Source organism: Thermus igniterrae ATCC 700962 (assembly GCF_000376265.1).
Lineage (GTDB): Bacteria > Deinococcota > Deinococci > Deinococcales > Thermaceae > Thermus > Thermus igniterrae.
In genome coordinates, this window is record NZ_AQWU01000065.1 from 1 (window position 1) to 53,813 (window position 53,813).

The window sequence follows — 53,813 nt, forward strand, 5'->3', positions numbered from 1 at the left end:
AGCAGTTAGGAATCTTCCGCAATGGACGGAAGTCTGACGGAGCGACGCCGCTTGGAGGAGGAAGCCCTTCGGGGTGTAAACTCCTGAACTGGGGACGAAAGCCCTGATGAGGGGGATGACGGTACCCAGGTAATAGCNCCGGCCAACTCCGTGCCAGCAGCCGCGGTAATACGGAGGGNGCGAGCGTTACCCGGATTTACTGGGCGTAAAGGGCGTGTAGGCGGTCTGGGGCGTCCCATGTGAAAGACCACGGCTCAACCGTGGGGGAGCGTGGGATACGCTCAGGCTAGACGGCGGGAGGGGGTGGTGGAATTCCCGGAGTAGCGGTGAAATGCGCAGATACCGGGAGGAACGCCGATGGCGAAGGCAGCCACCTGGCTCGTTCGTGACGCTGAGGCGCGAAAGCGTGGGGAGCAAACCGGATTAGATACCCGGGTAGTCCACGCCCTAAACGATGCGCGCTAGGTCTCTGGGGTTTCTGGGGGCCGAAGCCAACGCGTTAAGCGCGCCGCCTGGGGAGTACGGCCGCAAGGCTGAAACTCAAAGGAATTGACGGGGGCCCGCACAAGCGGTGGAGCATGTGGTTTAATTCGAAGCAACGCGAAGAACCTTACCAGGCCTTGACATGCTAGGGAACCTGGGTGAAAGCCTGGGGTGCCCGCGAGGGAGCCCTAGCACAGGTGCTGCATGGCCGTCGTCAGCTCGTGTCGTGAGATGTTGGGTTAAGTCCCGCAACGAGCGCAACCCCTGCCGTTAGTTGCCAGCGGGTGAGGCCGGGCACTCTAACGGGACTGCCTGCGAAAGCAGGAGGAAGGCGGGGACGACGTCTGGTCATCATGGCCCTTACGGCCTGGGCGACACACGTGCTACAATGCCCACTACAGAGCGCTGCGACCCGGTGACGGGGAGCGAATCGCGGAAAGGTGGGCGTAGTTCGGATTGGGGTCTGCAACCCGACCCCATGAAGCCGGAATCGCTAGTAATCGCGGATCAGCCATGCCGCGGTGAATACGTTCCCGGGCCTTGTACACACCGCCCGTCACGCCATGGGAGCGGGTTCTACCCGAAGTCGCCGGGAGCCTTAGGGCAGGCGCCGAGGGTAGGGCTCGTGACTGGGGCGAAGTCGTAACAAGGTAGCTGTACCGGAAGGTGCGGCTGGATCACCTCCTTTCTAAGGAGTCAAAAACCCCTGCGCTCCCCTTTTTAAGGTCCTTTGGGGGCGCCTTCGGGCGCCCTTTTTTATTGCCAGGGGGTGAGCCGGCCAGGGTGCGGAGGAAGCGGCAGGTCCGGACGGCGAGGAAGCGGGTGGTCTCCGCGGGGGGAGTGGTCCTCCGTGGCCCTCTGCCTGAGGTGCTGGTGGTCTCCCTCAAGGGGGGACGGGTGGTGACCCTGCCCAAGGGCCAGGTGGAGTCCGGGGAGCGCTACGCGGAAACAGCGGTGCGGGAGGTGCGGGAGGAGACCGGGGTGGAGGCGGCGGTGCTTTCCCCCTTGGGCAAGGTGCGCTACTACTTCACCGTTCGGGACGGGGAGGAGCCGGTTACGGTCAGCAAGGAGGTCCACTACTTCCTCATGGCCTACCGGGGCGGGGAGCCCAGGCCCCAGCTTTCCGAGGTGGAGGCCGCCTTCTTCCTCCCGGTCAAGGAGGCTTTGGAGCGGCTTTCGTACCCCAACGAGCGGGAGATGCTCCGCAAGGCCCTGGTCCGCTGGCGTCCCCCGGGGGGGAGCCAGGACCCGGGCGCCTAGCCCCGGTTCAATCCCGGAGGAGGCGCAGGGCGGCCTCCTCCGGGGAAAGCTCCCCCCGGGCCACCTGGGCGATCAGGACCTGCCCCTCCTGGGTGCGCCGGCGCCCCCACTCCTGGATGACGCTTTCCACCTCAAAGCGGGCCCGCTCCAGGCGGTGGGCCTCCAGGAGGCCGTGGGCCAGGAGATGCCGGTGATGGGCCTCGAGGCCCTCAAAGAGGGCCTCCACCCCCTCCCCGGTGGCGGCCACCGTGGGGAAGATGGGGGGGCGCCAGCCCCCGGGTCGGGGAGGGGAGAGCTCCAGGGCGCTTTTTAACTCCTGGATGATCCTTTCCCCACCCGGAAGGTCAAACTTGTTCACGGCGAAGAGGTCGGCGATCTCCATGACCCCGGCCTTGAAGGCCTGGACGGCATCCCCTGCCGCCGGGGTGAGGACGAGGAGGGTGGTGTCCGCCACCCGGGCAATGTCCACCTCGCTCTGGCCCACCCCCACGGTCTCCACGAAGATGCGGTCAAAGCCGAAGGCCTCCAGGAGGCTTAGGGCGGCCACCGTGGCCCCGGCCAGACCCCCCAGGGCCCCCCGGGAGGCCATGGAGCGGATGAAGACCCCGGGGTCCTGGTGGTGGCGCATCATGCGGATGCGGTCCCCCAGGATGGCCCCCCCGGTGAAGGGGCTGCTGGGGTCCACGGCCAGGACCCCCACCCGCTCCCCCCGTTTGCGGGCCTCGAGGATGAGCCGGTCGGTGAGGGTGCTCTTGCCCGCCCCCGGGCTTCCCGTGATCCCCACCACCTTGGCCTGGCCCTGGCCCCTAAGGCGCTTGAGGAGTTCCTGGCCCAGGGGGTGGCCCGACTCCACCAGGGTGAGGGCCCGGGCCAGGGCCCGCACGTCCCCTGCCCGGAAGCGGTGGAGGAGCTCGGCCGCCTGGCTTGCCTGCGCTTCCGTCATGCCGCCATTCTACGCTTTTTTGCCAAAGGGCATTATTCCGCCAGGGCGATGCAGGCTACCTCCACCCGCACCCCTCGGGGCAGGGCCTTCACCGCCACCGTGGCCCGGGCCGGGTAGGGGGGCTGGAAGTAGCGGGCGTAGATCTCGTTGAAGGCGGGAAAGTCCTCCATGTCCGCCAGGAAGCAGGTGGTCTGGACCACCTTGGCCAGACTGGAGCCCGCGGCCTCCAGGATGGCCTTGAGGTTCTCCATCACCCGCTCGGTCTGGGCACGGATGTCCCCCTCCACCAGCGTGCCCTCAGGGGTTAAGGGAATCTGCCCGGAGACGAAGAGGAGCCCTTGGGCCCGCACCGCCTGGGAATAGGGGCCGATGGCCTGGGGGGCTTTGGGGGTGCGCACCGCTTCCATGGCCCTCATCCTACGCCAAAGCGGTAAAGCCGCCCGTGGAGGTTGACCACCAGCACCTCCTGGGGCAGGGGCAGGGGGGGGACCTGCACCGCCCCTAGGCCTGTGGCCTCAAAGGCCACCTGGCCCCGGCGGTCCACCGCCAGGAAGCGGCCTTCCTCCGTGGCCAGGTAGACATGCCCTCCGGCGTAGGAGAGTCCTGCGGTTACCCGGCCCACCTCCAGGCTCCACACTTCCTCCCCCGTGGCCTGGTCCAGGGCCCTGAGGATCCCGTCCCAGGCGGCCACGTAGACCCTTTCCTCGTCCAGGGCCATTCCGCCCCAGGCCTCCCCTTCCAGGGCCACGTTCCACAGGGTCTCCCGGCTCAGGGGGTCAAAGGCGTAGACCTCCCCCTCCCAGGTGGGGATGAAGAGGAGCCCCTTGTGGGCGGCCACCGGGGCGTGGATGGGGCCCGTCTTTACCTTGTAGCGCAGGGCTCCCGTGCCCGGGTCCAGGGCGTAGAGCCAGCCGTCCTCCGACCCCAGGAGGAGGAGGCCCCGGTAGAAGGTGGGGGTGGCCGAGAGGTGCCCCCCGGCCTGGAAGCGGAAGAGGAGGCGGTCCTTCTCGTAGGCGTAGAGGGCCCCGTCCCGGCTGGCCACGTAGACCCTTGGCCCCAGCACCAGGGGGGCGGCGGTGATCTCCGCCCCCGTCTCCGCGCTCCACTCCAGGAGGTGCCCGCGCAGGCGCCGTACCTTCCCGTCCCAGCACCCCACGTACACCCCGCCCCTCACCACCGGGGGGGCGGTGACCTCCTCAGGCAGGGTCTCCCGGCGCACCTCCCCCGTGAGGAGGTCCACCTCCACCAAGCCCCGCCCCACGCCCAGGTAGACCCGGCCCCCGGCGAAGGCCATCTCCCCCGGCCAGGGGGCATCGCCCCCCAGGTCCAGCCGGCCCTTGAGGGTGAGCCGCCGGGGGTCGGGGGCATAGGGGTAGTGGCCGCTGCGGCTGGCCCCCGCCCGCGGGGTGGCCAGGCGCAGGGCCTGGAAGTCCTGGAGGACGCTTTTGAAGAGGCTAGGGTGGGAGGGCCGCTCCTCGGGGTGCTTGGCCAGGAGGGCTAAGACCGCTTCCCCCACCCCCTTGGGCACGGCGGGGTTCAGGGCCTCCGGGGGCTTGGGGGGTTCGTAGACGTGCTGGAAGAGCACGGCCTGGTCGTTCTCCCCTTCAAAGGGGGGCTTGCCGGTCAGGGTGCGGTAGAGGACCGCCCCCAGGCTGTAGAGGTCGGCCTTGGGGGTGAGGGGCAGGCCCTTGGCCTGCTCGGGGGCCATGTAGGCGGGGGTGCCCAGGGTGTAGCCGGTGCGGGTGAGGTGGCGGCTTTCCTGCAGGAGGTAGGCCAGGCCGAAGTCCATTACCTTGGGGTGGCCCTCCCGGGTGAGGAGGATGTTCTTGGGGGTAAGGTCCCGGTGGAGGATGCCCTGGGCGTGGAGGTGGGCCAGGGCCTCCATCACCTGGGCCGCGGCCTCCAGGATGCGGTCCCCCTCGGGGCCTTCCTCAAAGGGGCCCAGGCGGTCAAAGGTGCCCCCCTCCACCAGCTCCATGACGAAGTAGGGCCGGCCCTCCTCCTCCCCCAGGTCCAGCACCTGGACGATACCCGGGTGGAAGAGGCGGGAAAGGGCCCGCACCTCCAGGAAAAACCGCTCCCTTTCCGGGGGCAGGGCCCGGGGGTGGAGGAGCTTCACCGCCACCCTGCGCCCAAGCCGCTCGTCCACCGCTCGGTAGACCTCAGCCATGCCCCCGGAGCCCAGGGGGGCCTCGAGGCGGTACCGCCCGGCCAGGACCACGCCGGTCATTCTATTCTTCCGGCTCCAGTTGCTTCAGGAGTTCGGCCAGGTCCTTCTTCCCCTCCTGCAACTCCTGCACAATCTTGGCGATGGCCAGGCGCACCACCTCCGACTTGGAGACCAGCCGCTCGGGGCTGGAGAGCTCGTAGGCCGCCCGGGTGAGGAGGGCGTCCTGCTCCTCGGAGATGACCACCTGCAGCCGCTTCTTCTCCTTCTTGGGCATACCGCTCCTTGGGGATCAGTGTAGCAAAGGGCGCATGGCCTTGACAATGTGAACCAGCCTGTATATCCTCACCTTGAGTAAGGTGTGTATGATGCTCACGGATACGGGGCGGCGCATTCTGCGGATTGAAGGGGGTACGCCCCTTTCCGGCGAGCTCCGGGTTTACCCGGCCAAGAACGCCGCCCTGCCCATCCTGGCGGCCAGCCTCCTCACCGCCGAGCCCATCACCCTCCTCGAGGTTCCCCGGCTTCGGGACGTGGAGGTGATGCTGGAGCTTCTGGCCCACCTGGGCACCCGCTACCAGTGGGAGGGACGCACCCTCCACCTCCACACCCCGGAGATCCGGAGCACCCATGCCCCCTACGAGCTGGTGGGGCAGATGCGGGCCAGCTTCATCGTCTGGGGGGCCCTGCTGGCCCGGGTGGGGGAGGGGCGGATCTCCCTGCCCGGGGGGTGCGCCTTCGGGGCCCGCCCCGTGGACCAGCACGTGAAGGCCCTTAAGGCCCTGGGGGCCGAGGTGGTGGAGGAGGAGGGGAGCTTTTACGCCCGCCGGGTCCGCCCCCTTTCCGGGCGGGTGGTCTTTGACCTACCCACCGTGGGGGGAACGGAGCAGGCCATGCTGGCCGTGGCCTTGGGGGGCGAGGCCACCTTGGTCCAGGCGGCCATGGAGCCTGAGGTGGAGGACCTCGGCCGCTTCTTGGCCATGCTGGGGGTGGAGGTGCGGGGCCTGGGTAGCGCCATCCTCCACGTGCGGGGGGCGAGGCGCCTGGGGGGCGGCACCTACCGCATCATCCCTGACCGGATTGAAGCGGGCACCTACCTCTTGGCGGCCGCTGCCACCCGGGGCTCCCTCACCCTCACCGGGGTCCGCCCCGACCACCTGGACGCCCTCTTGGACAAGCTTCACCAGGCGGGGCACCGCCTGGAGGTGGGGGCCGACTGGGTGCGCCTGGCGGCCACCCCCCAGCCCCAGCCCTTCCATGTGGAGGCCCGGGAATACCCCGGCTTCCCCACGGACCTCCAGCCCATCGTCACCGCCTACCTGGCCACGGTGCCCGGTCAGAGCGCCATCGTGGACCGGGTCTACCCCGACCGCTTCACCCACGTGGGGGAGCTGGCCCGCATGGGGGCAGAGCTCTACCTGCGGGACCGCACCCTCCTGGTGAACGGCAAGCGCCTGCACGGGGCCCAGGTGAAGGCCCTGGACATCCGCGCGGGCGGAGGGCTGGTGGTGGCCGCCCTGGCCGCGGAAGGGGTCTCGGAGATCGAAGGGGTGTACTTCCTGGAACGGGGCTACGAGGACCTCGAGGCCCGCCTCCAGGCCCTTGGGGCCCGGGTGGGCCTGGAAGAGGCGTCCTTGGCCCTGGCGGCGGATTAGCCGAAGAGGCGCAGGGCCTCGGGGAAGCGGAAGACGAGGCGGTTACGGTCCAGCTCGGGGCTGTAGGCGCTTTCCACGTACCCTGCCAGGCGGAGGGCCTCCAGCACCTCCCGGGCCACAGCCCGGTCCCCCTCCAGGCGAGCCGCAAGGAAGAGGACCGCTTCCTCCTCTTCATCCCCCTCTCCCACGAACTCCCGGTACTCCTGGTCCAGGGCCCGCATTAGGCCCCGCAGGTCCAGGGGTTTGGAGGTGAAGACCCAGCGGTTTTGCGCTCCCGGCAGGAAATGGGCGTAGCCCTGCGCCTCCAGGGCCTCGGCGAGCCGCACGGCCTCGGGATGGCCGTAGCCCCTTTGCATGAGGAGGGTGACCAGTTCCTCGCGTTCCCCCACCAGCCCCTGGGGGTGCTGCACGCGGAGCTCGTGGGCCAGGTCCTTCAGGTCCATACGCCACCTCCTTAACTATCATAAAATCTGCTTCCATCCATGTCAAATGGCCTTGAGACATCGGTGAAGGCCCGCTATACTGGGAAAGGTATGGACCTGGACCTGCTCGTGAAGCGCCTGGACAGCCTCCGGGGGTATCTTTGACATCCCCGGTAAGGAAGCCCGTTTAGCCGAACTGGAAAAGCGCTTGGAAGACCCCGCCCTCTGGCAGAACCCCGAGGAGGCCCGCAGGGTGAGCCAGGAGGCGGCCCGCCTAAGGCGGAGCGTGGACACCTTCCGCTCCCTGGAGGGGGACCTCCAGGGCCTCCTGGAGCTTTGGCAGGAGTTCCCTGCCGAGGAACGCGAGGCCCTTAGGCCCGAGCTGGAGGAGGCCAGCCGGCGGCTGGAGGACCTCTACCACGAGACCCTCCTCTCCTTCCCCCACGCGGAGAAGAACGCCATCCTCACCATCCAGCCCGGGGCCGGGGGCACGGAGGCCTGCGACTGGGCGGAGATGCTCTTGCGCATGTACACCCGCTTCGCCGAGCGCCAGGGCTTCCAGGTGGAGGTGGTGGACCTGACCCCTGGAGCCGAGGCGGGGATTGACTACGCCCAGGTGATCGTCCGGGGGGAGAACGCCTATGGCCTCCTTTCCCCGGAGGCCGGGGTGCACCGCCTGGTGCGCCCCTCCCCCTTTGACGCCTCCGGCCGCCGCCACACCTCCTTCGCCGGGGTGGAGGTGATGCCCGAGGTGGACGACACCGTGGAGGTGGTGATCCGCCCCGAGGAGCTCCGCATTGACGTCTTCCGCTCCCAGGGGCACGGGGGCCAGGGGGTGAACACCACGGACAGCGCGGTGCGCATCGTCCACCTGCCCACGGGCATCACCGTTACCTGCCAGACCACCCGCAGCCAGATCAAGAACAAGGAGCTGGCCATGAAGGTGCTCCGCTCCCGGCTTTACGAGCTGGAGTGGCGGAAGAAGCAGGAGGAGCTCCGCAAGCTCCGGGGCGAGGTGCGGCCCATTGAGTGGGGAAGCCAGATCCGCAGCTACGTGCTGGACAAGCAGTATGTGAAGGACCACCGCACGGGCCTCATGCGCTTTGACCCCCAGAACGTCCTGGACGGGGACCTCCTGGACCTCATCTGGGCCGGCCTGGAGTGGAAAGCGGGCCGCCGGCAGGCGATGGAGGAGGTGGAGGCCGACTAGGCCTTGCCCAGGGCCCGGCGGAGAAGCCCCCTTAGGGCCTCCTCCTCCTCCGGGCCCAGGTTCTTCAAGGCGAAGGCCACCGGCCACATCTCCCCCTGGTCCAGGCGGGCCTGGTCGGTGAAGCCGAAGGTGGCGTAGCGGGTCTTGAACTTGTGGGCGGGCTGGAGGAAGCAGAGGACCTGGCCCTCCCGGGCATAGGCCGGCATGCCGTACCAGAGCCGGGGGGTGAGCTCCGGGGCCTCCTGGCGGATAAGGGCGTGGAGGCCAAGGGCCAGGGCACGCTCCGGCTCGGGCCACCCCGCCACCTGGTCCAGCACCGCCTTTTCCCCCTGGGCCTCCTTCTCCTCCTGGATGCGGGCCTTCAGGGCCTTCCGCTCCTCGGGGGTTAGGCCCTTCCTTCCCATCAGTAGACGTCCTCGGGGGCCTTGTAGACCTCCCCGGTCAGCCAGTAGATGACCCGTTCGGCCACGTTTTCCAGGTGGTCCCCCAGGCGTTCGTAGCTCCGGGCCACCCGCATCAGGGTCAGGGCCTTGGTGAGGGTGCGGGCGTCCTCCATCATGTAGGTGATGAGCTCCCGGGTGATCTCCTCGTAGAGGCCGTCCACCTGGTCGTCCAGCTCCAGCACCCTGCGGGCCAGGCTGGCGTCCCGCTCGGCCACGGCCTTGGCCAGGACGTCCATCATCTCCAGAAGCTTCTTGCCCATCTCGGGCAGGGTGACGTAGCGCTTCAGGGGGGGTTCCTTGCTGAGCAAAAGGGCGTCCTCCGCCACGTGCATGGCGTAGTCCCCCGCCCGCTCCAGGTCGGTGAGGGCCTTGATGACGGTGAAGATGAGGCGGAGGTCGGAGGCCACCGGCTGGTGGCGGGCGATGAGGGTGATGGCCTGGTTTTCAATCTTCAGCTCCAGGGCGTCCACCTCTTTGTCGGTGGCGATGACCCCTTCCGCCTTGGCCCCATTGGCCTCCACCAGGGCTTCTGTGGCCTCCTGGGTCATCTGCCGCACCAGGGAGAGCATCCTCAGGCTTTCCTCCACCAGCTCGTTCAGGGCTTTGTCCAGGGCTTCGCGCATGCTGCCTCCTTGCTCTAGTGTAGGGGAAGGAGGACGCCAAAGACGTTTTCCCCCCCTTCCCGGCGGGCGTAGGCCTCCCCCCCCTGGCCGCGGGCCAGGCGGCGGACCAGGTAGAGGCCAAGCCCCTGCCCCGTGCCCCCCTGGAAGCCGCGGTGGCGGGGGAGGAAGAGGCGCTCGTAGTCGGGGAGCGCCTCCCCGTGGTCGCGCACCTCCAGGTGGAGGAACCCCCCCTCCTGGCGGGAGACCAGGCGGATGGGGTCCTGGCCGTACTTGAGGGCGTTGTCCAGGAGGTTGAGGAGGATCTGGAAAAGGGCCTCGGGGTTGGCCAAGACGGTGTGGGGGAGTTCTACGTGCACCTGGCGCCCCGCCAGGCGTTCCTCCAGAAGCCGGGCCAGGCGGGGCCAGAGCTCGGCCAGGACCACGGGCCGCTTGGGGCCGGGTTCGCTGAAGGAGAGGTCCCGCACCAGGCGGATGAGGCGGGCCACCTCCCCCTTGAGGAGGTCCAGGACCTCCTTTTCCTGGGGTGTCCGGGGGGTGAGGGCCTCCAGCAGGGGGCCCATGCCCGCCAGGGGGGTGCGGAGCTCGTGGGCCAGGACCTGGGTGGCCTCCTCCAGGGCCTGGAGGCGCTTTTGCCCCTCGGTCTCGTCCAGGAGGTAGAGCCGCCCGGGCAGGGCCCTGGCCCGGAGGAGGCGCCCCCTGACCTCCAGGAGCCGCTCCCCCCCGTGGAGGGCCAAGGCCTCGAGGCGGTGGTCCCGCAGGGCCAGGAGGAGGGGGCGGCCCACCACCTTCTCCCGGGCCACCTCCAGGAGTTCCGCCGCCCTTCGGTTCAGGTAGAGCACGTGGCGGTCCTGGTGGAGCAAAAACCCCTCCAGGGCCTCCTCCCAGGCCTCGGCCAGGAGCTCCCTCACCCTTCCCCCCGGAAGCGGTAGCCCAGGCCCCGGACCGTTTCCAGGAAGCGCGGGGCCCTGGGGTCCTCGCCCAGCTTCTCCCGTAGCTGGAGGATGTGCTGGTCCACGGTCCTGGGGGTGCCCAGGTAGTCCTGGCCCCACACCGCCTCCAGAAGGGCCTCCCGGGAGTAGACCCGGCCGGGCCGCTGGGCCAGGAAGGCCAGAAGCTCAAACTCCCGCCGGGTGAGGGGGAGGGGCCGGCCCTCCAGGCTGGCCTCCATGCGCTCCAGGTCCAGGAGGAGGGGGCCTCTTTTGAGGAGCTTGCGCCGGCCCGTGCGGCGCAGGAGGGCCTCGAGGCGGGCCAGGAGTTCCTCGGTGGCGAAGGGCTTCACCAGGTAGTCGTCCGCCCCCTCCCGCAGGCCCTCCACCCGGTCCCGCACCTCGGCCCGGGCGGTGAGCATGAGCACCGGCAGGTCGGGGTAGGGTCCCTGGCGCATGCGCTCCAGGAGCCGGATGCCGGGCTCGTCGGGGAGCATCCAGTCCAGCAGCACCGCCTCCGCCTCCTTTAGGAGGGGCCAGGCGGCCTCGGCCGTGGGGGCCTCGAGGACCCGGTGCCCGGCCCGTTCCAGGGCCAGGCGCACCCCCAGGCGTACCGCGGGTTCGTCCTCCACCAGGAGCACCGTGGCCACGCCCTAAGTCTAGCCCCGCCCGTGTCAGGGGAAGGTCAAGGCCCTTGCTTGACAGGCCTCGCCGCCCCGTGCTACCCTTCGTAAGGCCGGGGGCGGCTAGCTCAGCGGAAGAGCGCTCGCCTCACACGCGAGAGGTCGTAGGTTCAAGTCCTACGCCGCCCACCACAAAGGGCAAAACCCCGGGTAGGCGCCCGGGGTTTTCTTTTTGCCCCCGGGGGGTTTCCTTGGCACCAGAATGCCCCTTTCCCCCTGGACCGAAGACCCCGGGACCGTATACCCTGGGGAACATGTACGAGGGGAAGATCCTCTACGAGGGCCTCACCTTTGACGACGTGCTCCTCCTACCTGGGTACTCCGAGGTGCTGCCCCGGGAAGTTTCCGTGAGGACCAGGCTCACCAAAAGGCTTTGGCTCAACATCCCCATCCTCTCCGCGGCCATGGACACCGTGACCGAGGCGGAGATGGCCATCGCCATGGCCCGGGAGGGGGGGCTTGGGGTCATCCACAAGAACCTGAGCGTGGAGGCCCAGGCGGCCATGGTGCGCCGGGTGAAGCGCTCCGAGGCGGGCATGGTCCAAGACCCCGTCACCCTGCCCCCCACGGCCACCCTGGAGGACGCCGAGCGCCTCCTGCGGGAGTACCGCATCGGGGGGCTTCCGGTGGTGGACCTCTACGGGCGGCTTCTGGGCCTGGTCACCAACCGCGACCTGCGCTTTGAGCGGGACCTGAGGCGGCCCGTCACCGAGGTCATGACCCCCCGGGAGCGCCTCATCACCGCTCCCCCGGGCACCACCTTAGAGGAGGCGGAGGAGATCCTGAGGCGGCACAAGGTGGAGAAGCTCCCCCTGGTGGACGAGGAGGGGCGGCTTCGCGGGCTTCTCACCCTGAAGGACATCGTGAAGCGCAAGCAGTACCCCAACGCGGCCAAGGACGCCATGGGCCGGCTTCTGGTGGGGGCGGCGGTGGGGGCCAGCAAGGACCTCCCCGAGCGGGCCGAGGCCCTGGTGGAAGCGGGGGTGGACGTTTTGGTGCTGGACTCGGCCCACGGCCATTCCAAGGGGATCCTCGAGGCCCTCTCCTACCTCAAGGAGCGCTTCGGGGACAGGGTGGAGGTCATCGCCGGGAACGTGGCCACCCGGGAGGGGGCCAGGGCCCTGGCCGAGCGCGGGGCGGACGCGGTGAAGGTGGGCATTGGCCCCGGCTCCATCTGCACCACCCGGGTGGTGACCGGGGTGGGGGTGCCCCAGATCTCCGCCATCCTCGAGGCCGTGGCCGGGGTGGCCGGCCTGGACGTGCCCATCATCGCCGACGGGGGTATCAAGTACACGGGGGATGTGGCCAAGGCCCTGGCCGCCGGGGCCCACACGGTGATGCTGGGGAGCATGCTGGCGGGCACGGATGAAGCCCCGGGGGAGGAGGTCCTCAAGGACGGGCGCCGCTACAAGCTCTACCGGGGGATGGGCTCCCTGGGGGCCATGAAGCAGGGCTCGGCCGACCGCTACTTCCAGGACCCGGGCCGGGGCGGCGAGACCGAGGCCAAGAAGCTGGTGCCCGAGGGCATAGAGGGCATGGTGCCCTACAAGGGCCCGGTGGCCGACGTCCTCTACCAGATTGTGGGAGGCCTGCGGAGCGCCATGGGCTACGTGGGGGCCCCCGACATTGAGACCTTCCGCCAGAAGGCCCGCTTCGTGCGCATGACCATGGCCGGCCTCATTGAAAGCCACCCCCACGACGTGGTAGTCATCAAGGAGGCCCCCAACTACTCCCGTTAGGAGGCGTCCCCGAAGAGCTTTTCAAAGGCCTCCGCGCCTCCTTTTTTGCGGGCCAGGCGGTAGGTGCCCTCCTTCTCCTCCAGCCTTCCCTCCTGCACCAGGGCCTTTAGGGTGTCCTCCAGCTCCTTTTTGGCGAAGGGCTCCCCCTCCTCGTCCAGGTAGCGCTGGATCTCCTTGAGGCTGGCGAAGCGGAGGGCCTCCACGGCCTTAAGCACCCAGGCCTTGCGGTCCATGGCACCATCCTACCCGCTGGGGCGTGGCAAGCTCTCCTTGTGGACCCCTACCGGGAGTATCAGGACTACGTGGTGGCCTCGAGGCTCCTGGTGGCCCTGGGGCTTTCCCGAGAGATCCTCTCCCTGGGCCAGTACGCCCGCCTGCGCCTCAAGCGGCTGGAGCTCGCCCGCCGGGTGGCCCGGGAAGGGGCATGGCAGGCCCTGGAGAGCCTGGACCAGCGCCTGCGCTACGGTTTCTGGACCAACCCCCTGCGGCTCAGGGACTTCCTCAAGCGGGCCAAGGACGCCCCCTACCTGGCCTCCCCCCTGGCCTTTGAGGCCCTCCTCTTCCCCGAGGAGCGGGCCCGCCTGCGGTATCCCGGGCAGGCGGGGGAGTACTACCTGGGCTGGTTGCGCCTCCCCCAGCTCCTCATGGATCCCCAGGCCTTTGAGGAGGCCCTTAGGGAACAGGAACGGCGCGGGGAGGCCCTGCCGCTTTTTCTGGATGTTTTTCATAAAAACCCTGAGGGATAAGTGCCTTCTTTCCCAAGCGCCTTGACCCTCCCGGGAGGGGCGTGTATAATCCGGGGAACGACGCGCATATCTTTGCCTACACCCGAACCCCTTGCCCAAGAAGGAGCCCCAAGATGACCTGGAAGGAAGCCTACCCGGATATCCCCCTAGGCCAGGACGCCTGTGGCATCATCGCCATGGCGGAGAAGAGCGGCAAGCCCTCCCACCGCATCGTGCGGCGTACCCTGGAGAGCCTCTACCGCATGGCCCACCGAGCGGGGGCCATCCGGGGAGAGGGCGATGGCACGGGCATCCAGACCGACATCCCCCGGGAGCTTTGGGCCCACTTTCTGGAGGCGGCGGGCCTCGAGCCCGAGCTGGCCTTCAACCCCCGCTTCTTCGTGGGCCACTTCTTCCTGCCCAAAAGCGCGGAGGACCGGGTGGAGGAGTTTTACGCCCTCCTCAAGCAGGAGGGCCAGGCCCTGGGGGTAAGGCCGGTCCTCTTCCGCCGGGGCGAGGTGGTGAACGAGGTCTTGGGCCCGGTGGGGCGGCGCACCGAGCCCCTTTTCCTCCAGGTGGCGGGGCTTTCCCCGGATGGGGATGGGCCCCTCTGGGAGCTTGGCCTCAGGCTGGAGGCCCAGTTCCCCGTCCACGTGGTCTCCCTCTCCACCTACAGCGTGGTCTACAAGGTGCGGGGGGCGGCAGAGCTTTTGAAGCGCTACTACCCCGAGCTCTCCCGCCCGGAGTTCAAGAGCACCATCGCCCTGGGGCACAACCGCTACTCCACCAACACCCTCTCCACCTTTGAGCAGGTGCAGCCCTTTGGCCTTCTGGGCCACAACGGGGAGATCAACACCATTGAGCGCCTGCGGCGGGAGCTGGACTACCTGGGCATCCCCCGCACCGGGGGGTCGGACTCCCAGGACCTCAACCGCATGCTGGAGGGGCTCATCTACCGCTACGGCCTCACCCTGCCCGAGGCCATGGACCTGGTCTTCCCCCCCATCCTGGGGGAGATCAAGGGCCTGCCCCCCGAGCTTCAGGACCTCTACATGGCCCTGCGCCAGCGCTTTGGCCCCCTGGCCCAGGGGCCTGCGGCCATCGTGAGCCGCCACCGGGACGAGGCCGTCTTCGCCACCGACGCCATGGGCCTGCGCCCCCTCTGGCAGTTTGAGACCCCCTACGAGATCGTCTTCTCCTCCGAGCGGGGGGTGTTCAGCGCCGAGGAGTTTGTGAGCGAGCCCAAGCCCCTGGCCCCGGGGGAGAAGGTCTACTTGCGCCTGACCCCGGAAGGGGCCAAGGTCCTGCCCTTTGACCGCCACCAGCGCCTGGTGCTGGAGCGCCTGGCCGCCCGCACCCCGGTGGAGGGGTACCGGGTGCACCTGGCGGGGCCCCTTCGCCAGGCCCCGCCCCCCGTGGCCGGGGGGAGCGAGGCCCAGGTGGAGGAGCGCCCCGCCCCGCCCCCCCTGGGTCTGGAGCGGGCCTACGGCTGGGACCGCTGGGACGCCGCCTACCTGGAGGCCCTGGCCAAGACCGGCAACGAGCCCATCGGCTCCCTGGGCTACGACGGCCCCCTGGCGGCCCTGAACCCGGAGAAGCCCAACCTGGCGGAGTTCTTCAAGGAGACGGTGGCGGTGGTGACCAACCCCGCCATTGACCGGGAGCGGGAGATTGAGCACTTCTCCACCCGCACCCTCCTGGGCCGCCGCCCCTTGCCCGACGGCCGGGGCGGGGGCAGGGTGGAGGAGCTCCTCCTGCCCATCGTGCTGGAGACGGACCCGGGGCTGGCGGAGGCCTTTGGCACCCTGACCCTGGAGGAGGTGAGGGCCCGCTTCCGCACCCACACCCTGGTGCCCCAGTTCACGGTGGAAGAGGGGCTTTTGGCAGGGCTCAAGCGCCTGGAGGCCGAGGCGGTGCGGGCGGTGGCCGAGGGGGCGGAGGTCCTCATCCTCTCCGACCGCGAGGCCTTCCAGGGGGGCATCTGGATTGACATCGGCCTGGCGGTGGCCGCGGTGAACCGGGCCCTCCTGCAAAAGGACGCCGAGGGGGTGGCCCTCAGGCGGCGCACCTCCTTACTGGTCCACTCTGGGGGGGTGCGCAACCTCCACGATGTGGCCTTCCTCCTGGGCCTGGGGGCGGAGGCGGTGGCCCCCTGGCTTCTGGAGGAGAAGGCCCGGGCCCTGGAGGGGAGGAAGGGGGTGGCCAACGCCCTCGAGGCCCTGCGCAAGGGCCTGGAGAAGGTCATCTCCACCATGGGCATCCACGAGCTCAGGGGCTACGGGCGCATCTTCAGCGCCATCGGCCTCAAGCCCGAGCTGGCCGAATACTTCGGCACCCGCAACTTCCTGGGCTCCGAGGCGGCGGGCTACGGCTTCTTGGAGCTGGAGCGCACCCTCCTGGAGCGGGAGGGCTTTTTGAGGGCGGAAAAGGTCCTGCCCGCCAAGGACTTCCGCTTCAACCCCAGGATTTACAAGGCGGCCCAGGAGGTGGCCAGCGGCCAGGCCCCCTACAGTCACTTCCAGGAGAAGGTGCGCTCCCTGGAGCGGGAAAGCCCGGTGGCGGCCCGGCAGCTTTTGGAGGTGCGCTTCCCCGAACGGAGCGAGGTGGCCCCCGAGGAGGTGGACCTCTCCGTGGGCGGCCACTCCCTGCCCTTCCTCATCAGCGCCATGAGCTTCGGCTCCCAGGGGGAGGCCTCCTTCCGCGCCTATGTGGAGGCGGCCAGGCGCCTCAACATGCTCTGCGTGAACGGAGAGGGCGGGGAGATCCCCGACCTCCTGGGCAAGTACACCCACTGGCGGGGCCAGCAGGTGGCCTCGGGCCGCTTCGGCGTCCACGCCTACATGCTCAACGCCGCCAGCGTCATTGAGATCAAGATCGGCCAGGGGGCCAAGCCCGGGGAGGGAGGGCACCTGCCGGGGAAGAAGGTGAGCCCCAAGGTGGCCGCCGCCCGCAACGCCGTCCCCGGGGTGGACCTCATCAGCCCCTCCAACAACCACGACCTCTACTCCATTGAGGACCTGGCCCAGCTCATTGAGGAGCTGAAGACGGTGAACCCCAAGGCCCTGGTCTCGGTGAAGGTGCCGGTCATTCCGGGGATCGGCACCATCGCCGTGGGCATCGCCAAGGCCGGGGCCGACGTCATCACCCTTTCGGGCTTTGAGGGGGGCACGGGAGCGGCCAGGCTCCACGCCCTCAAGTACGCGGGCCTGCCCGTGGAGATCGGGGTGCGCCGGGCCCACCGGGCCCTGGTGCGGGCGGGCCTGCGGGATAGGGTGGAGCTCTGGGCCGACGGGGGCCTCAAGACCGCCTACGATGTGCTGCGCATGGTCCTCCTGGGGGCCGACCGGGTGGGCATGGCCACCATGGCCATGGTGGCCATCGGCTGCACCATCTGCCGCGGTTGCCAGCTGGACACCTGCCACGTGGGCATCACCACCCAGATTGAGACGGTGGAGGAGGCCCTGGCCCACGGCCTCAAGCGCTTCGTCCCCCAGGACCTGGAGCGGGCGGTGGAGCACCTCACCCGCTTCTTTGAGGCCAAGGCCGAGGCCCTGCGGGAGCTGGTGGCCGCGTTGGGGGCCCGCTCCTTGCGGGAGCTCAGGGGCCGTGCGGACCTCCTCTACCAGCGGGACCACCTGGAGGAACTGGACCTCAGCTACTTCTTCCAGCCCGTGGAGGAGCCCGAGTGGCTCAAGGATACCTCGGCCCACGTGCTCAGGAAGCCCCTGAACCAGCTCACCCGCACCATCACCGAGGTGGTCATGGGGGCCTACGCCGAGGGCGGGCGGAGGCTGGTCTTCCAGGAGGGGCCGGTGAACTCCACCGACCGGGCCCTGGGGGCCCACCTGGCGGGGGAGATTGCCCGGAGGCGGCTTTACGGCAAGGGCTTTGATGCGGAGGTGGAGCTCCGCTTTGACGCGGGGAGCATCGCCGGCAACGGCCTTGCCGCCTTCAACGTGGACGGGATGCGGGTGGTGGTGGAGGGCGGGGCCCAGGACGGGGTGGCCAAGAGCGCCTTCGGCGGCCTGGTGGCGGTGCTCAAGGGCAAGAACCCCTACGGGGCCTACGTGGACGGCTCCGTGGGCAAGAGCTTCGCCTACGGGGCCATCGGCGGCCTCCTCATCGTGGAGGGCATGGCGGACAGCCGCTTCTGCATCCGGCTTTCCGGGGCCGACGTGATCCTGGGCGGGGAGCCCGACCGGCCCCTGCGGGACGACCTGGGCAACCTGGCGGCCCGGGCCCAGGCCAAGGGCTTCGCCTTTGAGTACATGACCCGGGGCCGGGCCCTGGTCCTGGGGGACCCCGGGCCCTGGATCTGCTCCGGTATGACCGGGGGGCGGGTCTACCTGCGCCACTGGCCGGAGATGGGCCTCACCGAGGAGGCCATGCGGCGCCGCCTGGCCAAGGGGGCCAAGGTGGCCGTGCGCCCCCTGGACCGGAGGGGGGTGGAGGACGTGCGGGAGCTCCTTTCCGCCTACCTGCGGGTCCTTAAGGAGGCCAAGCGGGAGGAGAAGGCCAGGCGCCTCGAGGCCCTCCTGGAGGACCCCGCCCTTCACTTCCGCATGGTGGAACCCGTGAACCAGCAGGTGGAGCAGGGGGTGAGCACGGAGTAGCCATCCCCTGGACGCCCCCGGGGTTTGGCGGTACATTTGTCCCGTGGACCCCGGGGACCTCCTTGCCCTCTTGAAGCGCCGCACCGGCTTCACCGAGGCCCATGCCGCCCTCCTCAAGGAGCTGGGCCAGGTCATGACCCCCATCGCCCCCGAGGTGGCCCTGGCCTTCTACGACTACCTGGGCCGGGACCCGGAGCTGGCGGAGATCCTCCACGCGGTGCCCGGCAGGGTGGAGCGCCTCTACGGCACCTTTGCCCGCTGGTATGCGGGGCTTTTCTCCGGGGTGTACGACCGGGTCTACGCCGAGGGGCGGCGGCGCATCGGGCTGGTGCACGCCCGGCTGGGCATCGGCCCCAGGGCCATGGTTCCCGCCATGGGCATCGTGCAGGAACTCTCCCTGGAGCACATGCGCACCGCCCTGCGGGGCCCCGAGGTCTTCAGCGCGGTGGAGGCCTTTGAAAAGGTGCTTGCCATAGAGCTTGGGCTCATTGAGGAGAGCTACCTCGAGGCCCTCTCCCTGGGGCTTTCTCTGGGGCATAAGGACCTGCGGCGGGCGCTTTCCGAGGGGGCGGCGGCCCTCCTCGCCGGCTCCTAGGGCTCGCGGGCCAGGTCGTTGAAGCGCACGTGGGCGGCGTGGAACTGGAGCTCCACCGTGCCCGTGGGGCCGTTGCGCTGCTTGCCCACGATGATCTCCGCCACCCCCGCCTTTTCCGAGTGGGGGTTGTAGTACTCGTCCCGGTAGATGAACATCACCAGGTCCGCGTCCTGCTCTATGGAGTTGTGCACGATGATGTTGTTGGCCACGAAGTTGTGGGGACCGGGAACCGTGAGGTCAAAGACCTCCTCCTCCCCGGCCGCCTCAATGGAGACCACCTTGTCCCAGTAGATGTCGCTCGTGGCCACGTGTTCTAGGGCCTGGCAGTCCAGGGCCTTGGCCACCTGGAGGGCACGTTCACGACCGAGGTTCTGCCGGAAGAGGGTTGCCCCCGAGTAGGCGGTGCCTATGGCCCGGTACAGTTCCCGGTGGGAAAGGCCTGAGACGGCCAGGCCAGCCCGGGCCAGGGGCAACCATGCCTCGCGGGGAATCACGTCCCGGTTGGTGTTCTCTGGGTGAGCTTCCAGGTAAGCCTCCACTTGGGCCAAAACCTGGCGCCTGCGGCTCCCTACGGCGCCAATCTCGCGAACAAAACGCAGCAGGTCGGAGCGGCCGCTGACGATGACGTGGAACTGGTCGCGCCCCTTGCCCTTTTGCGGAAGGCGTTTGATCCGGGAGTTGATGCCCAGGTACAGCAAAAGGGTCTGCACGTCCAAGGCCAGTTGCTGGCTACTGGTGGCGAAATAGACCCGGGGGTAGGAGGCACCGCCTTGCTGTAGGTGGACGCAACCATCTGTGGACCAAAGATGCCGTAGAAAGCGGGCGATGGCGGGGGCGGGTTGGGTAAACACCCTTTCAGGAACCCGTTTCTCATGGGAGCGCAGACCCCATATACCCAGGGCCTCGAGCCATGCCGCTACCGGATTGCGCCTACCCGGCCCAAGCCTTTCCCTAGCGCTCAGGTAGACCTGGAACCAACCTCGCTCGGGCTTGATCCTGGGGGTGATGGCCTCACCGAACACCGCTTGGGCCAAGCTGACCACGGTTTGCGCCAGGTCAGGCTCCCGGGTGGTGTACTGCAGGGCGTGGCGGGGCAGGAGGCAACCGTCCCCGATCAGGTGGCCCAACAGGGCCAGCTCTTCTTCCCCGAGCGTCTGCTGCTGCGAGGGGATTAGTTTCCGCGGCAGGGCCAGGTAGTCGCCTACGGTGAGCTCGTCCAGCCGCTTCCAACCCCGTGCGGTGAGGAATTTGTGGTTGGCCGTTGCCCGAATGTGGCGTCCTAGCCTGGTGGTGAGGGCGAAGACGGGTTTTACGCCGGTGGAGAAGGCCCGGCTTACCCGAGCCAGCACCAGCTTCTGGGTGGCCTCGTCGAGGGCCAGCACCTCAAAGCCGCTTTTTCCCACCAGGTTGCGGATGGGCTGCCGGGAGCCATCCCCCAGCTGCACCAGGGTGTCCCCGGTAAGGCAGCCCGATTCCCTCAGGTCCGAGAGCATGGGCCGCTTGTTGGGCCTGGCCTCCACCGCCCGCGAAAGCTGGCTTAGGGCAATGACGGGGATGGAGAGCTCTCGGGCCAGGGCCTTAAGACCTCGAGAGATAGCGGCGATCTCCTGCTGGCGGTTCTCCCCCTGCTTGCCTGCCCCGGGGCCGGACATTAGCTGTAGGTAGTCTATAATAATCAGGCCCACCGCGTGCTGGCTCCTCAGGCGGCGGGCCCGGGCCCTGAGCTCCATCAGGGTGAGGTCCGGGGTGTCGTCAATGTAGATGGGGGCCTCGGACAGGCGGCTGGCCACGTCCACCAGCCGGGAGAAGTCCCGGTCGGTGAGCTGGCCCAGGCGGACCCGGTTCATGTCTATGCGGGCCTCGGAGCACATCATCCGCAGGGTGAGCTGGGCCGCGGGCATCTCCAGGGAGTAGATGCCCACCCCCACCCCCTCCTTCAGGGCCGCGTGCTGGGCGATGGTGAGGGCGAAGGCGGTCTTACCCATGGCGGGCCGGGCGGCGATGATGTTCAGGGAGCCGGGGGCCAGGGTGCCGATGAGCCCGTCCAGCTCCTTGAAGCCCGTGCGCACCCCGGCCACCTCCCCCTTGTTCTGGAAGAGGGCCTCGATGTGCTCAAAGGTCTCGTGGACCAGCTCCCGCATGGCCCGGGCCTCGGTCTCCGTCTGGGTGAGGGCCACCTCCAGGATGCGCTTGCCGGCGCTGTCCAGGATCTCGTCCAGGCTTCCCGCCTCCTCATAGGCCAGACGCATGGCCTCGCCCGCGGCCTGGATGAGCCGCCTCAGGGTCCACTTCTCCGCCACGATGCGGGCGTAGTGCTCGGCGTAGGCGGCGGTGGGCGTGGCCTCGGAGAGCTGCACCAGGTAGCTCACCCCTCCCACCCCCTCCAGCTCCCCGCGGCGGGAGAGCTCCTCCGAGAGGGTGACCAGGTCCACAGGCTTGCCCTGGGCCCGGAGGTTCTGCATGGCGCCGTAGATCTTGCGGTGGGCCTCGGCGTAGAAGGCCTCGGGGGAGGGGAGGAGGCCTTCCAGTTCATCCAGGATGTCGGAGTCCAGGAGGATGGCCCCGAGCACGCTCTGCTCGGCCTCGAGGCTGTGGGGGGGAATACGCCCTTCCGGATAGCCCATAAGCTTTACCAGGCTACGCCCCTCCCCGGGGGGTGCGCTAGGGGGCTTCCGGCGCGGTAAGGATTGGCCTCTTGTGCGCCTCTCAGGAAGCCGGGGTAGGGTGGGGGCGTGGGGCTTTTCCGCATGGGGTGCCTGGGGCTTTTTCTCCTCCTCTCCGCCTGCCGGGCAGGGGGGCTTCCCGAGCCCTTCGCCACCCTGGAGGGGGGCAGGGTGGAGGCGGTGCGCCAGGTGGCCCTCTCCGGGGAGGGGTATGCCCGCATGCTGGCGGGCTGGTTCTTGGTGGACCAGGAGGAGGTGCCCCTGGCGGAGCGGGCGGAGTACGCCTGGCGCTACGCCCTCTTCCTGGAAGGGGTGCGGGCCTTTGAGCCGGGTTGGGAGGCCAGGGAGGCCTGGCGCCGGGCGGCCCCCCTCTTGGAGGCTGTCCAAGACCCCCGGGCCTTTTCCGCCTGGCAAAGGCTCCTCCCGGAGCCGGAGGCGGTGGCGGCCCTGAGGCGGCTTCGGGAAGGGGAAAGGCTCTGGGAGGCCCTCTTCCGGGGCCAGGCCTACGGGGCTCTTCTGGAGGCCCTCCCTCCGGGGGCACGCCCCGACCTGCGGGCCCAGGCCCTCTACCGCCTGGGGTGGTACCGGGAGGCCCTTCCCTTCTACCAGGCCTGGGCCGGGGAGGACCCCCGGGGGTATTTGGGCCTGGGGTATGCCCTCTGGCGCCTGGGGCGGCGGGAGGAGGCCCTGGCCGCCTTGGCCCGCTACCCCCACCCGGAAAGCCGCTACGCCCAGGGGAGGCTCCTGGAGGAGATGGGCCGGGTCCTGGAAGCGGTGGCCGCCTACCGCGGGAGCACCCCCGAGGGGCTTTGGCGGGCCACGGCCCTTCTGGAAAGGCAGGGCCTAAAGCGGGAGGCCCTGGACCTTTACCTGGAGCTTGCCCAGGGGGAAAGCCCCTACGCCGACGACGCCGCCCTGCGGGCCTACCTCCTGGCGGGGGACCTGGGCCTGGAGGCGAAGCGGGTGGAGGCCTGGGTCCGGCTCCAGGGGGGGCTTGGCCTCCTGGTGGGTAAGGCTCCCGAGCCGCCCTCGCCCCCGCCCGCGGCCCCCCTTCCCCTCGAGGCCCCCCTGGCGGAGGCCCTGGCCCGGGGGGGGAAGGAGGTCTGGGCCCGGGGGGTGGTGCGCTACGCCCTCTGGCAACACCCCCAGGACTGGCCTGCCCTGGTGCCCCTTCTCTACGCCCTGGGGGCCTACCGGGAAGGCATCCGCGCCGCCTGGCCCAGCGCCCTGGCCTACCCCCGGGCCTACCGGGCCTGGGTGGAGGGGTACGCCCAGCGGGAGGGCCTGGACCCCCACCTCCTCTTCGCCCTCCTCCACGTGGAAAGCCGCTTTGACCCCCGGGCGGTGAGCCCCACGGGGGCCCTGGGCCTGGGCCAGTTCCTCCGGAGCACCTGGGCGGACGTGGCCCGCATGCTGGGGGAACCCCCCGCCGACCCCTTTGACCCCGAGGCCAGCATCCGCTATGCCGCCCGCTACCTGCGCTGGCTCCTGGAGCGCTGCCGGGCCTTGGGCCTGGAGGGGGTGGAGGCGCTGGCCTGCGCCCTCACCGCCTACAACGGCGGTATCGGCTACACCACCCGGGGCATGGCCCGCGAGGGGGGGCTTTACCCCTTCCTGCGCTTCCAGGAAAGGGACGAACCCCGGGAGTACCTGGCCAAGGTGCTCTCCGCCTACGCCGCCTACCGGGCTACTCCCCCTTAGCCGCCCGCAGACCCCGTTCGGTCCAGGCGATGAGGGGCTTCAGGGCGAAGGGGGCGAAGAGGGTGGTGAAGACCACCATGAAGAGGACGATGGCGTACTCCTCCTCGTTCACCGCCCCCGCGGCCAGGCCTAGGGCGGCCACGATCAGCCCCACCTCCCCCCGGGGGGCCATGCCCACCCCCACGGTGAGGGCGGAGCGCACCCCCTGGGTCAGGGACCCCAGGAAGCCCCCCACCACCTTGCCCAGGATGGCGATGACCGTGACCACGCTTCCCGCCACCAGGGTGGCCGGGGAGAGGAGGGCGGCCAGTTCCAGCCGCACCCCCACCATGGCGAAGAAGATGGGGGCCAAAAAGCCCTCTATGGCGAAGATGGGCTCCTCCAGGCGGTACTTCTCCCGCACCTCGGAAAGGAGCATCCCCCCCAAAAAGGCCCCCACGATGGGGGCGAGGCCGATGGAAGCGGCCAGGGCGGCCATGCCCACCCCCAGGGCCAGGGCGAAGCCCACGGGGCTGCCCACGGGGAGCCTCTCCAGGGGGAGCCGGGCGAAGAGGGGGGAGAGGGCCACCGCCAGGCCCACGAAGGCTATGGAGAGGAGGATGAGCTCCAGGATGGCCCCGGTTTCCACCTGGCCCGTCTTGGCCACCCCGTTGACCACCGCCAAGACGATGAGGCCCAGGACGTCGTCAATGACCGCCGCCCCCAGGATGATGCGGGCGTAGGGGCGGGAGAGGACGCCGAGCTCCTGGAGCACCCGGGCGGTGATGCCCACGCTGGTGGCCACCAAGGCGGTGCCCAGGAAGAGGGAGGGCAGGGTGGCGAAGCCTATTTGTACGCCAAAGAGGTAGCCTCCCACGAAGGGGAAGGCCACCCCCAGCACCGCCACCAGGAAGGCCTCCTTGCCCACGGCCAGGATGTCCCGAAGCCTAGTCTCCAGGCCCACCATGAAGAGGAGAAAGATGGCCCCGAGCTCGGCCAGAAACTCCAGAATCTCCCCCTCGTGCACCAGCCCCAGGAGGGCGGGCCCCACCAGGATGCCCGAGAGCACCTCCCCGATCACCACCGGCTGGTTCAGCCTCCGGAAGAGGAAGGCCATCACCTGGGCCGCCAGGAGGAGGTAGAAGACCTCCAGGATGTGCCCGGCTCCGTGCATCAGCCCCTCCGCAGGATGAGCTTGAGGAAGTCGCTACGGGTGAGGATGCCCACCACCCGGTTGTGCTCGTCCACCACCGGCAGGTGCCGGACCTCGCTGGAGAGGAGGACCTCCAGGGCCTTCCCCACGGGGTCCTCGGGGTGGACCCGGGGGATGTCCGTGCGCATCACCGCCTTCACTGGGGTCTTCTGGTAGCGGCGGTAGATGCTTTCCAGGAAGTTCCCGTCCACCCACTCCCCAAAAAGCTGGAGGGCCTCCACGTCGGAGAAGGGCACGTTCTCGGGGCGGGGCAGGAGCTCCTCCACCTGCAAAAGCCCCAGGAGGTGCCCTTCCCGGTCCACCACGGGAAGGCTGCCGTAGCGCTTGTCCAGGATGCGCTGGGCGGCCTCCTCGAGGGTGGCCTCGGGCCCGATGGTGTCGGGGTCCTTGGTCATCAGCTCGGCTACCCTCATGGGCAAGAGTCTACCAGCGCCGCCAGCGGGGGGCAAAGCGGCGGGCCAGCAGGACCCCGAAGAGGAACCCGCCCAGGTGGGCCCACCAGGCCACCCCGGGCAGGCCCAGAAGCCCCTGGAGGAGCTGGAGGAAGGCCCAGTAGCCCAGGTAGAAGCCCGCGGGGAAGGTGACGAAGAAGGGGAAGACGAAGAAGACCAGGGAGACCACGTAGGCCCGGGGGAAGAGGGCGTAGTAGGCCCCCAAGACCGCGGAGACCGCCCCGCTGGCCCCAATCATGGGGACCTGGCTCCCCGGGGCGGAAAGCCCCTGGGCCACGGCGGCGGCCACCCCGCCCAGGAGGTAGAAGAGGAGGAAGCGCCCGTGCCCCATGCGGTCCTCCACGTTGTCCCCGAAGACCCAGAGGAACCACATGTTGGAGAGAATGTGGAAAAGCCCTCCGTGGAGGAACATGCTGGAGAGGAGGCGGTACCCCTCCCCCAGGGGGTCCTGGAAGAAGAGGGCGGGGACAAAGCCATAGGCCGCCACCACCGCCTCGGGGCCCGCGGCCAGCTCCCAGAGGAAGGCCAGGGCGTTCAGGAGCACCAGCCCCTTCACCACCAGGGCCGGGCGGCGGGCGTGGTTCAGGTCGTAGAGGGGGAACACCTAGCCCCTCCGGGGTTCCTGGCGGTAGGGGAGGGGTACGTACTGCACGCTGGGCTTGCCTCCCTGGGCCTGGGGGTAGAGGTCCATGAGCTCGTAGACCTCCAGGGGCATCTCCGTGCTCACCGGTAGCCCCAGGGCCCGGGCCTGGGCCACGTCAATGGGGTAGTCGTGGGTCCAGGTGCCCTGGGAGAGCAGGGTGGCCACCTCCTCCGCCTTCTCCTCGGGCATGCGCTTCAGGAGGAGGTTTTTCACCGTGGCCTTCACCTGCTTCAGGGCCTTCTCGGCCATATCCGCCAGGATCAGGGTCTGGTCGTCCACCTCGGAGAGGGGCTTTTTCTCCAATACCTTCAGGATGCTGGCCGCCGGGTACTGGCCCAGCTGGGGGTCCACGGGGCCCAGCACCGCGTTCTCGTCCATGACGATCTCGTCCGCGGCCAGGGCGATCAGGGTGCCCCCGGACATGGCGTAGTGGGGCACGAAGACCGTGACCTTGGCCGGGTGGCGCAGCAGGGCCTCGGCGATCTGCTCCGCCGCCAGGACCAGCCCTCCTGGGGTGTGGAGGACCAGGTCAATGGGCATGTTTTTGTCCGTGAGGCGGATGGCCCTGAGCACCTGCTCGGAGTCGTCAATGTTGATGAAGCGGCTGATGGGGATGCCCAGGAAGCTCACCGCCTCCTGGCGGTGGATGAGGGTGATGACCCGGCTTTTCCGCTTGCGCTCCAGCTCGGCGATCTTGCGGGCCCGGGCCCCCAGGAGCATCTGCTGTTGCAGGTAAGGGGTGAGGGCGGAGAGGATGAAGAAGAGCCAGAAAAGTTGGAAGAAGATCTCCATATCGGACCTCCTTCCCCAAAATACAATGTCAGCCCCTCGGGCTCGCTCCTGCGGCTTTGCCTCGAGGTTTGGGGAAAAGGCCCCAAAGGTTTGGTGCCTGGTGGATGAGGAGGGCCCCCAGGGGGATGGAAAGCAGGACCAGGAGGACGGCCACCTGGCTCACCAGGGGGTAGCCCTGCGCCAGGGCCAGGGTCCCCAGCACCAGGTTGAACTCTCCCCGGGGCACCAGGTAGAAGGCGCTGTAGAGCCGGCGCTTGGGGGAAAGCCCCGCCCGGGCACTGCCCAGATGGTTCAGGGGGAGCTTGAGGAGGAGGCCGAGAAGGGTTAGGCCCACCCCCAGGGGGGTGAGGTCCTGCAGGAGGGGAAGGGCCTCGGCCCCCACCACCAGGAAGAAGAGGGCCACCCCCAGGTCCCGGACAGGACCGAAGAGGCTTTCCAGGCGTTCGCGCAGGCCCAAGGCGGCGGCCACCACCCCGGCCAGGAAGGCCCCCACCCCCTCGGAGGCGCCCACGGCGTGGAAGAGGAGGGCGGTGCCTGCGGTGAAGGCCGCGCCCAGGAGGAGGACCAGTTCGTCGGAAAGCGTCTCCACGAAGCGTACCAGGACAGGACCCAGGAAGCGGGCGAAGAGCAGGTAGAGGAGGGCCAGGCCCAACCCGCCCAAAAGCCCCCAGGCCCCCTCCCCCCCGAGGAGGGCCAGGAGGAGGGCCACCACCAGGTCCTCCAGGACCAGGATGCCCAGGACCACCTCGCTTTCGGGGTTGGCCGCCCGGCGCAGGTCAACGATGAGCTTGACGATGACCGCGCTGGAGCTGGCGTAGATCACGCCCGCCAGCAGGGCGGCGCCCCGCCAGTCCAACCCCGCCAGGAGGCCGAGGCCAAAGCCCAGGGGGAGGGCCAGGGCGTCGTAGCCTCCTGCCCGCAGGGCCTTGCCCGAGACCTCCCTTAGGCGGTCGGGTCCGAACTCCAGGCCCACGGAGAAGAGAAGGAGGAGAAGGCCCAAGGAGGGAAGGGGTTCCAGCTCCTCCACGGGGAGCCTTTGCCCCACCAGGAGCCCAATGAGCAGGTAGATGGGAAGGGGAGGGAAACCCAGGCGGTGCACCAGGGCCGACCCCAGGGCCAGAAGCCCCGCGGCCAGGGTGAAGGCCTCCACCGAGGGGTGCATCATAGGCTCCGTTTCAGGGCCTCCACCGCTTCGCGGGTACCGGCCACCACCAGGGTGTCTCCCACCTCCAGGACCGTATCCGGGGCGGGATGAGGGATCAGGGGGGCCCCGGGCCGGTCCACCGCCAGGAGGTGGGCCCCTTCCGGCAGGGAGAGGCTTTCCACCCGCTTTCCCACCAGGGGCGAGCCCGGGAGGACCCGGAGCCACTCAATCACCTTCTGCCCCAGCTTGCTCTGGGTGTCCCCCACCGCCTCGGGGTGGAAAAGGACGCCGGCCAGGATGGCCCCAAGCTCCCGGGCCTCCTCGTCCGTGAGGTCCAGGGCGGCGGTGGGTTCTTCTGCCGGTCCTTCAAAGTACTGGAGTTCCCGCTTGCCGGAGTGGTGGACCACGATGACCAGCCGGTCCCCGCTGCTCACCGTGATGGTGAACTTGCGCCCCACCCCGGGTAGGACGGCTTCCTCTACCCTCATCCTTGCCTCCTTGGGGAAAACTGCACCGCCAGGGTGCGCCCAGCCACCAGGGCCAGGATGCCCAGGGTCCAGAGGAAGAGGTCCAGGCCGTTTATCTTTTCGGCGAAGAGCAGGAGGAGGAGTTCCCGCAGGGCGAGGGCCACCCCGATTTCCAGGAGGACCTCGAGGCGCACCCGCTCCAGTTCAAAGTACTCCACGAAGACCCGCACCAGCTCCAGGACGATCACCAGGCTGAGGACGTTGGTGATGAGTTCCTTCAGCCCCAGGCGTACCGTGGGCTCGGTGAGGGTGAGGCCAAGCTCCGAGAAGGTGCGCCCCACCCCCACGAAGAGGCCCAAAAGGAGGGCCACCACCACCAGGTTGAAGACCAGGCGGGTGGCCCGGCGGTAGAGGGAGAGGAGGACGTCTTGGCCCATGCTAGAGGAGTAGGCGGAAGATCCGCTCTGCCCGCTCGTGGTGGGCGGGTTCGGGGTTCTTTAGGGCGGGGTCCAGTTCCTTAAGCACCTTGGCGTAGGCCACCACCAGGGCGCCCGCCAGCTCGGGCAGGAGGGCCCGCACCTCCTCGGCCATCTCCAGGTCCAGGGGAGGGAGGGCGGCCATGCTTTCCAGCACCGGGGTAAGCGCCAGCCGGGTGTCCAGCCGGCGGAAGGCCTGGAGGCTTTCCTGGAGGCCCCTGGTGAGGGGCAGATCCGGCTCAGAGATGATGTCCCGCCCGTTGTACTTAGCGTTCCGCTCCGCCACCACCAGAAGGTCGTAGAGCCTGTCCCGGAGGAAATCGGAGAGGCGTTTCAGGTCGTTCTTGTCCACGTCCAGGCTGGCCGCCTGGCGGAAGAGCCTTTCAAACTCCGCCACCTGCATCAGCATGCGCGCTCACCTCCTACAAGGAGCTTTGGACCGGGGTTAGCCTTCCTGCACCGGAATGCGCACCGGGGGCTCAGGGGGGCGCTTCTCCCGGGGAATCCTCACCTCCAGCACCCCCTTGGCCAGGCGGGCGGAGATGCCCTCCTTCTTGGCGTCCTTGGGCAGGAGGTAGGCGCGGTAGACCCGGCCGTAGACGATCTCCGAGAGGTGCTTGGTGCGCTTTTCCTCCCGCTTCTCCCCTTCAATCACCAGCTGGTCCCCCTCCAGGCGCACCTCCAAGGCTTCGGGGGAGAGCCCCGGGACCTCCACCCGCAAGAGGTAGTGGTCCTCGTGCTCGGAGAGCTCCGAGAGGGGTTCCAGCACCTCCACGTCCTTGAAGGCCTTTTCCAGGGCTTCCTCAAAGGCCTTGCGCACCCGGTTGCGCCCAAAGGGCCAAAGCTTCTCCAACATGCTTCACCTCCTCAACCCAGGTAGGGCCTGAGCCGCTCCTCCAGCACCCGCTTGGGGCTTGCCCCCACCCAGGTGGCCACGGGGTTTCCCCGCTGGAAGAGGACCAGGGTGGGGATGCTCCTCACCCCGTATTGGGCCGCCAGGGAGGGGTTTTGGTCGGTGTTCACCTTCACCACCTTGAGCCTGCCCGCGTACTCCTGGGCCAGGGCCTCGAGGACCGGGGCTACCATGCGGCAGGGACCGCACCAGGGGGCCCAGAAGTCCACCAGCACCAGAGGCGCCCCCGCCACCTCCCGGGCAAACCCCTTTTCGTCCGCCTCCACCACCCAGGGCAGGGGGGCCTTGCAGGCCCCGCAGACAGGGACCTGCCCGGGCGGGGGTTCGCCGAGCCGGTTTTTGGCCCCACACCGGGGGCAGACCACGGTCTCCGCCATGCTCCTAAGGGAGCCCCTGCGCCGGGCCAACCCGGCGCAGGGGGTTTAGCGCACGTTCCCCGTCTCCAGCTTCCTGGCCCGGAGGTCTAGGAGGCTATACTCCCCTTCCGAGAGGTCCCCCGGCACCACCACCCAGCTTGCCCCCAGGGTCTCGTGCTTCTGCCCCTTCCCCGCCACCAGGACCAGGAGGGGGTTGTGGGTCTTGATGAGGTGGGCCACCTCGTGGGAGCCCGCCTCCCCCAGGCCCTTGTGGTGGGGCATGGTGTGGAAGAGGAAGATCTTGGGGTAGTCCTTAAGGTCCCAGAGGGCCTTCAGGTGGTACTCCGCCACCCAGGCGGGGTAGCGCAGGGCCTCCTCCTCCTCGGGCTCGCCCTCGTCGGTGATCTCGCCTCCCACCCCCGCCACCAGATAGGGCCCTTTCCAGAAGGTGAAGGTCTCGTGGACGTTGCGCATCTCGGGCCGCACCAGCTCAATGTTGGCCGCCTCCCGCAGGTACTCCCAGATGGGAGCGTCCTGGGGCCCGGGGATGTAGGCGGTGGGCAGGTGGGCCTCGGAGAGGATGCGGAAGAAGGCGGCGTAGTCCCGGCTCTTGGCCGTCTTGGGCATGAGGTTGCCGATGAGGGCGATGGCGTCTGCTCCCGTGTCGGGGGCCACCTTCACCAGCCGCTCCAGGGCCTCGAGGTCCCCCATGGGGTTGGAGGTGGCCAGGATGTACCGCACCGTGCGCCGCATACCTCACCTCCTATTCCACCTTCACCTGGATGCGCTTGGGCTTGGTCTCCTCCGCCCTGGGTACCAGAAGGTGCAAGACCCCGTGGCGGAAGCGGGCTTCCACCCGGGAGAGGTCAAAGGTGCTGGGCACGTTGAAGCTCCGGGCGAAGGTGCCGTAGGGGCCTTCCAGGCGGTGGTAGGCCGCTCCCTCCTGCTTTTCAAAGGGACGCTCGGCCTTCAGGGAGAGCACCCCTTCCTCCGCCACCACCTCCACCTTCTCCGGGTCCACCCCGGGGAGGTAGACCAGGAGGTGGAGCCCCTTCTCGTCCTCCAGGACGTCCACCGGGGGCGCGTAGACCCTGGGCCCCTGCTGGGGGGTGCCAAAGGCACGCGCCAGCCTTTCCTGCAACTCCTCCAGCTCCTTAAAGGGGTCAAACCGGATCATGCCACACCTCCTTACCACCTCAAGAGCGCGGCCATGCCTCCGCGCTCAAGAAGCCGTGCTTCCGCTTCGCCCCGGACAAACTCCACCTTGGCCGCGTAGCCCGCGCTCAACTCTGGCAGGACCAGGGCCAGGGGCTTGGCCTCGGGGGTTTCACAGGTGGCCAGGGCCCTCGCCTCCTCGGCGAAGTAGAGCTCGCCGCAGGCGTAGACCCGTTGCTCCAGGTGCCAGGGGAGCACCCAAAGCTCCACCCGTCCCTCCTGGACCCTTTCCAGCACCTCGGGGCCGAAGACCGCCTTAGGGTAGGCCTCCTCCAGCCGCTTGAGGAGCTCCACCTCTCCCCGGCGCTCGGCCTCCTCCAGGACGGGCTCCAGCCGCTTCAGCACCTCCCCCGGCGTGGCCCCCGGGTGGGGCAGGGAAGGGAGGAGGGCCGCTACCCTCTCCTTCAGGCGCCGGGGCAGGTAGCCCAGGAAGAGCTTGGTGTGCTCCTCCGGGCCCATGAGCACCAGCCGGGTGAAGCCGCGGGCCTCCCAGAGTTTTTCCAGCTCATGGGCCAGGGTCTTGTAGAAGCGCTCCTCCCAGGCGGCCAGGCGCTTGGCGAAGAGGTCCTGCCCCGCCCCGCCCCGGGAGATGCCTGCCAGGTTGAAGCGGCGTCCGGGGGCGTCCAGGCTGAGGCGGCGCCAGGCGTCGGTGTCCAGGGCCAGGAAGGCGTCGGAAACCTCCTCTATTTCGCCCAGGAAGACCTCAAAGACCCGCCAGCGCTCCTGGTCCAGGTAGACCACCCCGTAGCGCTCGTACTCGTCCAGGGCGTAGGCCAGGGGGAGGAGGAAGGGTTCGCCGTAGTGGGCCAGGACGCCGTCCGTGAGGAGCCGGTTGGCCTTTTCCTCCAGGAAGGTGGTCTTCAGGGTGCTCACCAGGGGAAGCTCCACCTGGAGGAGGAGGGTCTCAAAGAGGCCCTTTCCCGCAAAGAAGACCGCGGTCTTGGCCTGGAGGACTTGGTTCTTGAGCACCTCCAGCACCCTTTCCTGCAGGTCCTCGGGCACCCCCAGGGCCTTCATGGCGTCCTTGGCCCGCAGGGCGTAGGCCCGGCCGGCGTTTTCCGGCTTGGCCGGGTTCACGTCCAGGTAGAGGGAGAGAAGGGGTTCTTGCGTGGTCCCTAGCGCTTCCCGAATCCGCCGAAATTCTTCCCTGGAGATCATAGGTTACCTCCTATAAGCGTCACCACCTTGCGCACCGCCTCCTGGTTCAGCCGTTCCTCCTGCCCAAGCCGGGTGAAAAGGGCCTCGAGGTCGGGGTCGGGCAGGCTGCTCTCCAGGTAGTAGGCCCGGTCAAACCCCTCCTCGGAGAGGAGGCGGAGCATGGCCTCCCACCCCGCCTCCTCCGCCTTGGGGGTGGGGGGAAGGGGAGCCTTGAGGCGGCGCAGGGCCTCGGCCAGGGCCTCGGCGTGGGCCCGCTCCCTGGCGGCCACCTCCTGGAGCAGGGCCTTGAGGTGGGGATAGGGAACCCCCTCCGCCGCCCTTTCCGCCCGCAGGGCGTCCAGGAGCTCGTCCTGGTAGGCCTTTTGCAGAACTTCCCTCACATCCATCTCCGCCTCCTTTAGGCCTCTATGCGCTCCAGGGTCCGGAAGATAAGGCCCATGGGCCCGGCTTCCACCACCACCCGGTCCCCCTCCTTCACCTCCCCGGCCAGGATCTTCTTGGCCAGGGGGGTCTCCAGCTCCCGCCCGATTACCCGCTTCAGGGGACGGGCCCCGAAGACGGGGTCGTAGCCCCTTTCCGCCAGGTAGTCCTTGGCCGCCTCGGTGAGCTCCAGGGTGATGCGCTTCTCCGCCAGGCGGGCCCGCAGGTTGCCCAGCTGAATCTCCACAATCTGGCGGATCTGCTCCCGGGAGAGGGGCCGGAAGACCACGATCTCGTCCAGGCGGTTCAGGAACTCGGGGCGGAAGTGCCGCTGAAGCACCCCGAACACCTCCTCCCGGATCTGCTCGTAGGGCTTACCCTTTTGGATGCTTTCCAGGATGAGCGGGCTTCCCAGGTTGGAGGTGAGGATGATGACGGTGTTGCGGAAGTCCACGGTGCGCCCGTGGGAGTCGGTGAGGCGGCCGTCGTCCAGGATTTGCAGGAGGATGTTGAAGACGTCGGGGTGGGCCTTCTCAATCTCGTCAAAGAGGATGACGGTGTAGGGGCGCCGCCGCACCGCCTCGGTGAGCTGGCCTCCCTCCTCGTAGCCCACGTACCCGGGCGGGGCCCCAATGAGCCGGGAGACCGCGTGCTTCTCCATGTACTCCGTCATGTCAATGCGCACCATGGCCTCCTCGGTGTCAAAGAGGGTGGCGGCCAGGGTTTTGGCCAGCTCCGTCTTGCCCACCCCCGTGGGCCCCAGGAAGAGGAAGCTCCCGATGGGACGGTTCGGGTCCTTGAGGCCGGCCCGGGCCCGCCTTATGGCGTCGGCCACCGCGGTGATGGCCTCGTCTTGGCCCACCACCCGCCGGTGGAGCTCCTCCTCCAGGCGCAAGAGCTTCTCCCTTTCGCCTTCCAGGAGCTTGGCCACGGGGATGCCGGTCCAACGGGAGACGATCTCGGCGATGTCCTCCTCGGTGACCTCGAGGCGCACGAAGCGGGCCTCCCGCAACCTTTCGGAAAGGGACGCCACCTCCGCCTCCAGCTTGGGAAGCTCCCCGTAGCGGAGCTCGGCCGCCCGGTTCAGGTCGTACTGGCGCTCGGCCAGCTCAATCTGCCGCCGCACCTCGTCCAGGCGTTGCTGGGCCTCCCGAAGCTTGCCCAGCACCTCCTTTTCCCGCTCCCACTCGGCCCTGAGCCTCCCGATTTCCTCGGTGAGGCTGGCGATTTCCGCCTCAATGGCCTTCAAGCGCTCCAGGGAGTCGGGGTCTTTTTCCTTCTTCAGGGCTTCCCGCTCAATCTCCAACTGGAGCTTTTTGCGCTCCAGGGCATCAATCTCCTCCGGGGCGCTTTCCAGGGCCATGCGCAGGCGGGCCGCCGCCTCGTCCACCAGGTCAATGGCCTTGTCGGGGAGGCGCCTTTCCGTGATGTAGCGGTGGGAGAGCACCGCCGCCGCCACCAGGGCGGGGTCGGCGATGCGCACCCCGTGGTGGACCTCGTACTTCTCCTTGATGCCCCGCAGGATGGAGATGGTGTCCTCCACGCTGGGCTCGTCCACGTACACGGGCTGGAAGCGCCGTTCCAGGGCGGGGTCCTTCTCAATCTCCCGGTACTCGTCCAGGGTGGTGGCGCCAATCAGCCGCAGCTCCCCGCGGGCCAAGGCGGGCTTCAGCATGTTGCCGGCGTCCACGGCGCCTTCCGCCTTGCCCGCCCCCACCACGGTGTGGAGCTCGTCAATGAAGAGGATGATTTCCCCCTGGCTCTGCACCACCTCCTGGATTACCGCCTTCAGGCGCTCCTCAAACTCGCCCCGGTACTTGGCCCCCGCCAGGAGGGAGCCCATCTGCAGGGAGATGATGCGCTTGCCCTTGAGGCCCTCGGGCACGTCCCCCTTGACGATGCGCTGGGCCAGCCCCTCCACGATGGCGGTCTTGCCCACCCCCGGCTCCCCGATGAGCACCGGGTTGTTCTTGGTGCGCCGGAGGAGAATCTGGACCACCCGCCTTATCTCCTCGTCGCGGCCGATTACTGGGTCCAGCTTCCCCGCCGCGGCCAGGGCGGTGAGGTCAATGCCGTACTGCTCCAGGGCGTTGTAGGTGCTTTCCGCGTGTTCCGTCTGCACGTTTTTCCCTCCTCTCAGCTCCCAAAGGGCTTTTTTCAGGAGTTCCAGGCCGGGAAGCCCCGGGGTGGTCTCCGCCAGGGCCAGGACCAGGGTGTCCAGGGCCACGAAGCGGTCCTTGAGCTCCGCCATCAGGGCCTCGGCCCGGGCGAAGACCCCGGAAAGCCGCTGGGTAAGGTACTGGCCGCCCTCGGCCCCCTCCACCTTCGGCAGGCGGGCCAGCTCCTGGGCCTGGAGTTCTTTCAGGCGCTTGGGGTCTGCCCCCGCCTTTTCCAGAAGGCGCCAGGCCACGCCCGTGGGGTCCTTGAGGAGCACCGTCCAGAGGTGGGCCACGTCTATGGCCTGGTGCTTCATCTGCCGGGCCAGGACCTGGGCCTGGGCCAAGGCTTCCCGGGCGGCTTGTGTCCAGCGTTCCAGGTTCATGCCCCTTTACCTCCAGCTATTTAAAGCATATCACTTGATATAAGTCTTGTCAACTTGAGTGAGAAGAGGACGCGAAATAGGGGGTCCAGGAAGCCGGTTGCGAAGGGGGGAAGGAGAAGGGCTTCCTTAAGCATACCCCCGAAGTTCTGGAGATGCACCGGATATGCGCCTACTGCCCTTGCCTTCGCTGCCTTTCCTTGCTTTAGCATTTGATAGCTACTTCCACTGTCGGAACTTGACCGACGGAATGAGCGCTTTTTCCGCTATACAAAAGCGAAGCGATTTGCAGAAGGGCATTTGAAGAATAGATTTTGACTGAGTCCAAGCTTCCAGTAAGGTGCTATAATGCAGATGTCCGAAGCCTCGGGCGGGGAGCTTGACAAGGGGTTTTTGCCTTGGGCAAGGGGAATATGCGCTTTTCCCCTCTCATCGTATGGCCCGCATGGCCGTGAGCATGGGCCTAAACCCCGCAAAATGCCCTCTATACGCCATATGCATATTCCAGACTTCATCTTTCTCACAAACCCCCCCCTCTGAGAACCCCGTCCAGGACGGTGTGGAGGAGGGGGTAGAGTTGCAAAAGCCTTAGCCCCGTAAGGGGATTGCTACCCGAACCGGAGGGACCAGGATCCTCACCCACAGCCCGTTGCAAAAGCCTTAGCCCCGTAAGGGGATTGCTACTCTACATAGACTTCCCACCCGTCAGTAGTCTGGACGATGGTGGTTGCAAAAGCCTTAGCCCCGTAAGGGGATTGCTACTCAAGGGCAACAGGCGCACCCCAAACTGCCTGAACACCAAAGCCGCAAAAGCTTATCCCCAACAAACGGTTCGGTGGCCCAGCAATCTGCCCACGGCCCTGCATGGGGTGTGGCGGAGGCAAGGGAAGATAGCCGGACGGAACGCCCGGGCTTTCCGTCCTGCAAAAGGCCCGACCCCCTGAGGGGGGTCGGGGGAGCGGTTTTTGGGGGATGGGCTAGCGTCCTTCCAGGATTTCTACCACCAGGGCGGCCCCGATCAGGTTGGCCCCCAGGTCCCGCCGGATGCGCTCGGCCCTGGCCATGCGCCGGACGTCCTCCTCGCGGAAGTACCAGGCGCCTTCCACCTCCAGGGGTTCCACGAAGCCGATTTCCACGTAGGCCCTCACGGCCCCCAGGGAGAGCCCGTAGGCGGCCACGGTCTCCATGGAAACCCAACCACTACGCACGAGCATGGTGCACCTCCGCCAGCCGCTTCCAGAGGGCCTCCTCCTCGGGGGTGAGGCGTTCGGGGATGACCACCCGCACCTCCAGGTAGAGGTCGCCCCGGCCGTGGGGCCCGGGGAAGCCCTTTCCCCGCAGGCGCAACTTCCGCCCGGCCTGGGTTTTGGGAGGAATGGTGACCTCCACGGGGCCCTCCAGGGTGGGGGCCCGCACCTTTCCCCCCACCACGGCGATGGGCGCGGGGACGTCCAGGGTGGCGTGGAGGTCGGTGCCCTCGAGGCGGAAGACGGGGTGGGGCAGGAGCCGCACGGAAAGGAGAAGGTCCCCCGGCGGTTCCCCGGGGTTCCCCATGCCGGGGACCCGGATCACCGCGCCCTCCTGGACCCCGGGGGGGATGCGCACGGTGATGCGCCTGCCGTTTACCTCCAGGTTCTTCTCCCCGCCGTGGAAGGCCTCCTCGAGGCTCAGGGGAAGCTCGGCCCTAAGGTCCCGGCCCCTCCTGGGCCTGGTCCGCCGGCCCCCAAAAAGCCCGCCCCCGAAGAGCTCCTGGAAGAAGTCGGAGAAGTCCTCTACCTCAAAGCCCCCGAAGTCGTAGCCGCCTGGGGGTGGGGGCGGGGGCGGGGTGGTGGTGCCGTAGGTATCGTAGATTTTGCGCTTCTCCGGGTCGGAGAGGACGGCGTAGGCCTCGTTGATCTCCTTGAAGCGCTCCTCCGCCCCGGGGCTTTTGTTGACGTCGGGATGGTACTGGCGGGCCAGGCGCTTGTAGGCCCGCTTGATCTCCTCCTGCGTGGCGTTTCTGGGGACCCCCAGGATGGCGTAGTAGTCCTTCATGGCCTACTCTAAGCCCGCCTCTTCCAGGCTCTTCTCCTCGCCCACGGCCACCCGGGCGGGGCGCACCAGGGCCTCCCCCAGGCGGAAGCCCCGCTGGAAGACCCGGGCCACCTTGCCGGGCTCCCCCGGCAGGAGGCCGATGGCCTCGTGGTAGCGGGGGTCAAAGGCCTCGCCCTCCCCCGGCACCTCCTCCACCCCCATCCCGGCCAGGATGCGGAAAAACCCTTCCCGCACCGCCTTAACCCCCTGGAGGATGCTCTCGGGGTTGGCGTGGGCGAACTCCAGGGCGCGGTCCAGGTCGTCCAGGACGGGGAGGAGGGCCCTCAGGGCCCTCAGGACCCCTTCCCGCTCCCGAGCCTTCAGCTCCTCCTCCATGCGCTTGCGGTAGTTGTCAAAGTCGGCCAGGAGGCGGAGGTAGCGGTCCTTGAGGGCCTTCAACTCCTCCTCCGCCGCCTTGAGGCGCTCCTCCACGGCCACGGCCTCCTGGGCCATGGCCTTCAGGTCCGCCTCCACCTGGGTCTCCAGGGGCTCCTTTTCCCTCTCCATGTGCCCTCCTGTGGGGAAAGGGGGCCCCACCTGCCGGCGGGGCCCGCCGGGTCCTTACTCCGCGGGCTTGTAGTCCGCGTCAATCACGTCGTCCGGGCCCTTGCCCGCGGTGGCCGTGGTGCTCCGCTCGTAGGCCTCCACCGCCTTCAGGAGCTCCTCGGTGGCCGCCTTGAGCTCGGGGTCGGAGGCGTCCTTTTCCACCAGTTCCTTGGCCTTGCCGATGGCGGCCTCCAGCCGGGCCCTGGCCTCGGGGCTACCCTGCTTCTCGGAGAGCACCCGCTCCGCCTGGATGCGGGCCGAGTCCAGGGTGTTCTTGAGCTCGGCGTGCTCCTTGCGGCGGCGGTCCTCCTCCGCGTGGCGCTTGGCCTCCTCAATCATCCGCTGGATCTCCTCCTCGGAGAGGGTGGTGGTGTTCTGGATGGTGATGGAGGCCTCCTTGCCCGTGGACTTCTCCTTGGCGGTCACGTGGAGGATGCCGTTGGCGTCTATGTCAAAGCAGACCTCAATCTGCGGCACCCCGGCGGGCATGGGGGGGATGCCCTCGAGGCGGAAGCGGCCCAGGCTCTTGTTGTCCGCGGCCATGGGGCGCTCCCCCTGGAGCACGTGGACCTCCACCGCCGTCTGGTTGTGCTCCGCGGTGGTGAAGATCTCGCACTTGCGGGTGGGGATGGTGGTGTTCCGCGGGATGAGCACGGTCATGACCCCGCCCTTGGTCTCCACCCCCAGGGAGAGGGGAGTGACGTCCAGGAGGACCACGTCCCGCACCTCCCCCATGAGCACCCCCGCCTGGATGGCCGCCCCCATGGCCACCACCTCGTCGGGGTTCACCGAGCGGTTGGGCTCCTTGCCCAGAAGCTCCTTCACCACCCGCTGCACCGCGGGCACCCGGGTGGCCCCGCCCACCAGGATCACCTCGTCAATCTGCGCGGGGGAGAGGCCCGCGTCCTTCAGGGCCTGCTCCACCGGACCCCTGAGGCGCTTCAGGAGGGGCTCAATGAGCTCCTCAAACTTGGCCCGGGTGAGCTTCTTCTCCAGGTGCAGGGGGGTCTTGCTGGCGGGATCCAGGGCGATGAAGGGCAGGCTGATGGTGGTCTCAAAGGTGCTGGAGAGCTCAATCTTGGCCTTCTCCGCCGCCTCAATGAGGCGCTGGAGGGCCTGGCGGTCCGCTTTGAGGTCCACCCCGTACTCCCGCCGGAACTCCTCGGCCAGCCAGTTCACGATGGCGTGGTCCATGTCGGAGCCGCCCAGGTGGGTGTCCCCCGAGGTGGCCTTCACCTCAAAGACCCCCTCGCCGATCTCCAGTACGGTCACGTCAAAGGTGCCGCCCCCCAGGTCAAAGACCAGCACGGTCTCGTTGCCCTTCTTGTCCAGGCCGTAGGCCAGGGCGGCGGCGGTGGGCTCGTTGATGATGCGCAGGACCTCGAGGCCCGCAATCCGGCCGGCGTTGGCCGTGGCCTCCCGCTGGGCGTTGTTGAAGTAGGCGGGCACGGTGATTACCGCCTTGGTGATGCGCTCGCCCAGCTTCTTGGAGGCGTCCTCCACCAGCTTGCGGAGGACCATGGCGCTGATCTCCTCGGGGGTGTAGAGCTTGCCCTTCACCTCCACGCGCACGCCGCCATCAGGCCCGGGGACCACCTTGTAGGGCACCCGCTTGGCCTCCTCCTGCACCTCCTCAAAGCGGCGGCCGATGAAGCGCTTGATCTCAAAGATGGTGCCCTCGGGGTTCAGGACCGCCTGGCGCTTGGCCATGCGGCCCACCAGGGTCTCCCCGTCCCGGAAGGCCACCACGCTGGGGGTGACCCGCTCCCCCTCGGCGTTTTCCAGGACCACGGGCTTACCGCCCTCCATGATGGCGATCACGCTGTTGGTGGTGCCCAGGTCAATGCCCACTGCCTTGGCCATAGCTCACCTCTCCTCACTAAGCCTAAGCCACCCTATATGCTTAAGTCAAGAGACTTGAGCTTAGTTATATCATAGTAGCCCGAGCTACCCGGAACCCGCGCCGGGCGTGTACCCTAAGGAAAGACATGTCCCGGCTTCCCTTGAACTTCTTGGTCTTCGTGTTGGGCCTGCTCCTTTTGGCCTGGGCCTTCAGCCTGGCGGGCACCACGGGCAACCCCGGCGGGGCGGTGAACTACACCACCTTCCTGGAGGACCTGCAGGCGGGCAGGGTGAAGGAGGTGGTGGTCCGGGCCGGGGATACCCGCATCCAGGGGGTCCTCACCGACGGCTCCACCTTCACCACCTACGCCGCCAGCCCCCCGGACAACCTGACCCTCGAGGCCTGGACCAAACGGGGGGTGAGCGTGCGGGTGGAGCCCCCTCAGGGGCAAAGCCCCCTGGGCTTCCTCTGGCCCCTCCTCCTGGTGGGCCTCCTCATCGGCGCCCTCTTCTACTTCTCCCGCACGGGCCGCGCCGGCCCTTCCGACGGGGCCTTCAGCTTCACCAAGAGCCGGGCCAAGGTCCTCACCGAGGCCCCCAAGGTGACCTTCAAGGACGTGGCCGGGGCGGAGGAGGCCAAGGAGGAGCTCAAGGAAATCGTGGAGTTCCTGAAAAACCCCGCCCGCTTCCACGAGATGGGGGCCCGCATCCCCAAGGGGGTCCTCCTGGTGGGGCCCCCGGGGGTGGGCAAGACCCACATCGCCCGGGCGGTGGCCGGGGAGGCCAAGGTGCCCTTCATCACCGCCTCGGGCTCCGACTTCGTGGAGATGTTCGTGGGCGTGGGGGCGGCCAGGGTGCGGGACCTCTTTGAGACCGCCAAGCGCCACGCCCCCTGCATCGTCTTCATTGACGAGATTGACGCCGTGGGCCGCCGGCGGGGAAGCGGGGTCGGGGGCGGCAACGACGAGCGGGAGCAGACCCTGAACCAGCTCCTGGTGGAGATGGACGGCTTTGAGAAGGACTCCACCATCATCGTCATGGCCGCCACCAACCGGCCCGACGTCCTGGACCCGGCCCTCCTGCGTCCGGGCCGCTTTGACCGCCAGGTGGCCATTGACGCCCCCGACGTGAAGGGACGGGAGCAGATCCTCCGCATCCACGCCCGGGGCAAGCCCCTGGCGGAGGACGTGGACCTGGCCCTCCTGGCCAAGCGCACCCCGGGCTTCGTGGGGGCGGACCTGGAGAACCTCCTCAACGAGGCCGCCCTCCTGGCCGCCCGGGAGGGGCGGAAGAAGATCACCATGAAGGACCTGGAGGAGGCCGCGGACCGGGTGATGATGGGCCCGGCCAAGAAGAGCATGGTCCTCACCCCCCGCGACCGCCGCATCACCGCCTACCACGAGGCGGGGCACGCCCTGGCCGCCCACTTTCTGGAGCATGCCGACGGGGTGCACAAGGTGACCATCGTCCCCCGGGGGCGGGCCCTGGGCTTCATGATGCCCAGGCGGGAGGACATGCTCCACTGGAGCCGCAACCGCCTCCTGGACCAGATCGCCGTGGCCCTGGCGGGGCGGGCGGCGGAGGAGCTGGTCTTTGAGGACGTGACCACCGGGGCGGAGAACGACTTCCGCCAGGCCACGGAGCTGGCCCGGCGCATGATCACCGAGTGGGGCATGCACCCCGAGTTCGGCCCCGTGGCCTACGCCGTGCGGGAGGACACCTACCTCGGGGGGTACGACGTGCGCCAGTACTCCGAGGAAACCGCCAAGCGCATCGACGAGGCGGTGCGCCGCCTCATCGAGGAGCAGTACCAGCGGGTGAAGAATCTCCTTCAGGAGAAGCGGGAGGTGCTGGAGCGGGTGGCCGAGACCCTCCTGGAGCGGGAAACCCTCACCGCCGAGGAGTTCCAGAAGGTGGTGGAGGGCCTGCCCCTGGAGGAGGAGCGGTCCGAGGTGCGCGAGGAGAAGGAGGCCCCCCGGGTGGTGCCCAAGGCCAGGCCGGGAGGCGCCCTGGGTGGGGCCTAAATAAGCCCGGGGGGCCTGAGCCCCCCGGGGGAAGGGATAACCTACTTCTTGACCTTCTCCTTGAGGGCCTTCCCCGGCTTGAAGGCGGGGTACTGGGTGGCGGGGATCTTGATCTTCTCCTTGGTGCCGGGCTTCACGCCGGTGCGGGCCTTGCGCTTGCGCACCTCAAAGGTGCCGAAGCCGGTGAGCTGCACCTTGTTGCCCGCGGCCAGGGCCTCTTCCACCTTGGCCAGGAAGGCGTCCACCGCCGCCTTGGCGTCCTTCTTCTTGAGCCCCGCGGCCGCCGCCACCTGGTCCACCAGATCCGCTTTGGTCACCGTTTTCTTTGCTGCCATTCTTCACCTCCTTTGCCTTTTCCCTTCCGGACGGACTATATCACGCTTGGATAGCTATACGCAATACCCTGACCCATTTCTATACCCAAGTATAGTTATATGTGATAATGGAAGCATTGGCTCTAGCGGTACTGGGGGGGGAGAAGTTCCCGTACCCGGGCCTCTATCTCCCGGGTGAGGTTTTCCAGCTCCTGGTGGGAGATCCGTCCTGCCCTTGGAACGGAAATGGGTTGGCCGTAGATCACCCGGATGCCCCGGCGCAGGCGGAAGAGCTTTTTGCCCACGGGCCAGGCCTGGTCCGTGCCCACCACGGCCACGGGGACCACGGGGCTTCCCGTGCGCAGGGCGATGGCCGCCACCCCGGTTTTGAAGGGCTGGAGCCTGCCCGTGCGGCTACGGGTGCCCTCGGGGAAGATGCCGAAGGCCATGCCCCTTTCTAAGGCGCGGATGGCGCTTTTGATGGCCGAGAGGTCGCTTTGCCCCCGCTCCACGGGGATGGCGTAGAGCCGGGGCAAAAGCCAGGAGAGGAAGGGCAGGCGGAAGACGTCGGCCCGGGCCAGGAAGCTCACGGGCCTTCGCACCCCCGCGCCTATGGCGATGGGATCCAGGATGGAGAGATGGTTGGCCGCCAGGATGACCGGGCCCTCCTTGGGCACGTTTTCCCACCCTTCTACCCGGTAGCCGAAGAGGGTGTGCAGGAGAAACCGGGCCAGGTACCAGGCGGCCCGGTACACGGGGTTGGGCCGGTGTGCGTCCACGGGCCTCAGTCTAAGGCCCTGAGGGCCCGGCCCGCCTCCAGGTGGGCCAGGCGCAGGGGCTCGGGGAGGCGGTAGCGGGTGGGGAGGCTTCGCACGAAGGCCAGGGCCGCCTCGAGGCCCACCCGGTGCCCGGGGGAGACGTAGAGGGGCTTCACCCCCGTGCGGCTCCGGTAGGCGTACCCCAGGGGCCTCCCGTCAGGGGCCAGGAGGGGCACGGCGCTCCCCGCCGCCTGGGGCAGGGGCCCGGCCGGGCGGCCAAAGAGGAGGCTTTTGGCCACCCCCACGCTGGGGAGGTTCAGGTGCACCCCCAGGTGGCTGGCGATGCCCAGGCCTCGGGGATGGGCGATGCCCTGGCCGTCCACCAGGAGGGCCTCCGGGGCCTCGGGGAGGGCTCTTAGGGCCTCCAGGTAGGCGGGGGCCTCGCGGAAGGAGAGGAGGCCGGGGATGTAGGGGAAAAGGCTCTCCTCGGGCACCAGGCCCTTGCCCACGAAAAGGGGACCCCTCTCCCGGTGGTAGAGGACGGCCACCGCCACCAGGGGCCTGCCCCGCCGGTGGGAGGCGTCCAGGGCGGCCAAAAGCCTCACCCCCTCGAGGCTTCCCTCCAGAACCACCCCCTGGGCCAGCTGGCGCTGGAGGGCCAGGGCGGCCTCGAGGCTTGGGGGCTTGGGGAAGGGGGGGATTTCCACTAGCTCACTTCCCGCAGGCGCTCCAACACCTCGGGGTCGGAGGGGTCGGTCCCGTAGAGGAGGGCCAGGTAGTAGGCGGTCCAGGCCAGGCGGTACCAGAGGGCCATGGCCTGGGCCAGGCGGCTTCCCTCGGGGGCGGGCACCTCCGCCACCGCGTCCACCCGGCTTTCCAGGATCTCCTTGGCCAGCTTCACCGCTTCCCCCTCCCCCAGGAGGACGGCGGCCAGGGGGTCCCCCTGCTCGTGGCGGGCCTCCATCCCGGTGAGGAAGAACTCCAGGGCGCTGTGGGGCGGGGTCAGGGAGAGGCTTTTGCCGATGCGGGCCAGGAGGCTTTGGGCCGCTTCCTCCAGGGGCCGGAAGGCGGGGGCATAGAAGAGGGGAAGCCGCTCCAGGAGGGTGTAGGCCAGGAACTTGGCGGGGTTTGCCTCCAGGGGTACCTCCGGGGTCAGGTGGCGCCGCTCCGCCAAGAGCGCCTCGTCCACCTCCTTCAGGGCCCCTTCCTGCCCCGTGGCCAGGAGGAGGAAGCGCAGGTAGCGGTAGGGGCTTAGGGGGCTTGGGGGGAGGTAGACCTCCACCCCGGCCCGGAAGCCCACCCGCACCACCCGCGCCTTCCCCGACTCCGCCAGAAGGCCCATGGCCGCGGCCTCCCCCAGGTCATACCCTCCTTCCAGCACGAAGAGGGTCCCCTCCTCCGTCCAGTCGGGGAGGCCGGAGAGGAGGGCGGCGAAGCGCCCCTCCCCGTAGCCCAGGACCCCGTGGGGCCCGGGGTAGGCCTCGGGGGGCACGGGGCCCGTGCCCACCAGGTCCCGTAGCTCCAGGGCCAGGCCCCGGCGGTCGGCCAGATAGGTTTCCTCCCGGTCCAGGTCGCGCATACCCCTTATGCTAACCCCCATGCGGCCCTTTGCGCCCAAGCCCGTGGCGCGGATCTGGGGGGGAAGCGCCCTGGGCTTCGGCCCCGGGGTGGGGGAGGTCTGGCTGGCGGAAGAACCCCTCCTGCTGAAGCTCCTGGACCCGGCGGAGTGGCTTTCCGTGCAGGTCCACCCCCCGCACCCCTACGCCCTCCGGGTGGAGGGGAAGCCCGGCAAGTACGAGGCCTGGTACGTCCTGGCCCCCGGGGAGATCGTCTACGGCTTTGCCCGGGCGCTACCCCCTGAGGAGGTGCGCCGCCGGGCCCAGGAGGGAACCCTGGGTGAGGTGCTCCGCCGGGTGCGGGTGGAGCGGGGCCAGGTGGTCTACCTGCCCGCCGGGGTGGTGCACGCCCTGGGCCCCGGGGTGCGGGTCTACGAGGTTCAGACCCCTTCGGACCTCACCTACCGCCTCTATGACTACGGCCGCCCCCGGGAGCTCCACCTGGAGAGGGCCCTGGAGGTGGCCCGTCTCCGGCCCACCCCCCTTCCCCCCGTGCGCCCCAGGCCGGTGGCCGGGGGGGAGCTCCTCCTCAAGACCCCCCACTTCCGCCTCTACCGCTTTCCCTTACAGGGCGAGCGGCTTTTCCGGACCCAAAGGCCCCTCCTCCTCACCCTCCTGGAGGGCGAGGCGGAGGTGTGCGGGGAGAGGCGGCTTCCCCCCTTCACCTTCCTCCTGGAGCCGGGGGAGGGGCTTTGCCTGCGGGGGGAGGGCCTGTTCCTCGGGGCGAGCCCCGGGGGCTCAAAGCCCCTGCAGTAGCCCCTCCACCCGGGGGGAAGGGCGCTCCTTTAGCTCCTCCCAGAGCCGGCGGCGGTAGTCCTCCAGAAGCCGGCGCGCCCGGGCCCGCTGGCCCCGGGCCAGGCACCCCTCCACCAGGGGCAGGAGGGCCTCCTCGTCCAGGGGGTCCAGCTCCAGGAGGCGCTCCAGGAACCTTGGCTCCCTCCTTTCCAGGAAGAGGGAGCGCACCCGGTGGAAAACCTCCTCCCGCCTGCGGTCCAGGAGGGGATGGTCCAGGCCGGGGAAGAGGGGCTCTTGGTAGAGGGCCAGCGCCTGTTCTGCCTCCCCCTCCGCCAGGGCCTTCTCCAGGGCCAGGAGGTCGGCCTCCACCCGCCTAAGCCCTCCCTCCTCCAGGTAGGTGGCCACCCCCCAGGGCTCCAGGAGCTTGCGCATCCGGGCCAGCCACACGTGGAGGTTGTTGAGGGCGGCCTCCTCGGGCAGGTCGGGCCAGAGGGCGAAGGCCACTTCCTCCCGGGGCAGGCCCAGGAGGAGCAGGGCGAAGACCTCCTGGGCCTTGCCCTTAAGCTCCACCGGGCCCAAGGGGCCCTCCACCCGGAAGGTGCCCAGGACCCTCACCCGCAGGGGGGGTATCTCGGAAAGGCGCAGGCGCACGGCCTCCTTCCAGCCCGAACCCAGGACCTGGGCAAGGGGATAGGCCTGGGCCAGCTCCGGGCGCTTTTGGGGAAGCTCCTCCAGGGGGACAAGGCCAGGGAGGACCCTCACCCCCGCGTCCGTGAGGGTGAGGAGGGCCTCTAAGTCCCCCTCCTCCCGCAGGAGGCGGTAGCGCGCCGCGTGCCAGTGGAGGCGCTCCTCCCGTCCCTCGGGGTAGGGGGGGAGGAGGGCCGGGTCCTGGCGAAGCAGGGCCAGGGTGAGGCGGGGCAGGAAGCCGGAAAGGCCTTCCAGGAGGCTTGGGTCCCCCCTCAGGCCTGCCAGGAGGGACCGGCCCCGCTCCACCAGGTAGGGGTTCTCCCAAAGCTCCGCCTGGGCCACCAGGCGGGCCAGCCCCTGGGCGTCCTCCTCCAGGTGGGCCAGGAGCATGCGGGCCTCGAGGGCCGCCAGGGGGTTGCCGGGGGCCTCCGCCGCCTGCTTCAGGTAGGCCCTGGCCTTTTCCTTTTCCCCCAGGAGGAGGTGAAGCCGCCCCAGGTCCCGGAGGTGCCCGGGGAGGCTGTGGAGGGCCACCTCCGGGGAGAACCTGGCCTCCTCCATAGCGGCCACGCGCTCCAGAAGGGCCCCCTTAAGCTCAAAGCGCAGGAGGGCCAGGTTGTTTAGGGGGGCGGCCCGGAAGGGGCTTTCCGGGGGGAGGCGCCTCAGGGCCTCCTCCAGGAGGGCCAGGGCCTCCTCGGGCCTGCCTGCCTCGTAGGGCACCCGGGCGGCGTCGTTCAGGAAGCGGCCCGCCAGTTCCGGCTTCACCCGGTCCAGGAGGGCCAGGCCCCGTTCCAGGTAGGCCTGGGCCCGGAGGAGGTCTTTCCCCAGCATGGGCTCCGCCAGGTAGAAGGCCAGGTGGCCGCAGGCGATGAGGGCCACCCCCGGGTCCTCGGAGGCGGCCAGGGGCTCCAGGAGGGCCGCTCCGTCCTGCCGCCCGCACTGGAGGAGGGCCTCCCCCAGCCTGAGCCGGGCCCTGGGCCCTCCCTGGCGCAGGAGGGCCTCCCACTGGCAGAGGCGCTCCGGGGCCAGGAGGATCTGGCGGGGGGTCTCCAAGAGCTCCAGGAGTTCCCCGTGGAGCCCGGCCCCAAAGAGGGCCTCCGCCCAAAGCTCGGGGGGAAGCCTGTCCCCGGCCTCCCGCACCGCCTTTTGCACCTGGGGGAGGAGGCTACGCAGGGCCATCTCCCTCAGGAGCTGGTGGAGCTGGTAGCCCTCCGGGGTCTTGCGCAGAAGCCCCTTCTGGAAGAGGCCCTCCGTGGCCGGGGTGGCGTGGGCCTGGGGCAGGAGGGGCAGGGCGGCCAGGAGGAGCCCCTCTTGGAACTCCTCGGGGAGGAGGCTTTCCCGGAGGCCTTGGAGGAGGGCCTGGGCCTCAGGGGGCCTGCCGGTAAGGGCGGAGAGGAAGAGGGGCAGGGGCCAGCCCCCCGTGGCCCCGTGGGCCTCCCGCCACCCCGGCTGCCCGCCGAAGAGGGCCCTGGCCTCCTCGAGGGTGAAGGCCAGGTCCTGGGCCTGGAGGTGCACCAGCCTTCCCTCGGCCAGGAGCTTGGGGAGCTCAGGGTAGGGGAGGGGCTTGCGGCTGGCCAGCACCAGGAGGCAGGGCAGGGTGCGCAGGAGGGGGGAGAGCTCCTCCTCCCCGGAGAGGTCCTCCAGCACCACCAGGGTGGGCTCGGCCCGCAGGCTTTCCACCACTGCCCCCCAGGGGGCCTCCTCGGGCAGGCCCAGGGCCTTGGCCAAAAGGGCCCTGGGCTCCCCCAGGAGGGCGCTTCCCCAAAAGGACCTGAAGGGAAGGCGGGCGGCGAGCTGCCCGGCCAGCACGCTCTTGCCGAAGCCCGCGGGGGCCTCGAGCCAGATGGCAAAACCCGGCTCCTCGGGAAGCGCCGCCAAAAGCCGCTGGCGCTCCAGGTAGACCGGGCTGTGCCAGGCCAGGGCCATGCTTGGGTCCCATTCTAGCCAGGGACGCCCTTGACCGGAACCGCCTCCCGCCCCGACACTAGGGGGCATGGACCGGGCCCATCTGGACCTAGCCCCCTGCGGCCCCCTGCGGGGGTCCCTGCGGGTCCCCGGGGACAAGTCCGTGACCCACCGGGGGCTCATGCTCCTGAGCCTGGCCCAGGGGGAGGGCCGGCTCTTCTACCCCCTCAAGGCGGGGGACACCCTCTCCACCGCCCGGGCCTTCCAGGCCCTGGGGGCGGAGATCCTGGAGGAAGGCCCCCACTTCCTGGTGCGGGGCCGGGGCCTGCGCCTTCGGGAGCCCGAGGACGTCCTGGACTGCGGCAATGCCGGCACCCTCATGCGCCTCCTCCTGGGCCTCCTGGCGGGGCAGGAGGGGGTTTTTGCCGTTCTCACCGGGGATGCTTCTCTGCGCCGCAGGCCCATGGGCCGGGTGGTGGAGCCCTTAAGGCGCATGGGGGCCCAGATTGAAGGCCGGGAAGGGGGTAGGCGGGCCCCCCTGGCCGTGCGGGGGGCGCCCCTTAGGGGCATGGCCTACACCCTCCCCGTGCCCAGCGCCCAGGTGAAGAGCGCCCTCCTCCTGGCGGGCCTCTTCGCCGAGGGGACCACGGAGGTGGTGGAACCCGTGCCCACCCGGGACCACACGGAAAGGCTTTTCCGCCACTTCGGCCTGCCCCTGGAGGTGGAAGGTAACCGCATCCGTACCCGCCGCACCGAGCCCTTTCCTGCCCGGGACCTCCTTGTCCCCGGGGACTTCTCCTCGGCGGCCTTCTTCCTGGTGGCCGCCCTCCTGGTTCCGGGCTCGGAGGTGGTGGTGGAGGGGGTGGGGCTCAACCCCACCCGCACCGGCCTCCTCCGGGTGCTCCGGGAAATGGGGGCCCACCTGGAGTGGCAGGTGCTGGAGGGGGAGGCGGGGGAGCCCGTGGGCTGGGTGAGGGCCCGCCATAGCCCCTTGAAGGGGGTCTCCGTGGACCCCGCCCTCATCCCCCTTATGGTGGACGAGGTGCCCATCCTGGCGGCGGCCGCCGCCTGGGCGGAAGGGGAGACCTACATCCCCAACCTGGGCGAGCTCAGGGTCAAGGAGTCGGACCGGGTGGCGGCCATCGCCCACAACCTGCGGGCCCTGGGGGTGGAGGTGGAGGAGGGGCCGGACTGGCTCCGCATCCGGGGGGGTGGGGTGCGGCCTGGGGAGGTGGAGCCCTTCCACGACCACCGCATCGCCATGGCCTTTGCCGTGGCCGGCCTGCCCGTGGGGGTGAGGGTCTTTGAGCCCCAGTGGGCGGAGATCTCCTACCCGGGCTTCTTCCAGGACCTCAAGGGGCTATGCGCGGCATCGTGACCATTGACGGCCCCTCGGCCTCGGGGAAGACCTCCGTGGCCCGCAGGGTGGCCGAGGCCCTGGGGGTGCCCTACCTGAGTAGCGGCCTCCTCTACCGCGCCGCCGCCCGGCTGGCCCTCGAGGCGGGGGTGGACCCGGGGGAGGAAGGGGCGCTGCTGGCCCTGCTGGAAGCCCACCGGGTCCGCCTCCTTCCCGGGCAGGAGAACCGGGTCCTGGCGGACGGCCAGGACCTCACCCCCCTTCTCCACACCCCCGAGGTGGACCGCACGGTCTCCCAGGTGGCCCGCCACCCCAGGGTGCGGGCCTGGGTGAACGCAAGGCTCAAGGAGGTGCCCCCGCCCTTCGTGGCCGAGGGGCGGGACATGGGCACCGCGGTTTTCCCGGAGGCCCCCCACAAGTTCTACCTCACGGCAAGCCCCGAGGTGCGGGCCAGGCGGCGCACCCGGGAAAGGCCCCAGGACTATGAGGAGGTGCTCCGGGATCTCCTGCGCCGGGACGAGCTGGACCGGGCCCAAAGCTTCCCCGCCCCCGATGCCCTGGTGCTGGACACCAGCGAGATGGGCCTCGAGGCGGTGGTCCAGGCCATCCTGGCCCACCTTAAGGACTAGCCATGGTGCCCGGGGCCAAGGCCAGGCCGGTGCAGGAGTTTTTGAACGTCCTCCTCTTCCGCCCCCTGGCCCACCTGGTGGTCCTCCTCCTCCTGCCCACCCCGGTGCGGCCCCACCACCTGGTCCTCCTCCACACCCTCCTGGTCCTCCTGGCGGCCTGGCTCCTCTGGCAGGGGCAGGGGCTTCCCGCCGCCTTGCTCCTCCAGGTCAAGACCGTCCTGGACAACGCCGACGGCCAGCTGGCCCGCCTGCGGAAGGAGGTGACGGAGCTGGGCCGCTACCTGGACACGGAGCTGGACCTCCTGGGCAACCTCTTCCTCTTCCTGGCCCTGGGGGCCCGCACGGGGGCCTGGGAGACGGCCCTCCTGGCCTTCTTGGTCTTCACCCTGGTCCAGTCCTACGACTTCAACCTGGAGAGGCTTTACCGGGAGGCCCGGGGGGCCGTCCTCCCGGAGGACCCCCAGGACCGTGGGGAGGGGGCGCTTTGGCTCCTGCGCGCCCTCTACCGCCTCTTCTTCCTCCCCCAGGACCGGTGCATCCGCGCCCTGGAGTGCCGCCTCCAGGCCGGGCTTCGCCTGGACCCCCTGCGCTTCTGGGACGAGGCGGCCCTGGCAGGGGTGGTGAACCTGGGGCTCACCACCCAGCTCTTCTTCCTGGGGCTTTTCCTCGCCCTGGACCAGCCTAGGGCCTACCTTACCTTTGTCCTCCTCCAGGCCCTGTATCTTGGGCTCTGGTACCTATGGAGGATCGCCCGCAGTATCCCATCCCCACGGTAGGCGCCCTGGTGGAGCAGGAGGGCAGGGTGCTCCTGGTGCGCACCGCCAAGTGGCGGGGCCTATGGGGGGTGCCCGGAGGCAAGGTGGTCTGGGGGGAGGCCCTGGAGGAGGCCCTGAGGCGGGAGTTCTGGGAGGAGGTGGGGCTGGTCCTCAAGGGGGTCCGCTTCGCCCTGGTGCAGGAGGCCATCTTCAGCCAGGAGTTCCACAGGCCCACCCACATGCTCCTCTTCAACTACTTCGCCCGGGCCGAAGGGGAGGTGCGCCCCAACGAGGAGATCCTGGAGTGGGCCTGGGTCCATCCCCGGGAGGGGCTTTCCTACCCCCTAAACACCTTCACCCGGCGGCTTTTGGAACTCTACCTGGAGGCGGCATGAGGGTAGCCCTGGTGACGGGAAGCGCCAAGGGGATTGGCCGGGCCATCCTCCTGGCCCTGGCGCGGGAGGGGTTTCACGTGGCGGTGCACTACCGCACCTCCGAGGGCCTGGCCGAGGCCACCCGGCAGGAGGCCGAGGCCCTGGGGGTGAGGGCCATCAAGGTGCGGGCCGACCTCACCCAGGAGGCGGAGGTGGCCGCCTTGGTGGAGGAGGTGCGCTACCACCTGGGGGGGATTGGCGTCCTGGTGAACAACGTGGGGGACTACCTCTACAAGCCCATTGAGGAGGTGAGCCTGGAGGAGTGGCGCTGGATTCTGGACACCAACCTCACGGCCACCTTCCTCCTCACCCAGCGGGTCCTCCCCCTCATGGTGCAGGAGGGGTATGGGCGCATCGTCAACCTGGGCTACGCCGGGGCGGCCAACCTCCTGGCCCGGCCCCACATCACCCCCTACGTCATCGCCAAGACCGGGGTGATCCTCTACACCAAGGCCATCGCCAAGCGCTTCGCCCAGGCGGGCATCACCGCCAACGTGGTGGCCCCGGGGGTGGCGGAGAACTCCGTGTCCAAGCCTCTGCAGGAGATCCCCATGGCCCGGCTGGCCCTCCTGGAGGAGGTGGCCCGGGCCGTGCTCTTCTTCGTGAAGGAGCCCTACCTCACCGGGCAGGTGCTGGAGGTGGCCGGGGGGTGGAACCTCTAGCCCATCATGATGTGCTAAACTTGGGGCATGGGCCGGAACCTCACCCTGAGGCTTCCTGAGGACCTGGTGCGCCGGGCCCGGGAGGAGGCACTGCGCCAGGGGAAGAGCCTCAACGCCTTCGTGGAGGCCCTTTTGCGGGAGGCCGTGGGGGGCGAGGAGGACGAGGCGCTTGCTCGGCAGCTCTCCTGGATGCGCCGGGGTCTCTACCGGACTGGGGGCAAGCCCTTGCCCTCCCGGGAGGAGCGGCATGCCCGCGGGGCTTGAGTTTGTGGACACCAACGTCCTGGTCTACGCCTACGACCTTTCCTCGTCGGAAAAAAAGGCGCGGGCCCTTGCCCTTCTAGAGTCCCTCCTTTTGGAGCGGAGGCTGGCCCTCTCCCTACAGGTGCTTCAGGAGTTTTACGTGGTGGTCACCCGCAAGCTAGCCGAGCCCCTGGATGGGGAGACTGCCAGGCAAATCCTGGAGGACCTGGGAAAGGCCCGCCTGCACCTGCCCACCCTCGAGGATGTCCTAGCCGCATCCCTTCTCTCCGAGCGGTACGGCCTTGCCTTCTGGGATGCCATGATCCTGCAAAGCGCCAAGGCCTTAGGGGCCAAGGTGGTGTGGAGCGAAGATCTCCGCCCCGCCGCTTACGGGGGGGTGCGGGTGAAAAACCCCTTCGCGTGATACCTTAGCTACGTGGACGGCAACGCTCCCGAACCCCAGTACTGGGAAAAGCTGCGCCTGGTGGCCGAGGTCCTGCGGGCGGTGGAGGGGCCCATCTACATCGCCACCCACGTGGACCCCGATGGCGATGCCATCGGTAGTTCCCTGGGGCTTTATCGGGCCCTGAAGGCCTTGGGCAAGGACGCCCGCTGGGTGGCCGACCCCCCCCGCTTCCTGCGCTTCCTCCCCAAGGAGGAGGAGTACTCCGACCCCGTGGAGCGCCTGCCCATGGGGGCTACCCTGGTGGTCCTGGACAGCGCCGAGCCCAGCCGCGTGGTCGGGGTGCCCGTGGAGGGGTTCGTCATCAACCTGGACCACCACGGCACCAACCCCCGCTTCGGCCACCTGGCGGTGGTGGACCCCTCCAAGGCGGCCACCGCGGAGATGGTGAAGGACCTCATTGATCTCCTGGGGGTGGCCTGGACGGAGGAGATGGCCACCCCGGTTTTCACCGGCATCCTCACGGACACCGGCAACTTCCGCTTCGCCAACACCACCCCCGAGGTGTTGCGCAAGGCGGCGGAGCTTCTGGGCTACGGGGTGAAGCTGGCGGAGATCACCGACCGCCTGCAGTACCGCACCCCTCACTACTTCAAGGCCCTCGGGGGGGTGCTCTCCACCCTGCGCTTCCACTTCGGGGGCCTTTTGGTCACCGCCCACCTGCCCGAGGACCTCGAGGTCCCCGAGGAGGACTCCGACGGCTTCGTGGGGGTGATCCGCTATGCGGAAGGGGCCCTGGTGGCCGTTTACCTGCGGCGCCGGGAGGAGGGGGTGAAGGTCTCCATCCGCTCCCGGGGCGGGGTCTCCGCCCAGAACATCGCCGTGCGCCTGGGGGGCGGCGGGCACGTGCCCGCCGCCGGGGCCACCCTGAAGGGGGTGGACCTGGAACAGGCCTACGAGCGGGTCCTCGAGGCCGTGGCCGAGGAACTGCGGCGGGCTGGGTACCTCTAGGCCCCGTACTTGAGGAGCCTTCCGGCGTGGGCCAGGAGGAGGGGCATGAGCTCTACTCCTCGCAGGTGGCCCAGGCTGCCCCTAAGGGCCTCGGCCTCGGTAAAGCGCTTGGCCTCGTCCCGCCGCAGGAAGGGGGCCTTGAGGAGGAGGGGGACGGGGTGCCAGGAGTGGGCCTTGAGGGCCGCGGGGGTGGAGTGGTCACCGGTGAGGGCCAAGACCCGGGGCTCCAGGGCCAGGAGCTCGGGCAGGAGGGCGTCAAAGCGCTCAATCTCCCGCACCTTGCCCAGAAAGTCCCCGTCCTCCCCCTTGGCGTCCGTCTTCTTGAAGTGGAGGTAGAAGAGGTCAAACCGGTCCCAGTTTTCCCGCAGGGCCTTGAGCTTCCCCTGGTGGGCGTCCCCTTCCCCCTCCACGGGCAGGACCTCCATGCCCACCAGGGCGGCTAGGCCCTTGTACATGGGGTAGCTGGCGATGGCCGCGGCCCTGACCCCGAAGACCTCCCCCATTTTGGGGAAGGCGGGCTTCCGGGAGGCCCCGCGGAAGAGGGCCCCGTTCAGGCGGGGTTCGTCCCGCAGGACCTCCCGGATGCGCTCGCTCAGGAGGTTCACCACCCGGGCGGTCTTGGCGGAAGCCGCGTCCAGGGGCTGGGCCTTTAGGGGGGGAAGCCCGGTCTTCTGCGGGTCGGTGTCGCTCACCCCGTCCCCCAGTCCCTCTCCCCTCAGGACCACCAGGAAGCGGTGCTCACTTTCCGTGTAGAAGTGGACCTCCACGTCCTCAATCCGGGAGAGGGCCGCCTGGAGCCGGGCGATCACCCGCTGGTTCTCCTCCGTGCTGGGCCGGCCAGCGCGGCGGTCCAATACGAGTCCCTCGGGGCCTAGGGTGGCGAAGTTTCCCCTTAAGGCCACGTCCCCTTCCCGGAAGTCGGCCCCCAGGCCCAAGGCGCTCAGGGCCCCCCGGCCCACCACGTAGCGGAAGGGGTCGTAGCCGAAAAGGGCCAGGTGCCCGGGGCCCGAGCCGGGGGCCAGGCCCGGGTAGACGGGGGTGAGGAGGCCCAGGGCGCTTTCCTGGGCCAGGCGGTCCAGGTGGGGAGTCTTGGCCGCCTCCAGCTCCGTGGGCCCCCCGGGCTCCAGGGGCAGGCCCCCCACGCCGTCCAGAACCACCAGCAGAATCTTTCCCTCGGCCTTCTGGTGAAGCTCCTTCAGCACGG

General features: G+C 69.0%; 54 protein-coding genes, 1 tRNA gene and 1 rRNA gene (1 of these 56 running past the window's edge). 20 read left to right on the forward strand and 36 right to left on the reverse strand.

The window, feature by feature from the left end:
- Nucleotides 1-1,171: ribosomal RNA gene (locus tag B128_RS0107400) — 16S ribosomal RNA — on the forward strand; the annotation flags it as partial.
- 95 nt (nucleotides 1,172-1,266) lie between these two features.
- Nucleotides 1,267-1,743, forward strand: a complete 477-nt coding sequence (locus tag B128_RS0107405; protein WP_026175105.1) for an NUDIX hydrolase — start codon at nucleotides 1,267-1,269, stop codon at nucleotides 1,741-1,743.
- A gap of 7 nt (nucleotides 1,744-1,750) precedes the next feature.
- Here B128_RS0107405 and meaB read toward each other — a convergent pair whose 3' ends face one another.
- Genes meaB through B128_RS0107425 form a run of 4 tightly spaced genes read right to left on the reverse strand, consistent with a single transcriptional unit; the run spans nucleotide 1,751 to nucleotide 5,130 of the window.
- A complete protein-coding gene (meaB, locus tag B128_RS0107410) occupies nucleotides 1,751-2,686 on the reverse strand; it encodes a methylmalonyl Co-A mutase-associated GTPase MeaB (RefSeq protein WP_018111651.1) in 936 nt (311 codons plus the stop codon).
- A 32-nt stretch (nucleotides 2,687-2,718) separates the two neighbouring features.
- A complete protein-coding gene (locus tag B128_RS0107415; RefSeq protein WP_018111652.1) occupies nucleotides 2,719-3,093 on the reverse strand; it encodes a RidA family protein in 375 nt (124 codons plus the stop codon).
- A gap of 5 nt (nucleotides 3,094-3,098) precedes the next feature.
- Nucleotides 3,099-4,916: a protein kinase domain-containing protein gene (locus B128_RS0107420; protein ID WP_018111653.1), complete on the reverse strand. Its 1,818-nt coding sequence runs from the start codon at nucleotides 4,914-4,916 to the stop codon at nucleotides 3,099-3,101.
- Nucleotide 4,917: 1 nt separating this feature from the next.
- Entirely contained in the window at nucleotides 4,918-5,130 is a 213-nt protein-coding gene (locus B128_RS0107425; protein ID WP_018111654.1) for a hypothetical protein, read from the reverse strand.
- A gap of 88 nt (nucleotides 5,131-5,218) precedes the next feature.
- On the opposite strand from B128_RS0107425, the gene murA reads away from it, so the two are divergent.
- A complete protein-coding gene (gene murA, locus B128_RS0107430) occupies nucleotides 5,219-6,508 on the forward strand; it encodes a UDP-N-acetylglucosamine 1-carboxyvinyltransferase (RefSeq protein ID WP_018111655.1) in 1,290 nt (429 codons plus the stop codon).
- On the opposite strand, the gene B128_RS0107435 is transcribed toward murA, so the two are convergent.
- Nucleotides 6,505-6,951, reverse strand: coding sequence for a hypothetical protein (locus B128_RS0107435; RefSeq protein WP_018111656.1), 447 nt, complete (start codon nucleotides 6,949-6,951; stop codon nucleotides 6,505-6,507). The two genes, murA and B128_RS0107435, sit on opposite strands and share 4 nt — an antisense overlap.
- Before the next feature lie 90 nt (nucleotides 6,952-7,041).
- Between B128_RS0107435 and prfB the strand changes: the two genes are divergently transcribed.
- A protein-coding gene (gene prfB, locus B128_RS0107445; protein WP_156822405.1) for a peptide chain release factor 2 occupies nucleotides 7,042-8,140 on the forward strand; the annotation gives its coding sequence in 2 pieces (ribosomal slippage) (nucleotides 7,042-7,092 and nucleotides 7,094-8,140; 1,098 coding nt in all).
- On the opposite strand, the gene B128_RS0107450 is transcribed toward prfB, so the two are convergent.
- From B128_RS0107450 to B128_RS0107465, 4 genes are read right to left on the reverse strand one after another with little or no spacing between them, the layout of a single operon-like run.
- Nucleotides 8,137-8,544, reverse strand: a complete 408-nt coding sequence (locus tag B128_RS0107450; RefSeq protein ID WP_018111658.1) for an iron chaperone — start codon at nucleotides 8,542-8,544, stop codon at nucleotides 8,137-8,139. The two genes, prfB and B128_RS0107450, sit on opposite strands and share 4 nt — an antisense overlap.
- Nucleotides 8,544-9,206, reverse strand: a complete 663-nt coding sequence (gene phoU, locus B128_RS0107455) for a phosphate signaling complex protein PhoU (protein ID WP_018111659.1) — start codon at nucleotides 9,204-9,206, stop codon at nucleotides 8,544-8,546. Before phoU ends, B128_RS0107450 begins: the two co-directional genes overlap by 1 nt.
- Before the next feature lie 14 nt (nucleotides 9,207-9,220).
- Nucleotides 9,221-10,114 (reverse strand): sensor histidine kinase, encoded by an 894-nt coding sequence (locus B128_RS0107460; RefSeq protein ID WP_018111660.1) that lies wholly within the window; start codon nucleotides 10,112-10,114, stop codon nucleotides 9,221-9,223.
- Nucleotides 10,111-10,782, reverse strand: coding sequence for a response regulator transcription factor (locus B128_RS0107465; protein WP_018111661.1), 672 nt, complete (start codon nucleotides 10,780-10,782; stop codon nucleotides 10,111-10,113). Before B128_RS0107465 ends, B128_RS0107460 begins: the two co-directional genes overlap by 4 nt.
- Before the next feature lie 90 nt (nucleotides 10,783-10,872).
- Between B128_RS0107465 and B128_RS0107470 the strand changes: the two genes are divergently transcribed.
- Both B128_RS0107470 and guaB read left to right on the forward strand, forming a co-directional pair.
- Nucleotides 10,873-10,947: transfer RNA gene (locus B128_RS0107470), tRNA-Val, on the forward strand.
- Nucleotides 10,948-11,069: 122 nt separating this feature from the next.
- A complete protein-coding gene (gene guaB, locus B128_RS0107475; protein WP_018111662.1) occupies nucleotides 11,070-12,554 on the forward strand; it encodes an IMP dehydrogenase in 1,485 nt (494 codons plus the stop codon).
- Here guaB and B128_RS0107480 read toward each other — a convergent pair.
- Nucleotides 12,551-12,787 (reverse strand): hypothetical protein, encoded by a 237-nt coding sequence (locus tag B128_RS0107480; RefSeq protein ID WP_018111663.1) that lies wholly within the window; start codon nucleotides 12,785-12,787, stop codon nucleotides 12,551-12,553. The genes guaB and B128_RS0107480 overlap by 4 nt on opposite strands.
- 39 nt (nucleotides 12,788-12,826) lie before the next feature.
- Between B128_RS0107480 and B128_RS0107485 the strand changes: the two genes are divergently transcribed.
- From B128_RS0107485 to B128_RS0107495, 3 genes are all read left to right on the forward strand, one after another.
- Entirely contained in the window at nucleotides 12,827-13,300 is a 474-nt protein-coding gene (locus B128_RS0107485) for a hypothetical protein (protein WP_018111664.1), read from the forward strand.
- A 113-nt stretch (nucleotides 13,301-13,413) separates the two neighbouring features.
- Complete coding sequence (locus B128_RS0107490) at nucleotides 13,414-17,892, forward strand: glutamate synthase-related protein (protein WP_018111665.1); 4,479 nt, start codon at nucleotides 13,414-13,416, stop codon at nucleotides 17,890-17,892.
- 43 nt (nucleotides 17,893-17,935) lie between these two features.
- Nucleotides 17,936-18,487, forward strand: a complete 552-nt coding sequence (locus B128_RS0107495; protein WP_018111666.1) for a protoglobin domain-containing protein — start codon at nucleotides 17,936-17,938, stop codon at nucleotides 18,485-18,487.
- Here the strand turns inward: B128_RS0107495 and B128_RS0107500 are convergent.
- Nucleotides 18,484-21,111, reverse strand: a complete 2,628-nt coding sequence (locus B128_RS0107500) for a replicative DNA helicase (RefSeq protein ID WP_018111667.1) — start codon at nucleotides 21,109-21,111, stop codon at nucleotides 18,484-18,486. The two genes, B128_RS0107495 and B128_RS0107500, sit on opposite strands and share 4 nt — an antisense overlap.
- 123 nt (nucleotides 21,112-21,234) lie before the next feature.
- Between B128_RS0107500 and B128_RS0107505 the strand changes: the two genes are divergently transcribed.
- Nucleotides 21,235-22,851, forward strand: a complete 1,617-nt coding sequence (locus B128_RS0107505; protein ID WP_026175107.1) for a transglycosylase SLT domain-containing protein — start codon at nucleotides 21,235-21,237, stop codon at nucleotides 22,849-22,851.
- On the opposite strand, the gene B128_RS0107510 is transcribed toward B128_RS0107505, so the two are convergent.
- The 19 genes from B128_RS0107510 to dnaK all read right to left on the reverse strand — a co-directional run bounded on the left by B128_RS0107510 (nucleotide 22,838) and on the right by dnaK (nucleotide 39,100).
- Complete coding sequence (locus B128_RS0107510) at nucleotides 22,838-24,004, reverse strand: cation:proton antiporter (RefSeq protein ID WP_018111669.1); 1,167 nt, start codon at nucleotides 24,002-24,004, stop codon at nucleotides 22,838-22,840. The genes B128_RS0107505 and B128_RS0107510 overlap by 14 nt on opposite strands.
- On the reverse strand, nucleotides 24,004-24,456 hold the full coding sequence (locus B128_RS0107515) for a CBS domain-containing protein (RefSeq protein ID WP_026175108.1): 453 nt from the start codon (nucleotides 24,454-24,456) through the stop codon (nucleotides 24,004-24,006). Before B128_RS0107515 ends, B128_RS0107510 begins: the two co-directional genes overlap by 1 nt.
- 10 nt (nucleotides 24,457-24,466) lie before the next feature.
- A complete protein-coding gene (locus B128_RS0107520) occupies nucleotides 24,467-25,099 on the reverse strand; it encodes a rhomboid family intramembrane serine protease (RefSeq protein WP_018111671.1) in 633 nt (210 codons plus the stop codon).
- Entirely contained in the window at nucleotides 25,100-25,930 is an 831-nt protein-coding gene (locus B128_RS0107525; protein WP_018111672.1) for an SDH family Clp fold serine proteinase, read from the reverse strand. It abuts the gene before it with no gap.
- 28 nt (nucleotides 25,931-25,958) lie between these two features.
- Complete coding sequence (locus tag B128_RS0107530) at nucleotides 25,959-27,092, reverse strand: cation:proton antiporter (protein WP_018111673.1); 1,134 nt, start codon at nucleotides 27,090-27,092, stop codon at nucleotides 25,959-25,961.
- Entirely contained in the window at nucleotides 27,092-27,562 is a 471-nt protein-coding gene (locus B128_RS0107535; RefSeq protein ID WP_018111674.1) for a cation:proton antiporter regulatory subunit, read from the reverse strand. Before B128_RS0107535 ends, B128_RS0107530 begins: the two co-directional genes overlap by 1 nt.
- Nucleotides 27,559-27,978 carry a phosphate-starvation-inducible PsiE family protein gene (locus tag B128_RS0107540; protein ID WP_018111675.1) on the reverse strand — a complete coding sequence of 140 codons (420 nt, stop codon included), beginning with the start codon at nucleotides 27,976-27,978 and terminating at the stop codon, nucleotides 27,559-27,561. The genes B128_RS0107535 and B128_RS0107540 overlap by 4 nt, the downstream gene beginning before the upstream one ends.
- A gap of 1 nt (nucleotide 27,979) precedes the next feature.
- Nucleotides 27,980-28,426 carry a DUF1931 family protein gene (locus B128_RS0107545; RefSeq protein ID WP_018111676.1) on the reverse strand — a complete coding sequence of 149 codons (447 nt, stop codon included), beginning with the start codon at nucleotides 28,424-28,426 and terminating at the stop codon, nucleotides 27,980-27,982.
- Between the two features lie 36 nt (nucleotides 28,427-28,462).
- The gene (locus B128_RS0107550) at nucleotides 28,463-28,873 is read right to left on the reverse strand and encodes an Hsp20/alpha crystallin family protein (protein WP_018111677.1); all 411 of its coding nucleotides are present in this window, start codon (nucleotides 28,871-28,873) and stop codon (nucleotides 28,463-28,465) included.
- An 11-nt stretch (nucleotides 28,874-28,884) separates the two neighbouring features.
- Nucleotides 28,885-29,307: a thioredoxin gene (gene trxA, locus B128_RS0107555; protein ID WP_018111678.1), complete on the reverse strand. Its 423-nt coding sequence runs from the start codon at nucleotides 29,305-29,307 to the stop codon at nucleotides 28,885-28,887.
- Nucleotides 29,308-29,352: 45 nt separating this feature from the next.
- Entirely contained in the window at nucleotides 29,353-30,039 is a 687-nt protein-coding gene (locus B128_RS0107560; RefSeq protein ID WP_018111679.1) for a metallophosphoesterase family protein, read from the reverse strand.
- Nucleotides 30,040-30,049: 10 nt separating this feature from the next.
- Nucleotides 30,050-30,463 (reverse strand): Hsp20/alpha crystallin family protein, encoded by a 414-nt coding sequence (locus tag B128_RS0107565; RefSeq protein ID WP_018111680.1) that lies wholly within the window; start codon nucleotides 30,461-30,463, stop codon nucleotides 30,050-30,052.
- Between the two features lie 11 nt (nucleotides 30,464-30,474).
- The gene (locus B128_RS0107570; protein ID WP_018111681.1) at nucleotides 30,475-31,659 is read right to left on the reverse strand and encodes a VLRF1 family aeRF1-type release factor; all 1,185 of its coding nucleotides are present in this window, start codon (nucleotides 31,657-31,659) and stop codon (nucleotides 30,475-30,477) included.
- A complete protein-coding gene (locus B128_RS0107575; protein WP_018111682.1) occupies nucleotides 31,656-32,045 on the reverse strand; it encodes a ferritin family protein in 390 nt (129 codons plus the stop codon). The genes B128_RS0107570 and B128_RS0107575 overlap by 4 nt, the downstream gene beginning before the upstream one ends.
- A gap of 11 nt (nucleotides 32,046-32,056) precedes the next feature.
- A complete protein-coding gene (gene clpB / locus B128_RS0107580) occupies nucleotides 32,057-34,621 on the reverse strand; it encodes an ATP-dependent chaperone ClpB (protein ID WP_018111683.1) in 2,565 nt (854 codons plus the stop codon).
- A 974-nt stretch (nucleotides 34,622-35,595) separates the two neighbouring features.
- Complete coding sequence (locus B128_RS0107585) at nucleotides 35,596-35,832, reverse strand: chaperone modulator CbpM (RefSeq protein ID WP_026175111.1); 237 nt, start codon at nucleotides 35,830-35,832, stop codon at nucleotides 35,596-35,598.
- Entirely contained in the window at nucleotides 35,819-36,652 is an 834-nt protein-coding gene (locus B128_RS0107590) for a DnaJ C-terminal domain-containing protein (protein ID WP_018111685.1), read from the reverse strand. The genes B128_RS0107585 and B128_RS0107590 overlap by 14 nt, the downstream gene beginning before the upstream one ends.
- Before the next feature lie 3 nt (nucleotides 36,653-36,655).
- Nucleotides 36,656-37,198 (reverse strand): nucleotide exchange factor GrpE, encoded by a 543-nt coding sequence (gprE, locus tag B128_RS0107595; protein WP_018111686.1) that lies wholly within the window; start codon nucleotides 37,196-37,198, stop codon nucleotides 36,656-36,658.
- A 54-nt stretch (nucleotides 37,199-37,252) separates the two neighbouring features.
- Nucleotides 37,253-39,100: a molecular chaperone DnaK gene (dnaK, locus tag B128_RS0107600; RefSeq protein ID WP_018111687.1), complete on the reverse strand. Its 1,848-nt coding sequence runs from the start codon at nucleotides 39,098-39,100 to the stop codon at nucleotides 37,253-37,255.
- Nucleotides 39,101-39,225: 125 nt separating this feature from the next.
- Here dnaK and ftsH point away from each other — a divergent pair, with 125 nt between their 5' ends.
- Nucleotides 39,226-41,103 carry an ATP-dependent zinc metalloprotease FtsH gene (ftsH, locus tag B128_RS0107605; RefSeq protein WP_018111688.1) on the forward strand — a complete coding sequence of 626 codons (1,878 nt, stop codon included), beginning with the start codon at nucleotides 39,226-39,228 and terminating at the stop codon, nucleotides 41,101-41,103.
- Nucleotides 41,104-41,144: 41 nt separating this feature from the next.
- On the opposite strand, the gene B128_RS0107610 is transcribed toward ftsH, so the two are convergent.
- The 4 genes from B128_RS0107610 to B128_RS0107625 form a co-directional block, all read right to left on the reverse strand.
- On the reverse strand, nucleotides 41,145-41,438 hold the full coding sequence (locus tag B128_RS0107610; protein WP_018111689.1) for an HU family DNA-binding protein: 294 nt from the start codon (nucleotides 41,436-41,438) through the stop codon (nucleotides 41,145-41,147).
- Nucleotides 41,439-41,560: 122 nt separating this feature from the next.
- On the reverse strand, nucleotides 41,561-42,196 hold the full coding sequence (locus tag B128_RS0107615; protein ID WP_026175112.1) for a lysophospholipid acyltransferase family protein: 636 nt from the start codon (nucleotides 42,194-42,196) through the stop codon (nucleotides 41,561-41,563).
- 5 nt (nucleotides 42,197-42,201) lie between these two features.
- A complete protein-coding gene (locus B128_RS0107620; protein ID WP_018111691.1) occupies nucleotides 42,202-42,882 on the reverse strand; it encodes an endonuclease V in 681 nt (226 codons plus the stop codon).
- The gene (locus B128_RS0107625) at nucleotides 42,882-43,754 is read right to left on the reverse strand and encodes an SIS domain-containing protein (RefSeq protein ID WP_018111692.1); all 873 of its coding nucleotides are present in this window, start codon (nucleotides 43,752-43,754) and stop codon (nucleotides 42,882-42,884) included. The genes B128_RS0107620 and B128_RS0107625 overlap by 1 nt, the downstream gene beginning before the upstream one ends.
- Before the next feature lie 19 nt (nucleotides 43,755-43,773).
- On the opposite strand from B128_RS0107625, the gene B128_RS0107630 reads away from it, so the two are divergent.
- Nucleotides 43,774-44,547, forward strand: a complete 774-nt coding sequence (locus B128_RS0107630; RefSeq protein WP_026175113.1) for a class I mannose-6-phosphate isomerase — start codon at nucleotides 43,774-43,776, stop codon at nucleotides 44,545-44,547.
- On the opposite strand, the gene B128_RS0107635 is transcribed toward B128_RS0107630, so the two are convergent.
- Complete coding sequence (locus tag B128_RS0107635; protein ID WP_018111694.1) at nucleotides 44,530-47,136, reverse strand: AfsR/SARP family transcriptional regulator; 2,607 nt, start codon at nucleotides 47,134-47,136, stop codon at nucleotides 44,530-44,532. The genes B128_RS0107630 and B128_RS0107635 overlap by 18 nt on opposite strands.
- A 67-nt stretch (nucleotides 47,137-47,203) precedes the next feature.
- Between B128_RS0107635 and aroA the strand changes: the two genes are divergently transcribed.
- From aroA to B128_RS0107675, 8 genes are read left to right on the forward strand one after another with little or no spacing between them, the layout of a single operon-like run.
- Complete coding sequence (gene aroA, locus B128_RS0107640) at nucleotides 47,204-48,493, forward strand: 3-phosphoshikimate 1-carboxyvinyltransferase (RefSeq protein ID WP_018111695.1); 1,290 nt, start codon at nucleotides 47,204-47,206, stop codon at nucleotides 48,491-48,493.
- A complete protein-coding gene (cmk, locus tag B128_RS0107645) occupies nucleotides 48,478-49,101 on the forward strand; it encodes a (d)CMP kinase (protein WP_018111696.1) in 624 nt (207 codons plus the stop codon). Before aroA ends, cmk begins: the two co-directional genes overlap by 16 nt.
- Before the next feature lie 2 nt (nucleotides 49,102-49,103).
- Nucleotides 49,104-49,877: a CDP-alcohol phosphatidyltransferase family protein gene (locus tag B128_RS0107650; RefSeq protein ID WP_018111697.1), complete on the forward strand. Its 774-nt coding sequence runs from the start codon at nucleotides 49,104-49,106 to the stop codon at nucleotides 49,875-49,877.
- Complete coding sequence (locus B128_RS0107655; protein ID WP_026175115.1) at nucleotides 49,841-50,251, forward strand: NUDIX domain-containing protein; 411 nt, start codon at nucleotides 49,841-49,843, stop codon at nucleotides 50,249-50,251. Before B128_RS0107650 ends, B128_RS0107655 begins: the two co-directional genes overlap by 37 nt.
- Nucleotides 50,248-50,952 carry a bifunctional dihydropteridine reductase/dihydrofolate reductase TmpR gene (tmpR, locus tag B128_RS0107660; protein ID WP_018111699.1) on the forward strand — a complete coding sequence of 235 codons (705 nt, stop codon included), beginning with the start codon at nucleotides 50,248-50,250 and terminating at the stop codon, nucleotides 50,950-50,952. The genes B128_RS0107655 and tmpR overlap by 4 nt, the downstream gene beginning before the upstream one ends.
- Before the next feature lie 27 nt (nucleotides 50,953-50,979).
- On the forward strand, nucleotides 50,980-51,216 hold the full coding sequence (locus B128_RS0107665; protein WP_018111700.1) for a YlcI/YnfO family protein: 237 nt from the start codon (nucleotides 50,980-50,982) through the stop codon (nucleotides 51,214-51,216).
- Entirely contained in the window at nucleotides 51,200-51,619 is a 420-nt protein-coding gene (locus B128_RS0107670) for a PIN domain-containing protein (RefSeq protein WP_018111701.1), read from the forward strand. Before B128_RS0107665 ends, B128_RS0107670 begins: the two co-directional genes overlap by 17 nt.
- Nucleotides 51,620-51,631: 12 nt before the next feature.
- Entirely contained in the window at nucleotides 51,632-52,609 is a 978-nt protein-coding gene (locus B128_RS0107675) for a DHH family phosphoesterase (RefSeq protein WP_018111702.1), read from the forward strand.
- Here B128_RS0107675 and B128_RS0107680 read toward each other — a convergent pair.
- Nucleotides 52,606-53,813, reverse strand: partial view of a 2,3-bisphosphoglycerate-independent phosphoglycerate mutase gene (locus tag B128_RS0107680; RefSeq protein ID WP_018111703.1) — the 3' portion only. The gene runs 13 nt beyond the window's last position; 1,208 of the gene's 1,221 nt are visible here — the last part of the coding sequence; its start codon lies beyond the right edge, outside the window — the gene reads right to left on this strand; the stop codon is at nucleotides 52,606-52,608. The genes B128_RS0107675 and B128_RS0107680 overlap by 4 nt on opposite strands.

Excerpts from the sequence above, each read along its gene's own strand:
- meaB (WP_018111651.1), bottom strand. The coding sequence starts at position 2,686 with ATGACGGAAGCGCAGGCAAGCCAGGCGGCCGAGCTCCTCCACCGCTTC.
- B128_RS0107415 (WP_018111652.1), bottom strand. The coding sequence starts at position 3,093 with ATGGAAGCGGTGCGCACCCCCAAAGCCCCCCAGGCCATCGGCCCCTAT.
- B128_RS0107420 (WP_018111653.1), bottom strand. The coding sequence starts at position 4,916 with ATGACCGGCGTGGTCCTGGCCGGGCGGTACCGCCTCGAGGCCCCCCTG.
- B128_RS0107425 (WP_018111654.1), bottom strand. The coding sequence starts at position 5,130 with ATGCCCAAGAAGGAGAAGAAGCGGCTGCAGGTGGTCATCTCCGAGGAG.
- murA (WP_018111655.1), top strand. The coding sequence starts at position 5,219 with ATGATGCTCACGGATACGGGGCGGCGCATTCTGCGGATTGAAGGGGGT.
- B128_RS0107435 (WP_018111656.1), bottom strand. The coding sequence starts at position 6,951 with ATGGACCTGAAGGACCTGGCCCACGAGCTCCGCGTGCAGCACCCCCAG.
- B128_RS0107450 (WP_018111658.1), bottom strand. The coding sequence starts at position 8,544 with ATGGGAAGGAAGGGCCTAACCCCCGAGGAGCGGAAGGCCCTGAAGGCC.
- phoU (WP_018111659.1), bottom strand. The coding sequence starts at position 9,206 with ATGCGCGAAGCCCTGGACAAAGCCCTGAACGAGCTGGTGGAGGAAAGC.
- guaB (WP_018111662.1), top strand. The coding sequence starts at position 11,070 with ATGTACGAGGGGAAGATCCTCTACGAGGGCCTCACCTTTGACGACGTG.
- B128_RS0107480 (WP_018111663.1), bottom strand. The coding sequence starts at position 12,787 with ATGGACCGCAAGGCCTGGGTGCTTAAGGCCGTGGAGGCCCTCCGCTTC.
- B128_RS0107490 (WP_018111665.1), top strand. The coding sequence starts at position 13,414 with ATGACCTGGAAGGAAGCCTACCCGGATATCCCCCTAGGCCAGGACGCC.
- B128_RS0107500 (WP_018111667.1), bottom strand. The coding sequence starts at position 21,111 with ATGGGCTATCCGGAAGGGCGTATTCCCCCCCACAGCCTCGAGGCCGAG.
- B128_RS0107505 (WP_026175107.1), top strand. The coding sequence starts at position 21,235 with ATGGGGTGCCTGGGGCTTTTTCTCCTCCTCTCCGCCTGCCGGGCAGGG.
- B128_RS0107510 (WP_018111669.1), bottom strand. The coding sequence starts at position 24,004 with ATGCACGGAGCCGGGCACATCCTGGAGGTCTTCTACCTCCTCCTGGCG.
- B128_RS0107515 (WP_026175108.1), bottom strand. The coding sequence starts at position 24,456 with ATGAGGGTAGCCGAGCTGATGACCAAGGACCCCGACACCATCGGGCCC.
- B128_RS0107525 (WP_018111672.1), bottom strand. The coding sequence starts at position 25,930 with ATGGAGATCTTCTTCCAACTTTTCTGGCTCTTCTTCATCCTCTCCGCC.
- B128_RS0107530 (WP_018111673.1), bottom strand. The coding sequence starts at position 27,092 with ATGCACCCCTCGGTGGAGGCCTTCACCCTGGCCGCGGGGCTTCTGGCC.
- B128_RS0107535 (WP_018111674.1), bottom strand. The coding sequence starts at position 27,562 with ATGAGGGTAGAGGAAGCCGTCCTACCCGGGGTGGGGCGCAAGTTCACC.
- B128_RS0107540 (WP_018111675.1), bottom strand. The coding sequence starts at position 27,978 with ATGGGCCAAGACGTCCTCCTCTCCCTCTACCGCCGGGCCACCCGCCTG.
- B128_RS0107545 (WP_018111676.1), bottom strand. The coding sequence starts at position 28,426 with ATGCTGATGCAGGTGGCGGAGTTTGAAAGGCTCTTCCGCCAGGCGGCC.
- B128_RS0107550 (WP_018111677.1), bottom strand. The coding sequence starts at position 28,873 with ATGTTGGAGAAGCTTTGGCCCTTTGGGCGCAACCGGGTGCGCAAGGCC.
- trxA (WP_018111678.1), bottom strand. The coding sequence starts at position 29,307 with ATGGCGGAGACCGTGGTCTGCCCCCGGTGTGGGGCCAAAAACCGGCTC.
- B128_RS0107560 (WP_018111679.1), bottom strand. The coding sequence starts at position 30,039 with ATGCGGCGCACGGTGCGGTACATCCTGGCCACCTCCAACCCCATGGGG.
- B128_RS0107565 (WP_018111680.1), bottom strand. The coding sequence starts at position 30,463 with ATGATCCGGTTTGACCCCTTTAAGGAGCTGGAGGAGTTGCAGGAAAGG.
- B128_RS0107570 (WP_018111681.1), bottom strand. The coding sequence starts at position 31,659 with ATGATCTCCAGGGAAGAATTTCGGCGGATTCGGGAAGCGCTAGGGACC.
- B128_RS0107575 (WP_018111682.1), bottom strand. The coding sequence starts at position 32,045 with ATGGATGTGAGGGAAGTTCTGCAAAAGGCCTACCAGGACGAGCTCCTG.
- clpB (WP_018111683.1), bottom strand. The coding sequence starts at position 34,621 with ATGAACCTGGAACGCTGGACACAAGCCGCCCGGGAAGCCTTGGCCCAG.
- B128_RS0107585 (WP_026175111.1), bottom strand. The coding sequence starts at position 35,832 with ATGCTCGTGCGTAGTGGTTGGGTTTCCATGGAGACCGTGGCCGCCTAC.
- B128_RS0107590 (WP_018111685.1), bottom strand. The coding sequence starts at position 36,652 with ATGAAGGACTACTACGCCATCCTGGGGGTCCCCAGAAACGCCACGCAG.
- gprE (WP_018111686.1), bottom strand. The coding sequence starts at position 37,198 with ATGGAGAGGGAAAAGGAGCCCCTGGAGACCCAGGTGGAGGCGGACCTG.
- dnaK (WP_018111687.1), bottom strand. The coding sequence starts at position 39,100 with ATGGCCAAGGCAGTGGGCATTGACCTGGGCACCACCAACAGCGTGATC.
- ftsH (WP_018111688.1), top strand. The coding sequence starts at position 39,226 with ATGTCCCGGCTTCCCTTGAACTTCTTGGTCTTCGTGTTGGGCCTGCTC.
- B128_RS0107610 (WP_018111689.1), bottom strand. The coding sequence starts at position 41,438 with ATGGCAGCAAAGAAAACGGTGACCAAAGCGGATCTGGTGGACCAGGTG.
- B128_RS0107625 (WP_018111692.1), bottom strand. The coding sequence starts at position 43,754 with ATGCGCGACCTGGACCGGGAGGAAACCTATCTGGCCGACCGCCGGGGC.
- B128_RS0107630 (WP_026175113.1), top strand. The coding sequence starts at position 43,774 with ATGCGGCCCTTTGCGCCCAAGCCCGTGGCGCGGATCTGGGGGGGAAGC.
- B128_RS0107635 (WP_018111694.1), bottom strand. The coding sequence starts at position 47,136 with ATGGCCCTGGCCTGGCACAGCCCGGTCTACCTGGAGCGCCAGCGGCTT.
- aroA (WP_018111695.1), top strand. The coding sequence starts at position 47,204 with ATGGACCGGGCCCATCTGGACCTAGCCCCCTGCGGCCCCCTGCGGGGG.
- cmk (WP_018111696.1), top strand. The coding sequence starts at position 48,478 with ATGCGCGGCATCGTGACCATTGACGGCCCCTCGGCCTCGGGGAAGACC.
- B128_RS0107650 (WP_018111697.1), top strand. The coding sequence starts at position 49,104 with ATGGTGCCCGGGGCCAAGGCCAGGCCGGTGCAGGAGTTTTTGAACGTC.
- B128_RS0107655 (WP_026175115.1), top strand. The coding sequence starts at position 49,841 with ATGGAGGATCGCCCGCAGTATCCCATCCCCACGGTAGGCGCCCTGGTG.
- tmpR (WP_018111699.1), top strand. The coding sequence starts at position 50,248 with ATGAGGGTAGCCCTGGTGACGGGAAGCGCCAAGGGGATTGGCCGGGCC.
- B128_RS0107665 (WP_018111700.1), top strand. The coding sequence starts at position 50,980 with ATGGGCCGGAACCTCACCCTGAGGCTTCCTGAGGACCTGGTGCGCCGG.
- B128_RS0107670 (WP_018111701.1), top strand. The coding sequence starts at position 51,200 with ATGCCCGCGGGGCTTGAGTTTGTGGACACCAACGTCCTGGTCTACGCC.